Genomic DNA, 57,671 nt, shown 5'->3' with positions numbered 1-57,671 from the left:
TCGTGATCGCCGTCGATTTGCAGCACGACGCGCATTTAATGCAACAAGATTTGTTATCCGTGAACCTTCAGCCCGATCCACAGTCTTCTGAAAGTGATGAGGCTCTGAGCTGGCACGAACGTTTTCGCGCCAGGCTGGGCCGCATGACATCGCGCCGGACGGCAATAACGCCGACGGCTATGGAGATCATGACGACCTCTATTCAGGTGCTGGAAAACCGATTAAAGCGCAACCGTATGGCAGGCGACCCGCCTGATATCCTGTTGCAACCTTTTTGCCCGCAGATTTCGACGCTCGATTTCCACCGTGCACCCGCGGCCATCGCCGCCGGACAACTCTCGGTTGAGAAAAAAATGGACGAACTTTTACCGCTCGTCCGGAGCCAGGTTTAGGGCATTTTCGATTACTTCAGCAAATTCTGACAGGCGATAGCGCGAATAGCGTGCCACTATTTACTTATCGTCTGCCAGGGGAGATATCATGACGCAGCCATTGGCGGGAAAACACATTCTTATCGTCGAGGATGAGCCGGTTTTCCGCTCACTACTGGATTCGTGGCTTTCATCGCTGGGCGCAGAAACCGCCCTGGCTGAAGACGGCCAGAGTGCCCTGGAATTAATGGCAAAGGTCAATCCTGATCTGATGATCTGCGACATCGAAATGCCGCGGATGAACGGACTCAAACTGGTCGAATTTTTGCGTAACAGTGGCAATCAGTTGCCGATCCTGATTATCTCCGCGACCGAAAATATGGCCGATATCGCCAAAGCGCTGCGGCTTGGCGTGCAGGATGTGATGCTTAAACCTGTCAAAGATCTCAATCGTCTGCGTGAAACCGTATATGCCTGTCTCTATCCTGCGATGTTCAATTCCCGCGTTGAGGAAGAAGAACGTTTATTTGAAGACTGGGATGCGCTGGTCAGTAATCCCTCAGCGGCAGCAAAATTGCTACAGGAACTTCAGCCACCGGTCCAGCAGGTTATTTCGCACTGTCGTATTAACTACCGGCAGTTGGTGTCAGCGGATAATCCCGGCCTGGTGCTCGATATTGCACCACTTTCAGATAAAGATCTGGCGTTTTATTGTTTGGACGTGACGCGTGCCGGTGATAATGGTGTGTTAGCCGCACTTTTATTGCGTGCTTTATTTAACGGCTTGTTACAAGAACAGCTTGCGCATGAAGGTCAGCGTTTACCTGAATTAGGCAGTTTGTTAAAACAGGTCAATCAATTGCTGCGCCAGGCCAATTTACCAGGACAATTCCCGCTGCTGGTTGGGTATTACCATAGCGAAATTAAAAATCTGATCCTTGTTTCTGCGGGTCTTAACGGCACACTTAACACCGGCGAGCATCAAATACAGATCAGTAATGGCGTTCCGTTGGGGACGCTGGGCAATGCTTATTTAAATCAAATCAGCCAACGCTGCGAATCGTGGCAGTGCCAAATTTGGGGTGCTGGTGGGCGCTTGCGCTTAATGTTGTCTGCGGAATGAGCAATTAGCCGGGGAGCCCCGGTTATTGCTTTCTCTCCTTTCAGACAGTGATGGTACTATCAGCAGGATTTATACGTAAAAATCCTAATTCAAGGTTAACGTGTCCTTTTCAGACCAGATTGACCAATCGGTACTGATATACTCAACGCGTTATTAATTAACGAGCACGTTCAAAAGTTGAACAGTTCAGGAGATTTCAATGGCTGCATTAAATTCGAAAGTCACTAAGGCCGTAATCCCGGTAGCGGGATTGGGTACCAGGATGTTGCCCGCCACTAAAGCGATTCCTAAGGAAATGCTGCCGCTGGTCGACAAGCCATTAATTCAGTATGTTGTCAATGAATGTATTGCTGCAGGTATTACTGAAATTGTGCTGGTGACCCACTCTTCGAAAAACTCGATCGAAAACCATTTTGATACCAGTTTTGAACTTGAAGCAATGCTGGAAAAACGCGTAAAGCGCCAACTGCTGGAAGAAGTGCAGTCTATTTGCCCACCACACGTGACCATTATGCAGGTCCGTCAGGGTCTGGCAAAAGGCCTGGGCCACGCGGTATTGTGTGCCCATCCGGTCGTCGGTAACGAGCCTGTGGCCGTTATTCTGCCAGACGTGATTCTGGATGAATACGAATCCGATTTGTCTCGCGACAACCTCGCGGAAATGATTAAGCGTTTTGATGAGACAGGTGCCAGCCAGATCATGGTTGAGCCGGTTGATGACGTGACTGCCTACGGCGTGGTGGATTGCAAAGGCGAAGCCCTGAATCCGGGTGACAGCGTGCCAATGGTCGGCGTGGTTGAGAAACCTAAAGCTGACGTCGCACCATCAAACCTGGCGGTCGTAGGCCGCTACGTGCTGAGCGCAGAAATTTGGCCACTGCTGGCGAAAACGCCTCCGGGAGCCGGGGACGAAATCCAGCTGACTGACGCTATCGATATGCTTATCGAGAAGGAAACGGTTGAAGCCTATCACATGAAAGGCAAGAGCCACGATTGCGGTAATAAACTGGGTTATATGCGTGCGTTTGTTGAATATGGTATTCGCCATAATTCACTGGGTGCGGATTTCAAAGCCTGGCTGGAAGAAACCGTGGGCACTGTCAAGTAATTTGCCCGCCTGCCGTACCAACCGGGGTCCTGTAAAGGCCCCGGTTTTTTATTACCTGTTGTCGGATTTGCTTTAAAACCAGGCAGGTTGTGCGGGCTATCGGCCGATTTCAGGATAAAAAAAATCCCGCAGAGCGGGATTTTCTCAACAAACTTGCGTAAGAAACAAGAATGATTAAATCAGGAAATCGTCCAGTGATTTACCCTGCTCATCCATTGCTTTTTTGATGATTGCCGGGGTACGACCCTGGCCGGTCCATGTTTTGGTTTCGCCGTTTTCATCAACGTAGCTATATTTAGCCGGGCGAGCTGCACGTTTAGCTTTAGCACCAGATTTGCTCTGAGCAGCAATGCTGTTCAGCAGTTCATTTGGGTCAATGCCATCAGCAATCAGCATTTCACGGTATTGCTGCAGTTTACGAGTGCGCTCTTCAACTTCAGCAGCGGCCGCGCTTTCTTCTTCGCGACGTTCGTTAACAACAACTTCTAATTTTTCCAGCATTTCTTCAAGCGTTTCGAGAGTGCATTCTCTTGCCTGCGCACGAAGAGTACGGATGTTGTTCAAAATTTTAAGTGCTTCGCTCATTGTAGTATTCTCAAACTTATATTGTGGGGTGGTTTGTTGAGGTAATAATAGAGCGTTAATTTCAGATGTGCAATAGGGGGGATTGTAAGGAAGTCAAAATATCGTGTTATTTAGCGGTATTATTAATTAGGTAAAGTTAAATTTTACGCGTGAGTTCACATCTCATGCGCTTATTGTCTGGCCGTAATGTTGAGAACACCCTTACAAAGTAAGCTCTTTTGATTGTTTCACCGCAGGTATATATCCCTGGTTCACAAATATCAGCCTTTCGTATTAGTCGTAGGGTAAGCCCTCGTTTTCCTTCATTTCAATAGAAACTGAATCATAACCCAGGTATACCCTTTTGCAGCCTGGAGGCACCCTGGCTCGCTCATAACTCAGGATTATCTTAAGGTTGGTGCAGAACGAAATCGTGTATCTGATTGTTATTATAGATAAGAAGAACTTAATATTTTACCTTAAGCGGTAATGGATTGTGACTTTCGTGAGCGCTGAAATTGGCCAGGAATATGGTACAATTCGTGCCGTTAAATCACGATGATTGAGGTGATGCTGCGAATGGCACAGCTTTATTTTTACTACTCTGCGATGAACGCAGGGAAGTCGACTGCGTTGTTGCAGTCTTCCTACAATTACCAGGAGCGCGGGATGCGTACCCTGGTTTATACCGCAGAAATTGATGACAGATTTGGTTCAGGCAAAGTAAGCTCCCGCATCGGCCTGTCGTCGCCTGCGAAGCTCTACAACCAGCAAACGTCGCTGTATCACGATATCGCCGCTGAGCACGCGAAAGAGCCGATTCACTGCGTTCTGGTGGATGAGTGCCAGTTCCTGACCCGTGAGCAGGTTTACGCCCTGTCAGAGGTCGTGGATGAGCTGGATATTCCTGTGCTGTGCTATGGGCTGCGTACGGATTTTCGTGGCGAGCTGTTTATCGGCAGCCAGTATCTGCTTTCATGGTCAGATAAGCTGGTGGAGTTAAAAACCATCTGCTTCTGTGGGCGCAAGGCGAGTATGGTGCTGCGTCTCGACCAGGAAGGTCGGCCGTATAATGAAGGCGAACAGGTGGTGATTGGCGGCAACGAACGCTATGTCTCCGTATGCCGTAAACATTACAAAGAGGCGCTGGTAGAAGGCTCTCTGAGCGCCATTCAGCAGCGTGTAAGGGGGAAGGTGGAAGAGTAATCCTTTCGCTTTTTTCTTGCATACAGACATAAAAAAACCCGCCATTTCGGCGGGTTTTTTATTGGGCTTTCAATTAAACGGTTTTCTTCGCTTTTTTGTCAGCTTTAACAGCTGGTGCAGCCGCTTTCTTCTCAGCGACATCACCTTCAGAGAACTCACGACCGTAGTAGGTATCCATCAGGATCTGTTTCAGTTCGGAGATCAGTGGGTAGCGTGGGTTAGCACCGGTACACTGGTCGTCAAACGCGTCTTCAGACAGTTTGTCAACGTGTGCCAGGAAGTCAGCTTCCTGAACGCCAGCTTCACGGATGGACTTAGGAATACCCAGTTCAGCCTTGATGCTGTCGAGCCATGCCAGCAGTTTCTCGATCTTCGCCGCAGTACGGTCACCGGTAGACGTCAGACCCAGGTGGTCAGCGATTTCTGCATAACGACGGCGAGCCTGTGGACGATCGTACTGGCTGAATGCAGTCTGCTTAGTCGGGTTGTCATTCGCGTTATAGCGGATAACGTTGCTGATCAGCAGGGCGTTGGCCAGACCGTGTGGAATGTGGAACTGGGAGCCCAGTTTATGCGCCATGGAGTGACACACACCGAGGAAGGCGTTAGCAAACGCGATACCGGCGATAGTCGCTGCGTTGTGAACGCGTTCACGGGCAACCGGGTTTTTAGACCCTTCGTGGTAAGACGCTGGCAGGTTTTCTTTCAGCAGTTTCAGAGCCTGCAGAGCCTGACCATCGGAGAACTCAGATGCCAGTACGGACACATAAGCTTCCAGAGCGTGCGTTACCGCATCCAGACCACCAAATGCACACAGTGACTTCGGCATTTCCATGACAAGGTTGGCATCAACGATAGCCATGTCCGGGGTCAGTGCGTAGTCAGCCAGTGGATATTTCTGGCCAGTCGCGTCATCGGTTACTACCGCAAATGGGGTAACTTCAGAACCGGTACCGGAAGTGGTAGTGACCGCAACCATTTTGGCTTTAACGCCCATTTTCGGGAACTTGTAGATACGTTTACGGATGTCCATAAAGCGCAGCGCCAGTTCTTCGAAGTGGGTTTCTGGGTGCTCGTACATAACCCACATGATTTTTGCAGCATCCATCGGGGAACCACCACCCAGCGCGATGATCACGTCTGGTTTGAAGGAGTTCGCCAATTCTGCACCTTTACGCACAACGGTCAGCGTTGGGTCAGCTTCAACTTCGAAGAACACTTCAGTTTCAACGCCAGCTGCTTTCAGAACAGAGGTGATCTGGTCTGCATAGCCGTTGTTGAACAGGAAGCGGTCAGTCACGATCAGCGCACGTTTGTGGCCATCGGTAATCACTTCATCCAGCGCGATTGGCAGTGAGCCACGGCGGAAGTAGATAGATTTCGGAAGTTTATGCCACAACATGTTTTCAGCTCGCTTAGCAACGGTTTTCTTGTTGATCAGGTGTTTTGGACCAACGTTTTCAGAGATGGAGTTACCACCCCATGAACCACAACCCAGAGTCAGGGAAGGTGCGAGTTTGAAGTTGTACAGGTCACCGATACCACCCTGAGAAGCAGGGGTGTTAATCAGGATACGCGCGGTCTTCATTTTGTCGCCGAAGAATTTAACGCGTTCTGGCTGGTTGTCCTGGTCAGTGTACAGGCAAGAGGTATGGCCGATACCGCCCATCTCAACCAGTTTTTCAGCTTTGATCACTGCATCTTCGAAGTTCTTGGCGCGATACATTGCCAGAGTCGGAGACAGTTTTTCGTGAGCAAACGGCTCAGACTCGTCAACAACGGTCACTTCGCCAATCAGAATTTTGGTGTCAGCTGGAACAGTGAAGCCTGCCAGTTCAGCAATTTTCGTTGCTGGCTGACCAACGATAGCGGCGTTCAGCGCGCCATTTTTCAGGATGATGTCCTGAACAGCTTTCAGCTCTTTACCCTGCAACATGTAACCACCGTGGGAAGCGAAACGCTCACGCACTGCAGCATAGGCAGAATCAACTACGATAACGGACTGCTCAGAAGCACAAATGACACCGTTATCGAAGGTTTTAGACATCAGGATAGAAGCAACAACACGTTTGATGTCAGCGGTTTCATCAACCACGACAGGGGTGTTACCTGCGCCTACACCGATAGCGGGTTTACCGGAGCTGTAAGCGGCTTTAACCATGCCCGGGCCACCGGTGGCGAGGATCATGTTGATGTCTGGGTGATGCATCAGCGCGTTAGACAGCTCAACGGACGGCTGGTCAATCCAACCAATCAGGTCTTTCGGTGCACCCGCAGCGATAGCAGCCTGCAGTACGATGTCAGCGGCTTTGTTGGTCGCGTCTTTTGCACGTGGGTGTGGAGAGAAGATGATGGCATTACGCGTCTTCAGGCTGATCAGCGATTTGAAGATAGCGGTAGAGGTTGGGTTGGTGGTCGGTACGATACCGCAAATGATGCCGATTGGCTCTGCGATGGTGATAGTCCCGAAAGTGTGGTCTTCAGACAGCACACCACAGGTTTTCTCATCTTTATAGGCGTTGTAGATATACTCAGAAGCGAAGTGGTTTTTAATCACTTTATCTTCCACGATACCCATGCCAGATTCGGCAACGGCCAGTTTCGCGAGAGGGATTCGAGCATCTGCAGCAGCCAGAGCGGCGGCGCGGAAGATTTTATCAACCTGTTCTTGGGTGAAGTTGGCATATTCACGCTGGGCTTTTTTTACGCGCTCGACGAGTGCGTTCAGTTCAGCGACATTAGTAACAGCCATAATGCTCTCCTGGATAATGTTAAACTTTTTTAGTAAATCAGCTGCGCGATACGTCATTATAGACAGCCCGCCAACAGCTTGCGTAAGAGCCATAAAACCAACAGGTTACTTACGACCTTCAATCCACTGATTTACTAAAAGAGCCTTCCATTACACCCGATTGAGTTACCGGGTTACTCCTTGGTGCGAAATTAAGATTACCCACTTCTGAGTACGAATTGCGTGATCTAAATCAAGATTACACCAAGCTGACTCCTTTCAGCAGACCGTTTTTAGCGGTTTGTATCAAGTGTTAAAAGATCGTAATTTCGAACGGGACTTACAGTAGCATAATTTATACATCTGCATAACAATATGTATTGGTAGCGTTTAATCGTAGATTTGTGGTGAAGAATACCGCCAAACAGCGTATCTTCAGCGCGTTTTTCATGATTTATGACCGTCAACTACCACAATTGATGAGGCCGCGGGGATACCGTGATTCTATCGCTGTTCGATTTTCCAACTTATATCAAATTTTTCATTGGCTTATTTGCGCTGGTAAACCCGGTGGGGATCATCCCGGTGTTCATCAGCATGACCAGCTACCAAACCGCGCCTGCGCGCAACAAAACCAACCTGACGGCGAACCTGTCGGTGGCCATTATCTTGTGGACCTCACTGTTCCTGGGGGACGGTATACTGCAGCTGTTTGGGATCTCCATAGATTCTTTCCGCATTGCGGGCGGTATCCTGGTGGTCACCATTGCGATGTCGATGATCAGCGGGAAACTCGGCGAGGATAAGCAAAACAAGCAGGAAAAATCAGAGACGGCCATTCGTGAAAGTGTGGGCGTTGTCCCTCTGGCGTTGCCGTTGATGGCGGGGCCTGGGGCAATTAGCTCGACGATAGTCTGGGGTACGCGCTACCACAACATTCCCCATCTGATTGGCTTCTCCATTGCGATTGCGATTTTTGCTGCCTGCTGTTGGGGATTGTTCCGCATTGCGCCGTGGCTGGTGCGCCTGCTGGGGCAAACCGGGATTAACGTCATTACCCGTATTATGGGGCTGTTGTTGATGGCACTCGGGATCGAATTCATCGTAGCGGGCATCAAATCCATTTTCCCGGGCCTGCTCGGGTAATGACGGCTCTGGAACGGGGCTTCGCGGCCCCGTTCTTTGTTTCAATTATTAGCAAAACTTATCAATAAATTTGAAAAACCCCCTAGTAATAACCTCTCGCTATTCCTGACTAACTTCATGCTAATCAATCGATTAGCCATAAAAGCCTCTAGTAGTACCCTTTGCAATAATGTTATTTCATTAACATGACACTCTTACGCTTGCCGCGAGATAATTGAAATGTTATTAGTAATTTCAGCTTTGATGCAGTGGAATGTGCTAAATAATGATCAGTTGTTAAATTATTGTGTAAAAAGGCATCCTATCAGTCGTGTGCGTAGGTTGAGAGAAGGCGATCTCTTTAACGTGATGATATTTAATAACTAATTCCTTGTTGGCGCGATAGAAAGCGACCTGCTTCATTTGAAACAGACTCAACAAAAGAGAATTGGTTAACAAATTTGCAAATTGTATTGGCAGGCGAGAAATGCATTTGATACTTTCCGCCCAGACATATTGCGACACAAAACGCGGAAATGAGAATAATTTTCAAATAAATCTCCTGACGCGAAAAGAATGCCGGTTATCCCACAGGGGGGGTGACCTAAAGAATCGACGTAAGGTTGCCGAATAAAGAGTGGCCGTAATAAAAGAAGTCGGTGATAGCAGAAGTACACCTGACAGCCGCATTCACTCCTGCGCTGTACAGGAAACCCTTAGGGGATTAAACAAAACAGGCTGGCACAACCAGCAATTATAATGAGCGGAGTATCAACACAATGTCCATCATCACAAAAAAAAGCCTCGTCGCAGCAGGCGTATTCGCTGCACTTATCGCAGGAAGTGCCATGGCTGCAGACGTTCCTGCGGGCGTTAAGCTGGCAGATAAGCAAACCATGATCCGTAACAACGGCGCAGAACCGCAGTCGTTGGATCCGAACAAAATTGAAGGTGTTCCGGAAGCTAACGTTAGCCGCGACCTGTTTGAAGGCCTGCTGATTACTTCCACCAAAGATGGCCACCCAATCCCGGGCGTGGCAGAAAGCTGGGACAACAAGGATTTTAAAGTGTGGACCTTCCATCTGCGTAAAGACGCAAAATGGTCCAACGGTGAGCCGGTAACAGCACAAGATTTCGTTTATAGCTGGCAGCGTCTGGTCGACCCGAACACCGCGTCCCCGTATGCGAGCTACCCGCAGTATGGTCATATCCTTAACGTTGATGAAATCATCGACGGTAAAAAACCAACTTCTGAACTCGGCGTGAAAGCCATCGACGATCACACTCTGGAAGTAACGCTGAGCCAGCCGGTTCCTTATTTCTACAAACTGCTGGTGAACCCGGCGATGTCTCCGGTGAATAAAGCCGCTATCGAAAAATTCGGTGAGAAGTGGACTCAGCCTGCCAATATCGTCACCAACGGCGCTTATAAACTGAAAGATTGGGTAGTTAACGAACGTATCGTCATGGAACGTAACCCGAACTATTGGGATAACAAAGATACCGTTATCGATCAGATAACCTATCTGCCAATTTCTTCGGAAGTGACCGACGTTAACCGCTACCGCAGCGGCGAAATCGACATGACCTATAACAACCTGCCGATCGAGCTGTTCCAGAAACTGAAGAAAGAAATCCCAACGGAAGTACATGTTGATCCGTACCTGTGTACTTACTACTACGAAATCAACAACCAGAAAGCCCCATTCACCGATGCGCGCGTACGTACCGCACTGAAACTGGGTCTGGATCGTGACATCATCACCAACAAAGTTAAAGCGCAGGGCGATTTGCCCGCGTTTGGTTACACCCCTCCATATACCGATGGCGCAAAACTGACCAAACCAGAGTGGTTCACCTGGACTCAGGAAAAGCGTAACGAAGAAGCGAAGAAACTGCTGGCCGAAGCCGGTTACACCGCCGATAAGCCGTTGACCTTCAATCTGCTGTACAACACGTCTGACTTGCATAAGAAACTGGCTATCGCTGCCGCGTCCATCTGGAAGAAAAACCTCGGCGTCAACGTGAAGCTGGTGAACCAGGAGTGGAAAACCTTCCTGGATACCCGTCATCAGGGGACTTACGACGTAGCGCGTGCCGGCTGGTGTGCGGACTATAACGAACCGACTTCCTTCCTGAACACCATGCTGTCTGACAGCTCAATGAACACCGCGCACTATAAGAGCCCGGCATTTGATGCGATCATGAAACAGACTCTGCAGGTGACTGACGAAGCACAGCGTGTTGCGTTGTACGACAAAGCGGAACAGCAGCTGGGTCAGGATTCTGCCATCGTTCCGGTTTATTACTATGTGAACGCCCGTCTGGTGAAACCGTGGGTTGGCGGTTATACCGGTAAAGACCCGATGGACAATATCTACACCAAAGACTTGTACATCATTAAGCATTAATGGCAATCCGTGGGGCAGCGTAACGTTGCCCCACTGTGTCTTATTTCACGCACTATCACATGACAGCATCAGCCAGGCTGATCCGCGACATGTAAAGGCACACGCCAGAAGGTACGGGCAATGTTGAAATTTATTTTACGCCGCTGTCTGGAAGCGATTCCGACACTCTTTATCCTTATTACGATTTCCTTCTTTATGATGCGTCTTGCGCCGGGTAGTCCATTTACCGGGGAACGTACGCTGCCGCCTGAAGTCATGGCGAATATTGAAGCTAAATATCACCTGAACGACCCGATCGGCGTCCAGTACTTCAACTATCTGAAGCAACTGGCGCACGGCGATTTCGGACCGTCATTCAAATATAAAGATTATTCCGTCAACGACCTGGTGGCCGCGAGCTTCCCGGTGTCGGCCAAATTAGGCTTTGCAGCCTTCTTCCTGGCGGTAATCCTCGGGGTGACCGCAGGGGTCATCGCCGCACTCAATCAAAATACCAAGTGGGATTATGCCGTGATGGGGGTCGCGATGACCGGGGTGGTTATCCCGAGCTTCGTGGTCGCACCGTTACTGGTGATGATCTTCGCCATCATGCTGCATTGGCTGCCGGGCGGGGGCTGGAACGGCGGGGCGCTCAAATACATGATCCTGCCAATGGTGGCGCTGTCCCTGGCCTATATTGCCAGCATTGCGCGTATCACCCGTGGCTCAATGATTGAAGTGCTGCACTCCAACTTCATCCGCACCGCGCGGGCGAAGGGGCTGCCGATGCGTCGTATTATCCTGCGTCATGCGCTGAAACCTGCGCTGCTGCCGGTGCTCTCCTACATGGGGCCTGCTTTCGTCGGGATTATTACCGGTTCGATGGTGATTGAAACCATTTATGGTCTACCGGGAATCGGCCAGCTGTTCGTTAACGGCGCGCTGAACCGCGACTATTCGTTGGTGCTCAGCCTGACGATTCTGGTAGGCGCTTTGACCATTCTGTTTAACGCGATCGTCGACGTGCTGTATGCCGTCATCGATCCGAAAATCCGTTACTGACACTGGAGTTCGCCATGATGTTGAGTAAGAAAAACAGCGAGGCGCTGGAACACTTCAGTGAAAAACTGGAAGTCGAAGGCCGTAGCCTTTGGCAGGATGCCCGCCGTCGTTTTATGCATAACCGTGCCGCGGTCGCCAGCCTCTGTGTGCTGGTGGTGATTGCCCTGTTCGTGACCCTGGCGCCGATCCTGTCGCAGTTCAGCTATTTCGATACTGACTGGGGGATGATGTCCAGTGCGCCAGATATGACGTCCGGTCACTATTTTGGTACTGACTCCTCTGGCCGTGACCTGCTGGTCCGTGTCGCCATTGGGGGGCGTATCTCTCTGATGGTGGGTATTGCCGCCGCGCTGGTGGCGGTGATTCTGGGCACGCTGTATGGCTCACTTTCCGGCTACCTGGGCGGAAAAGTGGATTCGGTGATGATGCGTCTGCTGGAGATCCTGAACTCCTTCCCGTTCATGTTCTTCGTTATCCTGCTGGTGACCTTCTTTGGTCAAAACATCCTGCTGATTTTTGTGGCTATCGGGATGGTGTCCTGGCTGGATATGGCGCGTATCGTGCGCGGTCAGACATTAAGTCTGAAGCGTAAAGAGTTTATCGAAGCGGCACAGGTGGGCGGAGTTTCTACGGCCAACATCGTCGTACGTCATATCGTGCCAAACGTACTGGGCGTGGTGGTGGTGTATGCCTCACTGCTGGTGCCGAGCATGATCCTGTTTGAATCGTTCCTGAGCTTCCTCGGTCTGGGTACCCAGGAGCCACTCAGCAGCTGGGGCGCATTATTAAGTGATGGCGCCAACTCCATGGAAGTGTCTCCGTGGCTGCTGATGTTCCCGGCTGGTTTCCTGGTGGTAACCCTGTTTTGTTTCAACTTTATCGGCGATGGCCTGCGTGATGCCCTCGACCCGAAAGACCGCTAAGGAGTGATGCCATGAGCACGATTGAAATGGTTAACGCCCCACAGCAGCAAAAGTCTGGACTGCTGCTGGATGTGAAAGATTTGCGCGTGACCTTTGCCACGGCAGATGGCGATGTGACGGCGGTAAACGACCTTAACTTTAGCCTCAAAGCGGGCGAAACGCTGGGGATCGTTGGCGAATCCGGTTCCGGAAAATCCCAGACCGCGTTTGCCCTGATGGGACTGCTGGCGAAGAACGGTCGCATTGATGGTGTGGCAGCGTTTAACGGTCGCCAAATCCTCAACCTGCCGGAGAAAGAGCTTAACCGCCTGCGCGCTGAGCAGATTTCGATGATATTCCAGGATCCGATGACCTCGCTGAACCCGTACATGCGCGTAGGCGAGCAGCTGATGGAAGTCCTGATGCTGCATAAAGGCATGGGCAAAGCCGAAGCGTTTGAAGAGTCGGTGAAAATGCTGGATGCGGTCAAAATGCCGGAAGCGCGCAAGCGTATGCGTATGTTCCCGCATGAGTTTTCTGGCGGTATGCGCCAGCGAGTCATGATAGCCATGGCGCTGCTGTGTCGGCCAAAACTACTGATTGCCGATGAACCGACCACTGCTCTGGACGTGACCGTGCAGGCACAGATCATGACCCTGCTAAATGAACTCAAACATGAGTTCAACACGGCCATCATCATGATCACCCATGACCTCGGCGTCGTGGCCGGCATTTGTGACAAAGTGCTGGTGATGTATGCCGGACGTACCATGGAATACGGTCAGGCCCGAGATGTGTTTTACAGCCCGGCACATCCCTATTCGATGGGCCTGCTCAATGCGGTGCCGCGCCTGGATGCCGAAGGTGAAGCGCTGCTGACTATTCCGGGTAACCCACCCAACCTGATGCGACTGCCGAAAGGCTGTCCGTTCCAGCCGCGCTGCCCGCACGCGATGGAAATCTGTAACACTGCTCCGCCTCTGGAGGAGTTTGCGCCTGGCCGTTTACGCGCCTGCTTTAAACCGGTGGGGGATCTGGTATGAACGCCGTGACTGATGAAAGAAAAGTTCTGCTCGAAATTGCCGACCTGAAAGTCCATTTTGACATTAAAGATGGCAAACAGTGGTTCTGGCAGCCCTCGAAAACCCTGAAAGCCGTCGACGGCGTGACCCTGCGTCTGTACGAAGGCGAAACCCTGGGCGTGGTGGGGGAATCCGGCTGCGGTAAATCGACTTTTGCCCGCGCCATTATCGGCCTGGTGAAAGCCACCGAAGGCAAAGTGGCGTGGCTGGGCAGAGATTTACTGGGCATGAAACCGGATGAGTGGCGTGCCGTGCGCAGCGACATTCAGATGATTTTCCAGGATCCGCTGGCATCGCTTAACCCGCGTATGAACATCGGGGATATTATTGCCGAGCCGCTGCGCACTTATCACCCGAAGATGCCGCGTCAGGAAGTGCGTGACCGCGTGAAGGCGATGATGATGAAGGTCGGCCTGTTGCCAAATCTCATCAACCGTTATCCGCATGAATTCTCCGGCGGTCAGTGTCAGCGTATCGGGATTGCCCGCGCGCTTATCCTTGAGCCGAAGCTGATTATCTGTGATGAGCCGGTGTCTGCGCTGGATGTGTCGATTCAGGCACAGGTGGTGAACCTGCTGCAACAGCTTCAGCGTGAAATGGGGCTGTCGCTGATTTTCATCGCACATGATTTGGCCGTGGTAAAACACATTTCCGATCGCGTGCTGGTGATGTATCTGGGCCATGCGGTAGAACTGGGTACCTACGATGAGGTGTATCACAATCCGCTGCATCCTTATACCAAAGCCCTGATGTCGGCGGTGCCAATCCCTGACCCGGATTTGGAAAAAAACAAAAAGATACAATTACTCGAAGGGGAGTTACCGTCGCCGATCAATCCGCCGTCAGGCTGCGTATTCCGCACCCGCTGTCCGATTGCTGGCCCGGAATGTGCGAAAACGCGACCGGTTCTGGAGGGTAGCTTCCGACATGCGGTTTCCTGTCTGAAGGTTGACCCGTTATAATCTCAAGGGCTGACAATTGTCAGCCCTTTTTTATTGTGAGGTTATTGTGTCCGTCGCTCCGGTTTCACTCCGCCTGCGCCTGTACCAAATTCTCTTTGACCAAAATACCCGTTCAGGACGCAGCATAGAGGCGCTCTGCGGTTTTTTTGCGTTATTCAGCGTGGTCATTATTTTTATCGAGTCGGGAGTAGACTCCCACTACCATTTGTCCTTCGACCAGTGGCACGCATTTGTTTATCTGGAACTGCTGATAACCCTGGTCTTTACCGTTGAGTATTTACTTCGGGTGTTGTGCTGGCCTCAGCCCGCAAAATATGTTTTCAGCTTCTGGGGCATCATCGATTTGGTGACGGTGCTGCCGCTGTATGTGCTGTGGCTGTGGCCAGAAATCGGCGTTAATTATGTCTTCGCCTGGCGAGCCTTGAGAACCATTCGTGTCCTGCGGGTGCTCAAACTGCTGCGTTATATGTCGTCCCTGCGTATATTCTGGCTGGCGATTGTCAGCGCCCGCCATCAGTTGATGGTGTTCTATTTCTTAATTGCCATTGTGATGGTGGTATTTGGCTCGCTGATGTACGGCATTGAAGGGCCGGAGAATGGCTTTGTGACGCTGGGTGCATCGGTATATTGGGCAGTGGTGACGGCGACCACGGTCGGCTACGGCGATATTACCCCGCACACCCCGGTCGGGCGTATGGTGGCGTCGATGCTGATTTTAATTGGCTACTCGGTGATCGCTATCCCAACCGGTCTGATTACAACCCATATGAGCAACGAATATCAGACCCGACGTAATGCACGTATTTGCCCAAACTGTCGGCATACCGGGCATGATAAAGGGGCGCGTTTTTGTAATGCCTGTGGAACCGAATTACAAAGCGTGGAGGCCCGATAGGCATCAGCACCATCGGGCAAAAAAGAGATTACGGATTATTCACGCCACAGAATATGGCAAATTTTGTGGTCTTTATCGCGGCACAGCAGAACGCGGGCAAAGATATCGTTAATATCGCCGCCGTCGGTGTCGGCCAGGCCAATCACCACTTCCGCGAAGAAGTCAGGATTCAAATCGAAATCGACATGTTCCTGCCAGTCTTCCGCCGGGTCGAAAAGCTCGGCACCGCCACGTTCTTCAAACTGCAAATTAAAGAGAATGATATCCGCAGGGTCGAGGTTATCCCCCGCCAGCTCAAGAAAAATATCGTAAGCCTGCTCGAGCGTTTCGTCTTCGGTCAGGCGATTGTTTAGATCCATATCCATGATGACACCTAGGTTTTCAGCTTATGGGCACGTTTTACAGCAACGGACTAAAGAAGTAAAACAGTCGCTCGGCGGCGCGATGCCACAGCGGACGTTTTAACCAGCGCTGCTCATCCAGCAGGCGTGAACGCGAAATATAGTCGTCCTGTACGGCGGCCAAATCACCACCAAAACCGGCATCGTCAATCGCCAGCGTAATCTCGAAATTCAGCCACAGACTGCGCATATCGAGGTTCACGGTGCCGACCAGACTCAGCTCGCCATCGACCAGCACGCTCTTGGTGTGCAGTAACCCCCCTTCGAACTGATAGATTTTGACGCCCGCCGCCAGCAGTTCTGTGAAGAAGGCCCGGCTGGCCCAGCCGACCAGCACCGAATCGTTCTTATGCGGCATGATAATGCTCACATCCACGCCGCGTTGGGCGGCGGTGCAAATAGCATGCAGCAGGTCATCGCTGGGCACGAAATAGGGCGTGGTCATGATCAGGTATTCACGTGCAGAATAGGCCGCGGTGAGTAGCGCCTGGTGAATCAAATCTTCCGGGAAGCCGGGACCCGAGGCGATGGTATGGATTGTGTGCCCGCTGGCTTCCTCGAACGGCATAATATTGGCGTCAGGGGCAGGGGGTAAAATGCGTTTACCGGTTTCAATCTCCCAGTCGCAGGAGTAAACAATGCCCATCGATGTGGCGATAGGGCCTTCCATGCGGGCCATTAAATCTACCCACTGCCCGACGCCTGAATCCTGCTTGAAGAAGCGCGGGTCGACCATGTTCATGCTGCCAGTGTAGGCAATATAGTTATCGATCATCACCATTTTACGATGCTGACGCAGATCCATCCGGCGCAGGAACACACGCATCAGGTTAACCTTCAGCGCTTCCACCACTTCGATACCGGCATTGCGCATCATGGTGACCCACGGGCTGCGGAAAAAGGCCACGCTACCGGCAGAATCCAGCATCAGGCGGCAGTGTACGCCCCGACGCGCGGCGGCCATGAGTGATTCTGCGACCTGATCGGCCATTCCGCCCGGCTGCCAGATGTAGAACACCATTTCGATATTGTGGCGGGCAAGCTGGATATCGCGGATCAGCGCCTGCATTACGTCATCGGATTCGGTCAACAGTTGAAGCTGATTACCCTTTACACCCGCGATGCCCTGGCGGCGTTCACACAGTTTGAACAGTGAGCTTGCCACGGCGCTATTTGATTCAGCAAAGATATGATTGCAGGCTTTGAGATCGTTGAGCCACTTGGCGGTAGAAGGCCACATTGCACGGGCGCGCTCGGCGCGTCGCTTCCCCAGATGCAGTTCGCCGAATGACAGATAGGCGATGATCCCGACCAACGGCAGAATATAGATGATCAGCAACCATGCCATTGCTGAAGGTACCGCGCGTCGTTTCATCAGGATGCGCAACGTCACGCCTGCGATTAACAACCAGTACCCCAGAATGACCAGCCAACTCACCACGGTGTAGAAGGTTGTCATAAAAAATCCTTTTGAAAGCCTGTCGTGAGAGTTTACGCGTACGGATTCATCTGGCAAATAAAAACAGGCGGCAAAACCACTGGTCACCCGGACACAAGGGTTTATAATGTGCGCTCTTTCATCTCTGAGATGTTGAAATGAAGCGTAGCAGAAACGAAGTGGGACGTTGGCGGATGCAGAGACAGGCAAGCCGTCGTAAAGCGCGTTGGCTGGAAGCCCAGTCGCGACGCAACATGCGTATCCACGCCATCAGAAAATGTCTGGGGGCTCGGCAGCGAAATTCACTGCTTTTTGCCATCTACACTTTCTGAACACAAAAAAAGGGCACCGCATGCGGTGCCTCTTGTTTTTGGCGGTTCAGAAGACTTTTTTGTACGGACGCACTTTCACTTCAGCGTACACGCCAGCGGCAACATACGGGTCAGCTTCAGCCCAGGCCTGTGCCGCTTCAATAGATTCAAATTCAGCAATCACCGTCGAACCTTTAAAACCGGCAACACCCGGATCGTTACTGTCAACGGCGGGCATCGGGCCTGCGGTCAGCAGACGGCCTTCGTCATGCAGCAGCTGCAAGCGGGCGAGGTGAGCAGGACGGACCGACGAACGTTTTTCCAGAGAGTCGGCGACATCTTCAGCATAAATCACATAAAGCACGGGCACAGCTCCTTAATGATAAATTGTCGAAACACGTTATTTCAAAGCGCTGGCGACTGCAATGCAAAGATCCCTCAAGCCTGACGGGCGTGTGACGACTGTGCTTTTTTTCATCAACGGTTGCAGAAAGTTGACCCAGGATAAGATGGCTTATTGAATATGATTGCTATTTGCATTTAAAATCGAGGCATCATTTTTCAACCGCAGCGATTATGACTTCAATGACCCTCGATTTACCTCGCCGTTTTCCGTGGCCCACATTGCTCTCTGTGGCTATCCACGGAGCCGTAGTGGCAGGATTGCTTTATACCTCGGTACATCAGGTTATTGAACTGCCTGCGCCTTCGCAGCCTATCACCGTCACGATGGTCGCCCCGGCCGATCTGGAGCCACCGCAGGCGGTACAGCCCCCACCGCAGCCGGTTGTTGAACCGGAGCCAGAACCTGAACCGGAAGTGGTGCCTGAACCGCCGAAGGAAGCGCCGGTGGTGATTCACAAGCCCGAGCCGAAACCTAAGCCGAAGCCAAAACCAAAACCGAAACCGGTGAAGAAAGTCGAGCAGCCCAAGCGCGAGACTAAACCGGTGGAACCGCGTCCAGCCTCGCCGTTTGAGAGTTCCACCACCCAGAGCCGTCCGGCGACCAGCACTGCGCCTGCCACCACAAAACCTGTGGCGGTGGCCCCGACCGGACCGCGTGCGTTAAGCCGTGGTGAACCGCAATATCCGGCTCGCGCCTATGCGTTACGCATCGAAGGCAAAGTACGGGTGAAATTTGACGTCACTGGCGATGGGCGGGTTGAGAATGTGGAAATTTTGTCGGCTCAGCCTTCCAACATGTTTGAACGCGAAGTGAAAGCCGCGATGCGCAAATGGCGCTACGAACCGGGTAAACCCGGTACTGGCTTAATCATGAACTTCGTCTTTAATATGAAAGGTATTCAGGTTAACTAACCGCCGGAGATTGTCACTGTTTTTTGGCTGACAGGGTCAATGTATTCCAGTTTGATATCCTGCGATGGTGCGCCGCTGATAGTGGCGGCGCGAATATCCAGGCTTTCGTCGGCATACACGCTTTTGTTGATTTTGGTCCATCGACAGTGGCTGTTATCGCGACAGTCGCCGACGCGGGTGACAACGGCGTGAATATTGCCCTGATTGGTGAGCCGTTGTGCTGACGTATCGACTGCCCATTTGACCTGTGGATGTTCCGGCGGCACGTTAACGACCACCCCCCAACTCATTTCAATCCCGACCGCGGAGCTGACCTCATCATTACCTGCTGGAACAATGATGTCTGGCGTGGAACCGGGCACAGCATTGAGCCATACCCGGTAAGAGACCTCTTTTGACAGTGGCCGGATGTTCACAATGCGCAGCGTCTGAGTTGCGCCAGCGGGAAGCGCAAAGCGTGCGGGCGTCACCACCAGACTGTCTGCACTGCCCATCTTCACTTTCACTTCTTTTTCTTGCGTCGTAGCGGGATGTTCAACCCGCCGGACGTCCACCGACATAAAGCGCGTATCCGTGCTTTTGGATATCACGTTAACCAGGCCGCTGCCTTGCGGGTTAAGCATCACCCGCATCGGGAATATCGTCACGTTAGCCATAGCGGGTAGATAAGCGGAGGTCAGCCCGCACAGCAACAAGACGCTCAGTTTTATTCTCATCGCATCCTCAGATTCACATTTGTGTCGTTAATTTCAGATGCAAAGTGCCAGTGTAACGTCCGGCGGTTTTGCTGGTGAGAGTGAAGTCAGGTGTGACAAAGCGTAATGCCGTAGGGACACAGGCTACCGCTTGCGGAATGCCGGGCAGATGCACCGATCGCAGCGGGGCCTCGGAAATTTTCGTCGCAACATAATTTTGCCAGTTGTCGAGTTCGATAAATTTCCTTGAGAGGAGATCCAATATCTGCAGTTGATAGTCAATACGGTTAGCCGTGTCGATTTGACCGTTGTGATAAACAGAGAACAGACCAAATTCACGTCCGGGTAGACCGTTGTAATCATCTTTAGGCGAAATAACGAACTCGCTACTGTTAGAGTTGTAACCATCATAAAGGCACATATCCAACGTCGCAGTGCCGCTGAGCATGGTCTGGTTCGCTTTTGTGCCAGGCAGGGGGCGCAGGTTTAAATCCACATGCGGGTCTGCGGTGCCAAATGCAGGGAGGTAGATTTGCTGATTGTTATTGTCTGAAACCTTAAGGGTGATATGGGCATTCCAGTTACCCAGGACGATATAAGGGTCCCATTGCATTAAATTGACTTTCAATTCAGCCTGCCAGATCCCACCCACCGGAAATTTGCTTAACTCCGTTTGAGAGATATAAAACGTTGCTTTGGTTTCTGGCATGTTTGTGTAGTAGGTCGCACCATATATCTGATAAGGCCCATAGGCACCAAAATGATGGGAGCCTTTGACGTTTATCGTGGTGGTGATACCACTGCGCTTTTCTTTAAATATTAACGGGATAGTTGTTTCACCAGTATTCGCCCATGAACCCGAGGTACGGCACTCCCCGTTTTGTGGGTCGGTTGATGAAAGGCAAACCCAATAATTTCTACCCCATAAAGAGGGGTTGGAGGTGTTGTAGCCCCCGGATTCATCTTTCCAGATACTCACCTGTGAAGGCGGGGCGCTTTTATCAAAGCTTTCGGTCACCGTCGTGTCTCGCCCTGTGGGTTCCACGACTTCGGCTCTAACTTTGGGGCAGGCTATAAGCAATAGCATGCTCATGACCAGACATATTAAGAACGTACGAATGAAATTCTGCATATTAATCTCGTGAATCCGCTAAGACCTGGCGCTGTGCCAATGTCTCCGGGCGTAAATTTTCAGGAAGTTGGGCGGGTGTTATTGGCGAGCAGCGTGTTTCGCCGATAAAGCGCACCACGTCGCGTTTCGACTCCACTTTCACCGGGCACTGATACAGCGTGCTGTTATTTTTCATATAGAGGTTTTTCGGCTGTTGGGTCAGTTCGGCGGTGAAACCACCGTCTTCTTCGACGATAAACGAATGCGCATTCAACATTTTGCCTTCGCTTAGCGGTTGACCTGTGGCGGTAAGCAGTGTGCCAATGTAGGTGTAATGAGATTCCATCTGTACCTCGCGAACCTTCATTTTCCCTGGCAACAGGAATACCGACTGATTGCCAGCCCCACGGGTGATATCGGCCATGCTGGTTTGACGTGAATCGTTGTTCTCATTGACGGAGACGTTGTCTGCTTCAAAGCCATTGACCGGGAACAAGGCTTTTGTGCCTTGGCCCATTTCGGCGGAGCCGCCACCGTCAACGTCAATATCTACCAGGGCATCGTTATCCTCATTTGCTTCATCATCGCTATTAATCCGCACGGCAACGGCTGCCCCTGGCGAACCCGTTCCTGCGGGGCCCCAGTAAAAACCGGAGCGCGATAGGGCCATCGATGAGCTGTAGCTGCCACTGAGTGCAGCCTGATGCGTTTGCTGCGAGCGGTCATAACTGTCGGACAGCGTGGCCGAGGCGTCGCCATACTGCCCATTCAGATGTCCATGCACATCGGCGTTCATATTGGTGTCATTGTTGCCACCCACAGTGACGCCGAGCTGTTGTTGATTATGGTTGCCCCAGTTCCAGTCCTGCGTTGCGGAATAATTGAACGCATCGTCACCGGATTGGCTGCTTTGGTAATCGGTGCTGACTGACGTATGGCTGGATCGTCCGGCATCATTGGCAGGTGTACTACGCGTTAACGTAAAGCCAAGGTAAACGCCCTTATCATCATTGGCATCATCATCGCCGGTACGGTTGTAGGCCCCCAAGCGCGTACTGACCGACATGCCTCTCCACAGAAAGCTACGATTGAGCGTGAGCTGTACCGTGCGGGAGGAGGAGTCCGCTTCGGTAGCATTCGCCATATTGTCTTCGAAGGAGCGCGAGTCATCGTAGTTATCATTGGTCAGGCTGGTGTTGGTATTGAGCGTATAGCCCAGTGACACCGACCATGCCTTCACCGGCACCGCAATCGTGGCACTCAGGGTCTCATAGCAGCCAATGTCGGTATAATCGTCACGGTCACTGTCCGTCGAGCACGCATCGCCATAGGTCGCGTTGTGATAGACGCTCAATGAAAAACCATCGTTGTAACTCAGCTGTTCCGAATCGCCTTTCGCGCCGTCGCTACCGGTCAGCAGATTGGCCTGAATATCCACCACCCCGTCTAATAAGCGATTATCAAAGCCATGCGTCCACTCGACGTCGCCTTCAGTGAAATGCCGATCGGCTATCTTCGCTACCCCAGCGGTTAACGTGGTTGATGTTCCGACGGGGAGACGTGCGCCAGCCTGAAACGCACTCTGATTTTCGGCTTCATCGTGAGTGCTGTCATTGTTGCTCACCTGGCTGGCGACTTTGCCGCCCTGAATAAACCATTGCATATGGCCATCGCCAATGCCGCCGGTTCGGGTGAAGGGTTGTACTTCGGTACGCGCCAGGGCGTTATCTTCATAGACTTTCAGCGTCACGCTGTAGCTCCCGGCCGGGAAATTACCCGTATCAAGCGTGTTGGAGCCGCTATCCAGATAGAAGGTGCCGAGGAGCTGATTACCGCGATAGGCATCGACTCGGGATTTACGCGACAACAGGATAACAATGGGTGAGCCTTTGCTGGCTTCTTCTCTGTTCAGGTAGCTCAACGAACTGCCAGCGCGTACGCCGTCGATGGCGCCTAAGGGCAGCATGCTAAAGCTGATATTCCCGCCCAAATTGCTGGACAAATCGCGGGAGTCCATCCGCCCGGCCTGGACATAATGGCGCTGGCCAAGGCTCTGGCGATAGTAAAAATCATCCACGTTGACGGTTTGGTCGGTGGTATCGTCGTTGCGATACGCATTCAGTGACCAGTCAAAACCGACATAACCGTTGGTCAGAATGCCGAGTGCCCCCGCGCCCTGCAGCGAGATATTGCTATAATCTTTCTCGGCGATCACGTTCAGATTTTGCTGATGAATAAACGCGTTTTCGCTGTCGCGGGTGGGGGTGTAATAGAGGGCATGCTTATCTCCCTCCGGTAATAGTTTTTTGTCGAGGAATACGCTGACCTTCGAGTCGTTTTCATCGTAAATGATCGCCAGAGTATCGGTAGTCAGAAATCCACATCCCGGCGCATTGTTGTTACTACCGCAGGCAAGGTTGCCATTCCTGGGGAGGGGGTGAGAAATTTGGTCGGCCAGTTTTTTGTATTCCTGACTCTCTTTTTTTATCGGTAAATTTAAGGCGCTCAGCACATCCAGGGGTTTCACAAACTGCACGCTGTCGAGGGTTACAGTGGCTTCAAACAGACCAGCCGATTGTCCCAGTAAATTGACATCAATCCAGACCTTCTGCCCGGTGACAAGTTCTTCAAAACCGGCGGGGACATCTGATGCAGCGAATGCGGTGGATCCGAACAAGGCGAAATGAATAGCCAGGCAGCAAAAAGATGCTTTCCAGGTTTTCATACACTTCCTCCTTGCGAAAAAATTCAAAAAAAACCTGCCACCCCGAAGTCGATAAGGGGGCAGGTTGGATGACCAAAAACTCAGTTAAAAACTTATTCAGTGTCCTGAGTGAGGATCAATGACACCATACCGGTGTAGTTACCTGAGTTCAGTGGCTGGACGGTGGCTGGCATAATTTCCAGCGGCAGGGTGACAGAACCCTGATCCACTTCGCCGGTCGGGAACAGAACCAGGGAAGACAGCGTGGTTGGGACCGGAGTAATGGCCTGTGAACCCAATTTCACTGCCAGTGACGCTGAACCTGTACCGGTGGTATTGCTCAGCAGTGGCGTGGTGGCGATGCTGGCCTTAATATCTTTGGCAGCATCGTTTGACCAGATTTTGGTTTCCAGCGTCAGTGGAGCCAGACCTACACCTGGGGTATACTGCATATCGACACTGGCAGGTAACGGGAGGCCGTCTGACAAAGTCATATCCAGAGTCGAATCCACGGTAGCATTCACCGTGATATCTTTCTCAACAGCAAACGCGTTTACCGCAACACCAAAAGCGATAGCGGCAATAACTGATTTCATAACAGCGTTCATAATAAACATCCTTTAGTGAGTTTCATTTGCACAATCATTGTGCGGGAGAGTTGGAAAACAATGTGTTAAATAAAATAACCTGCGGCTTTTTATTTAGGACACTACAAATTCCTTTTTAGCCGAAGATTTGTCCACCCAGTTACGGTATTCCACTTTAATAACACCCTGGGATACAGCCGGAATGGATGTGGGTAATGTGAAAGATTGCTGTGGGTAGATTTTTTTTGCGATCGGCGTCCATTTACATCCGGCGTCGTTATCCCGAGTCGGACATAATCCTATGCGAGATAATTCAATGTGAATTGTCCCGGTATTATTAATGCGCCGTTGGTGCGCATCAAAAGTAAAGTTGATTTCTGGTTTCAGTGGCGGAACGAAGACCAGTGCCCCCCAGCTAATATTGACCCCAATGGTGTTCTTCACACCGGTGGAGGTGGGCGCGTCGTCGTTATCCAGGCTAGAGATAGGGCTGAAGTAGACGCGGTAGACCTGCTCTGTCGCTGGTGTCTTCATGTTGACGAGTCGGGTGATCCGCGTGGTGCCCGCAGCCAATGCAAATTTTTCAGGGGTAACAAGCAAGTTTTGGCTGTCGCCCTGAGCGACATCGACCTCTTTCTCTTGGGGTGTCCCTGGATTATTTATTTTTTTTGTCGTGGCTTTGACATAGTCAATTTGTTTCGATTTGGAGATGACTTTAATCTGTCCGGCGCCTTGTTGATTCATTTTTACCGACATCGGATAAACCATAATATTAGCAAAGGTTGATCAGGCAAAAAAAGTGCCGCTCACAGCAAGGATAATCTGTGCAGCAATAAGTTTTTTTCTCATGCTTGTCATCGTTTAATTCTCTTGAATTGATGTGAGTTAATCCTTGTGTGACAGGTAAATAAAGTTGTCCGTTTCAATGCGAGCAATCATACATATGATAATTAGCCTTGAATAGGGTGAATCATAACGTGGGGTGATGAGTGTGGGCTGTTTCGGTGAGGTGTTACGCTTATTTAACAACTTGATGGTTTTTGCGGACGATGAATTATAAGGCTTTTTATCTATAAATAATGCTGATGTATGTTATCTGTTAATTGATTTTAGATATAGTTTAGAATAACGAAATAACATATTCAGAGTGCGCGCGACATTTAAAAAATGCCAGTCAGTTCATTAACTGACTGGCATGATCCGATGGAAGGGTAGTGTTATACGGCCAGTACCCGGTCGAGCGCTTTTTGCGCGTTCACCAGGTGTTGTCCGCCAAACAAAATGGCACGGTTGAACAGGGTATAGAGCTGATAAACCGGCTGACGATCTAGGAAATCCGGCGGCAGTGGTGAGACAGACTGATAGCCATCGTAGATTTGCGGTGGTTGTTCCGGGTGCAGCGGTAGCATGGCCAGATCGCACTCTCTGTCACCCCAATAGCAGGCCGGGTCGAAGATATAGGGTCCGGATGGACCGAGCGCACAGTTACCAGACCACAAATCACCGTGTAGCAAGGATGCCTGCGGCTGGTGGGAGCTTAATCGCTGGTGGATGTGCTCCACGATGCTATCAATATTGCCAAACGCTAAACCTTTCTCGGCTGCCAGTTCCAGCTGCCAGCCGATACGCTGTTCAGCGAAGAACGTTGACCAGCGGCGTTGCCAGGCGTTGGGTTGGGGAGTCGTGGAAAGGTCATTGTCGAAGTCGAGGCCAAACTGCGGCTGGTCGCTCCATTGATGAAGCCGGGCCAGCTGCTGACCGAGTAAAAACGCATTATGGGCATCCAGCGGGCGGGGAGGGAGATATTCCATCACCACGAAGCTGTAATCCCGGTCACTGCCCACGGCGTACACCTCAGGTACGACGACGGTGTTACTGCGTGAAAGCAGTTCAAGTTGATCGGCTTCCGCGGTGAAGATAGGCAACATGGCCCGCTCATCGCATTTGACGAAATAATCCTGACCGCTAAGGCGCAAATGCCAGGCGGCATGAATTTCGCCCCCCGGCAACTCGGTGCGCAGCTCGATTTCGCCGTCTCCGTGCTCTTTCAACAGGCTACAGATCGCTTGCCACATGCTCTCTCTCCCCATGTTTTCTGTCAGATCATAAGGTTAGTGCATAAATGCAGTCGAAAAACTCGAACTGACGCACAACTGCGCGTTTTAGTGTGCCGTATTGGTCGCGTTATTTTGCAACCAGTGCTCAAACGTCATGATAGTGACATCAGGTTGATGCCCAATGGCGGTCTCCGCCAGACCGACGGTTAGGGCTTTGATGTCGTCTTCACTTTGTGGGCTGACAAGCCCGAAGGTATTGATGCCCAGATCGTGCACTTTGCCGTCGTCATCGCTCAGCGTCAGCGTAAACCCGGCGCGAGTCAGATGATTATTAAGCTCATTAATTTCGGTCAGCGTCCGTTCATGAAAACTGACCGTCACCACGTAACGCGTGATATCACCGCTCATCGGAAACCTCGTTGTTAAGCATGGAGTTTTGATAGCATAGTCGATAACCGTTATTTTTCGACTCCCGCCACGTCAGCGGCGGGGGCGATCAGTGTCGGCACAGGTAGTCATAAATGTTGCGCGTGTTTTCCAGGGAGCACAAACGGGTGCCCTGGTTGATGGTCGCAGCACTCCCGGCGGCCACGCCGTAGCGAACCATTTCGTCCAGCGGTGCATTTTCGGCGAGTTTCAGCGTCATCGCGCCGACCATGCTGTCACCCGCCCCGACCGTACTCTGGCTTTTGACAGGAGGCGGAACCACCTGCACGCTGCCGCTGGCATCGACGCCCAACGCACCCTGCGGACCCAGTGAGACCACCACGCGCTTTGCCTTGCCGCTGCGAACAATCTCTTCGGCCGCTTTGCGCACGTCATCAGGTTGGGTCAATTCCCGTTGTACCAGAGCGCTGAGCTCTTTTTGGTTCGGCTTGACCAGTTCGATAGCACCGACCTCAAGCGCAGCGGCCAGTGCGTCACCGGAACTGTCGACCACGCAGCGGATCCCATGCTGTTGTGCAGAGCGAATCAGCGCCACCAGGTTCGACACCTCCACGCCCGGCGGCAGGCTGCCGCTGACGACTAAAATGGCGCCAACTTCTATTTGCAGCACTTTTTGTTCGAGTTGGTGGAATTCTTCTGTACTTAACGTCGCCCCCGGCATGACGAAGCGGTACTGTTCACCGCTGGTCTCAACATGCACATGCAGGTTTTGGCGCGTCCAGTCGTGAGCTTGTACCGTTTCTGCCGGTACGTGTTCCTCGGCCAACAGCGATACCAGATGTTCCCCGGTGGCGCCACCTGCCGGGAAAATCGCCGTTGCTTCGCCGCCCAGAAAGGTAATGGCCCGGGCGACGTTGATTCCGCCACCGCCAGGTTCAAAAACAGGTGCAGTACAGCGGAGTTTGCCTTCGGGATAGATTTGCGGCGTCAGCGTTGCGCTGTCGAGGGACGGTGCCAACGTAAGCGTATAGATTTTAACCATTCGATTACCTCCATTTATGACCCTGACGAGTCGCCTATTTAATGGTCAGCGGTAAGCCTGGCATCTGAAAGCCGTTTAAGAAAGTGACAAGGATATGATTTTGCGCATTTTTACAATACCTTTTGCCCGGATAGCTATATGAAATAAAAGCTGTTTTGAGATCCTTCTTATTCAAAAAATGAAATAAGAATTCATTGCTATGTTATTCACGCCTTTTTATAATTTGTTACCTTTCTTAGGACCGCCTGTCGTTGATCCTCGCGAAAGTTTCCGGGACCGTAATGGTCTCTTTTTTTGTTGTACGGACTCTTAATAAATGAAGCTTTTCAAGACAGTACCCGCAGTCGTTGTTCTGGCGGGGGGCCTTTTTGCGTCATTGAACGCGCTGGCCGATAATACCGTTTTTACTGTCATGGATGACCCTTCCGCGGCGAAGAAACCGTTTGAAGGTAAGATCAACGGGGGTTACCTGGCGCAGTCTGGCAATACTAAAAGTTCTTCCCTGACTGCTGACTCCACGCTGACCTGGTACGGCGACACCACCGCATGGTCGCTGTGGGGAAATGCCAGCAATACGTCTTCTAACGATGAACGTTCTTCTGAAACCTATTCAGTCGGCGGGCGTTCGCGTTACAACATGACTGACGCAGATTATTTGTTTGGTCAGGCCAGTTGGCTGACAGACCGTTATAACGGCTACCGTCAGCGTGATATCTTCACCGCGGGTTACGGTCGTCAGATCCTCAACGGGCCGGTACACAGCCTGCGTTTTGAATTCGGTCCTGGTGTGCGTTACGACGAATATACCAATGGCGAAACCAAAACTCAGCCACTGGGTTATGCGTCCGGTACCTACGCCTGGCAGATGACCGATACCACCAAATTCACACAGGGCCTCTCGGTATTTGGTGCGGATGACACCACCCTCAACTCCGAGACCGCGCTGGATGTTGCTATCAATGACAATTTTGGTCTGAAAGTGGCATACAACGTGACCTGGAACTCCGAACCGCCAGCCTCGGCGCCGGAACACACAGATCGCCGCACCACGGTGACGCTGGGCTACAAGATGTAATTTTTCAGGCCGGAGCAATCCGGCCTGATTGTTTCTAGGTTATGAGAAAAGATTCGCCAGCCAGGGAATGCCCAGGGCGCCAGGCGCCAGAATACCGAAGGCCCACACCATCGCCGAGGTGATATTGGCGAGCTGGAATTTCCCCGACGGCATCCGGCAGATTCCGGCGACCAGCGGAACCACCGCCCGCAGTGGCCCGAAAAAGCGCCCGATAAATACCCCCCATGCGCCCCAACGCGCAAAAAAAGTATGCCCCCGCTGTACGAGCATGGGTTTCCGCGATAGCGGCCAGACGGTGACAGCCCGATGGCTATAATGAAAGCCAATCCACCAGGAAAGCCAATCGCCGACAAACGCGCCTGACGCCGCAGCCAGCCAGACCGGGAAAAAGCTGAGTTCGCTTTCACCAATCAGTGCCCCGGTTGCCAGCAGGATAACCGTGGCGGGCAGCAGTAAAGAAATAAACGCCAGCGATTCTCCAAACGACAGGATGAAGATAACCCCCAGTGCCCATTGTGGGTGAGCGCTGATAAAATCAGTGATGGTCTGTATCATTCCGGTGAAGTCCATTTTTTGTCCCTCGTGATAGAACGGATGATTCAGTGATACACCGTTAAACCTTAACGAAAGCCGAACAGTCTGGAGATCCTCAGATGTCTGTTGTGCGATACATCGATTTAAATAGTGACCTGGGCGAAAGCTACGGTCAGTGGAGGATGGGCGACGATGCCGCCATTTTACCGCTGATCAGCAGTGCCAACGTGGCCTGCGGTTTCCACGCGGGTTCTCCGGCAGGTATCCTGGAAACGCTGCGCGCTGCGCAACGCCTGGGCGTTGCCGTCGGGGCGCATGTCTCTTATCCGGATTTGGTCGGTTTTGGTCGGCGTAATATGGATGTCGCGAGCGATGAACTGACCGCAGACGTCATATATCAAATCGGTGCATTGCAGGGATTAGCGGCGGCGGCGGGCACGCGGGTGAGTTACGTCAAACCGCATGGTGCGCTGTATAACACCATTGCCCACGACGAACGACAGGCAAGGGCGGTTATTGATGCCTTAATGGCGCTGGATAATTCCCTCGCTCTGGTTGTGCTGGCGGGGTCACCGTTGATCGGTTGGGCGCAGGCGTCAGGGATTCAAACCGTGGCGGAGGCTTTCGCCGACCGGGCTTATCATCGCAATGGAACCCTGGTATCACGGCGTGAAGCCGGGGCGGTTATTCACGATCCACAGGAAATCGCCCGGCGTGTGGTACAGATGATAACGGAAGGAGGCGTAACGTCTATCGAGGGCGAATTTACCGCTATCCGAGCCGAGTCAGTATGCGTTCACGGTGACAGCCCTGGCGCGCTGGAAATGACGCGCCAGATTCGTCAGCGTCTGGATGCTGAAGGTATTGTGGTTCGTGCGTTTAAGCAGGGCGCCTAACGCGCCCTGAGCTCCGTCATCAGCAGGCCAGCGCTTCAGGTCGAAGATCGTTCCCGGAAGGGCGCTGGTAAATGCGCAGGCCAAATTCTTCAATCACCGCATAGATATGGTCGAAAATATCGGCCTGAATCGCTTCGTATTTCAGCCATTCAACGGTGTTGGTGAAGGCATAAATTTCCAGCGGAAGACCTTCAGCTCCGGGCGGAAGCTGGCGCACCATCAGGGTCATATCCTTACGAATTTTTGGATGCTGATGCAGGTATTCGGTCAGCCATGCGCGGAAGGCGCCAATATTGGTAATACTTTCGCCATTGAGTACGCTGTTTTTCGAATCACAATTGGCCATTTTTTTGTTTTGCTCTTTCAGCCACGGCTTAAGCAGATCAACCTGGCCCAAACGCTGCTGCTCATCGGCGGAGATAAAATGAATACTGGTGCTATCGATGAACACGCTGCGCTTGATGCGACGACCGCCGGAGGCAGACATATTGCTCCAGTTTTTAAAGGCATCAGACACCAGTGCATAGGTCGGGATAGTGGTAATAGTGTTATCCCAGTTCTGTACTTTAACCGTGGTCAGGCCGATATCGATAACCGTGCCATCCGCGCCGTATTTCGGCATTTCAAGCCAGTCCCCCATATGCAACATGGTATTTGCCGAGAGCTGAATACCGGCCACCAGGCCCAATAGCGGGTCTTTAAACACTAACATCAATACCGCCGCCATCGCGCCCAAGCCGCTAAACAGAATGGCAGGGGATTTACCAATCAGCAGGGAAATCATCAGGATTGCGACAATCGACGCGGCGACCAGTTTTACCCCCTGGAAAATTCCGCGCAGCGGGAGCTGGCCCGCAAAGTGATATTGACGTGAAAGCTTGAGGATAACGTCCAGCAGCGAGAAGAAAGAGAGCAGGGCAAACAGCAGAACCCACAGCTGCGCGCAGATACTGAGTAGCGTTCCGGCATGGCTGCCCGTCGCCAGATAAAACATTAATTGCGCATTGACCAGAACACCCTGCAACATCAGCGATACGCGATGAAATAATTTATGTTGGGCAAATATTTTCAACCATGGTTTTGAACCGCTTTCTGCGTGTTTTTCGATTTTGCGCAGGATCAGCTTGAAAATAAAATGCACCACCACGGCGGTGATAAAAATATACCCGAAGACAATGAACAGGGATGAAGGGTCGTTCAGGTCGATGCCATAGCGTTGGAGAATTGCCAGAAGGTGACGCATAAATGCTCCGGTCAAAGGCGGTTATGTTGGGGAAAAGGCTGTTGTCTGGCAATCAACATGATGTTTCAAATCTTTTATTACATTTCCACAATTAAAGGCGGGCTTTTAACCCGGGCCTAAGACGTGTAGTATGTCCGGGTACTTAATGGCACCTATCGGGCTGGCCGAGGGCGATAAATCGTTCAGACGTCTTTTTCCGCAGAGTGAAGCGAGAAACCCGGTAATCCCTGCTGTTAACTTTTCAAAAAATTGTTTTGCATGTGCTCTTTCGTGCGGGGCACCACTGCGAATAAGGATATAACATGCCTGTAATTACTCTTCCTGATGGCAGTCAACGCCATTACGACAATGCGGTAAGCCCAATGGATGTTGCCCTGGATATTGGTCCGGGTCTGGCGAAAGCCACCATCGCTGGCCGTGTTAACGGTGAGCTGGTTGATGCTTCCGATCTCATTGAACAAGACGCTACGCTGTCGCTGATTACCGCGAAAGATGAAGACGGCCTGGAGATCATTCGTCACTCCTGTGCGCACCTGCTGGGACACGCAATCAAACAGCTTTGGCCGCATACCAAAATGGCTATCGGCCCAGTCATTGATAACGGTTTCTACTATGACGTTGACCTTGACCACACCCTGACTCAGGAAGATATCGACGCCCTCGAAAAGCGCATGCACGAGCTGGCGGAGAAAAACTACGATGTCATCAAGAAAAAGGTGAGCTGGCACGAAGCGCGCGAAACGTTTGTATCGCGTGGTGAAAGCTACAAAGTCTCCATTCTCGATGAAAACATCGCCCACGATGACAAGCCTGGCTTGTATCATCACGAAGAATACGTCGACATGTGCCGCGGTCCGCACGTGCCGAATATGCGTTTCTGCCATCACTTCAAACTGATGAAAACTGCCGGCGCCTACTGGCGTGGCGACAGCGATAACAAGATGCTGCAACGCATCTATGGTACCGCTTGGGCAGATAAAAAAGCGCTTAACGCCTATCTGCTGCGTCTTGAAGAAGCCGCCAAACGTGACCACCGTAAAATCGGTAAGCAACTTGACCTGTATCACATGCAGGAAGAAGCGCCGGGTATGGTGTTCTGGCATAACGATGGCTGGACTATTTTCCGTGAACTGGAAACTTTCGTACGCTCTAAGCTGAAAGAGTACCAGTATCAGGAAGTGAAAGGCCCGTTCATGATGGACCGTGTCCTGTGGGAAAAAACAGGTCACTGGGACAACTATAAAGATGCGATGTTCACCACCTCTTCTGAGAACCGTGAATACTGCATCAAGCCGATGAACTGCCCGGGCCACGTGCAGATCTTCAACCAGGGTTTAAAATCCTATCGCGATCTGCCGCTGCGTATGGCGGAGTTCGGTAGCTGCCATCGTAACGAGCCATCAGGCGCGCTGCATGGTCTGATGCGTGTTCGTGGGTTTACCCAGGACGATGCACATATCTTCTGTACTGAAGACCAGGTGCGTGACGAAGTTAACGCCTGTATTCGTATGGTCTACGATATGTATAGCACCTTTGGCTTCGAGAAAATCGTCGTCAAGCTGTCGACTCGCCCGGAAAAACGTATCGGTAGCGATGAAACATGGGATCGTGCGGAAGCCGATCTGGCCGTGGCTCTGGAAGAAAACAACATCCCGTTTGAGTATCAACTGGGTGAAGGTGCCTTCTACGGCCCGAAAATTGAATTTACACTGTATGACTGCCTCGATCGTGCTTGGCAGTGCGGAACAGTACAGCTGGACTTCTCCCTGCCGCAGCGTCTTAACGCCTCTTATGTAGGCGAAAGCAACGAGCGTCAGGTGCCGGTGATGATTCACCGCGCCATTCTGGGTTCCATCGAACGCTTCATCGGTATTCTTACCGAAGAGTTCGCTGGATTCTTCCCAACATGGCTGGCACCGGTGCAGGTCGTGGTGATGAATATCACTGATTCTCAGGCTGAATACGTTAACGAATTGACGCATAAACTACAAAATGCAGGCATTCGCGTAAAAGCAGACTTGAGAAATGAGAAGATAGGCTTTAAAATCCGCGAGCACACATTACGTCGTGTCCCGTATATGCTGGTTTGTGGCGACAAAGAGGTTGAAGCAGGCAAAGTTGCCGTGCGCACCCGTCGCGGAAAAGACCTCGGCACTGTGGACGTAAACGAAGTGATCGAGAAGCTGCTGACAGAAATACGCAGCCGTAGTCTTCAACAACTGGAGGAATAAAGTATTAAAGGCGGAAAACGAGTACAAACGGCACGTCCGAATCGTATCAATGGCGAGATTCGAGTTCAGGAAGTTCGCTTAACAGGTCTGGAAGGCGAACAGCTTGGTATTGTGAGTCTGAGAGAAGCTCTGGAAAAAGCTGAAGAAGCAGGAGTGGATCTGGTAGAGATCAGTCCTAACGCCGAACCGCCAGTTTGCCGAATCATGGACTACGGCAAATTCCTCTATGAAAAGAGCAAATCTTCTAAGGAACAGAAGAAGAAGCAAAAGATTGTTCAGGTTAAGGAAATTAAATTCCGTCCTGGCACCGACGATGGCGATTACCAGGTAAAACTCCGCAGCCTGGTACGCTTTCTCGAAGAGGGCGATAAGGCCAAAATCACACTGCGTTTCCGCGGTCGTGAAATGGCCCACCAACAGATTGGTATGGAAGTGCTTAACCGCGTCCGTGACGATCTGAGTGAACTGGCAGTAGTCGAATCCTTCCCAACGAAGATCGAAGGCCGTCAGATGATCATGGTGCTCGCGCCTAAGAAGAAACAGTAAGGCCTTCAAGTAGCATTGACCGTGGGGCCCCTCGGGCCTCGCAGTCTTTGTTCGCCTATGTTTCATTTTTCAACAATGCGAAGTGGAAGTTATTAAAATGCCAAAGATCAAGACCGTACGCGGTGCTGCTAAGCGCTTTAAAAAAACCGGTAAAGGTGGTTTTAAGCACAAGCACGCTAACCTGCGTCATATTCTGACCAAAAAAGCTACTAAGCGTAAACGTCACCTGCGTCCAAAAGCCATGGTTTCTAAAGGCGATTTGGGTCTGGTAATCGCGTGCCTTCCGTACGCATAAGTCGTTAACGTTTAACTTTTTTAACTAAGAATATAGAGACAGGAGAGCACATATGGCTCGCGTAAAACGTGGTGTAATTGCACGTGCACGTCACAAGAAAATTTTGAAACAAGCTAAAGGCTACTACGGTGCGCGTTCACGCGTATACCGCGTTGCCTTCCAGGCTGTTATCAAAGCTGGTCAGTACGCTTACCGTGACCGTCGTCAACGTAAGCGTCAGTTCCGTCAACTGTGGATTGCGCGTATCAACGCAGCAGCACGTCAGAACGGCATTTCTTACAGCAAATTCATCAATGGCCTGAAAAAAGCCTCTGTTGAAATCGACCGTAAGATCCTGGCTGACATCGCAGTATTCGACAAAGTAGCGTTCACCGCTCTGGTCGAAAAAGCGAAATCAGCTCTGGCTTAAGCCAGTTGAAGAGGGAGGCTTGCCTCCCTCTTTTCGTTCGGACCGACACTCACCGTATCAGACAAGGTAATGCAAGCATGAATGCTGCTATTTTCCGCTTCTTTTTTTACTTTAGCACCTGATTCCAGGAGGCTAGCGCGTGAAAAACGAAACGGAAAACAGCGCCAGAAAGCCTCCCCAGGGAGGCTTTTTTTGTATCTGTGCTCGTATTAGTTAGGACAAATCGGTCTCGGTACCTATACCGACATTATTGAGGAAAACCATGTCACATCTCGCAGAGCTGGTTGCCAGTGCCAAGGCAGCCATTAACGAAGCTTCAGATGTTACCGCGCTGGACAACGTGCGCGTCGAATATCTGGGTAAGAAAGGGCACTTGACCCTTCAGATGACCACCCTGCGTGAACTGCCGGCGGAAGAACGCCCGGCTGCGGGTGCCGTTATCAACGAAGCGAAAGAGCAGGTTCAGCAGGCGCTGAACGCGCGTAAAGCCGACCTCGAAGGCGCTGCGCTGAATGCCCGTCTGGCTGCAGAAACTATCGACGTTTCTCTGCCTGGCCGCCGCATTGAAACCGGTGGTCTTCACCCGGTAACTCGCACCATTGACCGCATTGAAAGTTTCTTCGGTGAGCTCGGCTTTACCGTGGCGACTGGCCCGGAAATCGAAGATGACTATCACAACTTCGATGCCCTGAACATTCCAGGCCACCACCCGGCACGTGCTGACCACGACACTTTCTGGTTTGATGCGACCCGTCTGCTGCGTACCCAGACATCTGGCGTACAGATCCGTACCATGAAAAACCAGCAGCCACCCATCCGCATCATTGCGCCGGGCCGCGTCTATCGTAATGACTACGATCAGACTCACACCCCGATGTTCCATCAGATGGAAGGCCTGATTGTTGACACCAACATCAGCTTCACCAATCTGAAAGGCACCCTGCACGATTTCCTGCGTAACTTCTTTGAAGAAGACCTGCAAATTCGTTTCCGCCCGTCCTACTTCCCGTTCACTGAACCGTCTGCGGAAGTTGACGTGATGGGTAAAAACGGCAAGTGGCTGGAAGTGCTGGGTTGCGGCATGGTGCATCCGAACGTACTTCGCAACGTCGGCATTGACCCGGAAGTCTACTCTGGCTTCGCCTTCGGGATGGGAATGGAGCGTCTGACCATGCTGCGTTACGGCGTCACCGATCTGCGTGCATTCTTCGAAAACGATCTGCGTTTCCTCAAACAGTTTAAATAAGGGCAGGACAGAACAATGAAATTCAGTGAACTGTGGTTACGCGAATGGGTTAACCCGGCAATTGACAGCGAAGCGCTATCAGGCCAAATCACGATGGCGGGCCTGGAAGTTGACGGCGTAGAGCCGGTGGCTGGCGCGTTCAACGGCGTGGTTGTCGGTGAAGTGGTCGAGTGCGGTCAGCACCCGAACGCAGACAAACTGCGCGTCACCAAAATCAACGTCGGCGGCGAACGCCTGCTGGATATCGTCTGCGGCGCGCCAAACTGCCGTCAGGGCCTGAAAGTGGCCGTCGCCACCATCGGCGCAGTTTTGCCGGGCGATTTCAAAATCAAAGCGGCAAAACTGCGCGGCGAACCGTCCGAAGGCATGCTGTGCTCGTTCTCCGAGCTGGGTATTTCCGACGATCACAATGGCATTATCGAACTGCCAGCGGATGCGCCTCTGGGTACCGATATCCGCGAATACCTGAAGCTCGATGATAACACCATCGAAATTAGCGTCACCCCGAACCGTGCAGACTGCCTGGGAATTATCGGTGTGGCTCGCGACGTCGCGGTACTTAACCAGCAGCCGCTGAACGTACCAGAAATGGCTCCGGTTACCGCGACCATCAACGATACCGTCTCCATCAAGGTTGAGGCCGCTGAGGCCTGCCCACGCTATCTGGGCCGCGTGGTTAAGGGCATCAACGTTAAAGCCGCTACGCCACTGTGGATGAAAGAAAAACTGCGTCGCTGCGGGATCCGTTCCATCGATGCGGTTGTTGATGTGACTAACTACGTGCTGCTCGAACTGGGTCAGCCGATGCATGCTTTCGATCTGGATCGCATTGACGGTGGGATCGTAGTACGTATGGCGAAAGAGGGTGAAACTCTGGTGTTGCTGGACGGCAACGAAGCCAAACTGAACGCGGATACGCTGGTTATTGCCGATCACAGCAAAGCGCTGGCGATGGGTGGCATCTTCGGGGGCGAGCACTCTGGCGTTAATGACGAAACGCAAAACGTACTGTTGGAATGTGCCTTCTTCAGCCCGCTGTCCATCACCGGTCGTGCGCGCCGCCACGGTTTGCATACTGACGCATCCCACCGCTACGAGCGCGGCGTGGATCCGGCGTTGCAGTACAAAGCCATGGAACGCGCTACCCGCCTGCTGGTTGATATCTGCGGCGGCGAAGTTGGTCCGGTTATCGACGTGACGAACGAAGCCACGCTGCCGAAACGTGCCACCATCACGCTGCGTCGTAGCAAACTGGACCGCCTGATTGGTCATCACATTGCCGATGATCAGGTCAGCGATATCCTGCGCCGTCTGGGCTGCGAAGTGACTGAAGGTCAGGACCAGTGGCAGGCCGTTGCACCGAGCTGGCGTTTCGATATTTCAATCGAAGAAGACCTGGTAGAAGAAGTGGCCCGCGTATACGGCTACAACAATATCCCGGATGCGCCGGTTCAGGCGGGTCTGATCATGGGTCATCATCACGAGGCTAACCTGTCCCTCAAGCGTGTGAAAACCATGCTGAATGACAAAGGCTACCAGGAAGTGATCACCTACAGCTTCGTCGACCCGAAAGTGCAGCAGCTTGTTCACCCAGGCGAAGAAGCGCTGATCCTGCCAAGTCCAATTTCCAGCGAAATGTCGGCCATGCGTCTGTCGCTGTGGACCGGGCTGCTGGGCACCGTGGTCTACAACCAGAACCGTCAGCAGAGCCGCGTGCGTATCTTTGAAAGCGGTCTGCGCTTCGTGCCGGATACCCAGGCCCCGTTGGGCATCCGCCAGGATGTGATGCTGAGCGGCGTAATCTGCGGTAATCGCTATGAAGAACACTGGAACCTGGCGAAAGAGACAGTTGATTTCTATGATTTAAAAGGCGATCTCGAATCCGTTCTGGAACTGACCGGCAAACTCGGTGATATCCGGTTTAAAGCCGAAGCCAATCCAGCGCTGCATCCGGGGCAGTCCGCGGCGATTTATCTGAAAGGCGAACGTATTGGTTTCATTGGGGTTGTTCATCCAGAGCTAGAACGTAAACTGGACTTGAACGGTCGCACGATGGTATTTGAGCTGGAGTGGAACAAGCTCGCAGACCGCGTGGTTCCTCAGGCGAAAGAGATTTCCCGCTTCCCGGCGAACCGTCGCGACATCGCTGTGGTCGTGGCTGAAAACGTCCCAGCCGCTGATATTCTCAACGAGTGTAAGAAAGTTGGCGTAAATCAGGTAGTTGGCGTAAACTTGTTTGACGTGTACCGCGGTAAGGGCGTAGAGGAAGGTTTCAAGAGCCTCGCTATTAGCCTAATCCTTCAGGATACCAGCCGTACACTCGAAGAAGAGGAGATTGCCGCTACCGTTGCCAAATGTGTAGAGGCATTAAAAGAGCGATTCCAGGCATCATTGAGGGATTGAACCTATGGCGCTTACAAAAGCTGAAATGTCAGAATATCTGTTTGATAAGCTTGGGCTTAGCAAACGGGATGCCAAAGAGCTGGTAGAGCTGTTTTTCGAAGAGATCCGTCGCGCTCTTGAAAACGGTGAGCAGGTTAAACTCTCCGGTTTTGGTAACTTCGATTTGCGCGATAAAAATCAACGCCCCGGGCGCAACCCGAAGACGGGCGAAGATATTCCCATTACAGCCCGGCGCGTGGTGACCTTCAGACCCGGCCAGAAGTTGAAAAGCCGAGTCGAAAACGCTTCGCCCAAAGCAGAATAATTTCTGATTAACTAAAAAGGCCGCTCCTGCGGCCTTTTTTCTTTCCTGCGGCCGTCAGGCACAATAAAATCAGACACTTCACCTCATCATTTCAGGACCCTATGCAACGACTCGCCCAACGCCAGCAGCAACGAAACCAGCGATGGCTGGGTGTTTTACTGTTGCTGCTCTTGCTCGCAGTATTCATCAGCCTGTGCGCGGGTGAACAGTGGATTGCCCCCGGCGATTGGTTTACGCCGCGTGGTGACCTGTTCGTGTGGCAGATTCGCCTGCCGCGTACCGTAGCGGTAGTGCTGGTTGGTGCGGCGCTGGCGGTATCCGGGGCTATCATGCAGGCGTTGTTTGAAAACCCGCTGGCTGAGCCGGGGTTGCTTGGCGTCTCTAACGGCGCTGGTGTCGGGCTGATTGCTGCTGTGCTGCTGGGTCAAGGACTATTGCCCGGCTGGGCGCTGGGCCTGTGTGCCATCGCGGGCGCACTGCTTATCACTGTTATCCTGTTGCGCTTTGCCCGTCGTCATCTGTCGACCAGCCGTCTGCTATTAGCGGGTGTGGCGCTGGGGATCATCTGTAGCGCGGCGATGACCTGGGCAGTTTATTTTTCGACATCCTTCGATCTGCGCCAGCTAATGTACTGGATGATGGGCGGCTTTGGCGGCGTAGACTGGCATCAGGGCTGGCTAATGGTGGCGTTGCTACCGGTTATCGGCTGGATTTGCCTGCAATCGCAGCCGCTGAATTTGCTGTCGCTCGGCGAAACATCCGCCCGGCAACTGGGCCTGCCGCTATGGCTGTGGCGCAGGCTGCTGGTGCTGGCGACAGGCTGGCTGGTGGGGGTCAGCGTGGCGCTCTCCGGTGCCATCGGCTTTATAGGCCTGGTTATCCCTCATATTCTGCGCCTGTGCGGCCTGACCGATCACCGCGTGTTGCTCCCGGCCTGCGTTTTGGCTGGGGGCGCGGCGCTGTTGTTTGCCGATATCATTGCCCGTCTGGCGCTGGCCTCGGCAGAGTTGCCGATCGGCGTCGTCACCGCTACCCTGGGCGCACCTGTATTTATCTGGCTACTATTAAGGGCTGGCCGTTAAGCGCTAGCTGATAACCCAAGAGGACGCTATGCAACACGATATTCTCAATACAAATGTCACCACCATCGACGGTGAAAACGTCAGTCTCGAGCAATTTAAAGGTAACGTGCTGCTGGTGGTGAACGTCGCCTCCCAGTGCGGGCTGACGCCGCAATACGAACAGCTGGAGAACATCCAGGAAGCATGGGGTAAAGAGGGTTTCACCGTCCTCGGCTTCCCATGCAACCAGTTCCTTGGTCAGGAGCCGGGCAGCGACGAAGAGATCAAAACCTTCTGTAGCACCACCTACGGCGTGACGTTCCCCATGTTCAGCAAAATCGATGTGAACGGCGAGCATCGGCATCCCCTGTATCAGAAGCTGACCAGCGCCGCCCCTGTCGCCGTCGCGCCGGAAAGCAGCGGGTTCTATGAGCGCATGGCCAGCAAAGGCCGCGCGCCAAAAGTGCAGGGCGATATCCTGTGGAACTTCGAAAAATTCCTGATTGGTCGTGATGGCGAAGTCATCCAGCGCTTCTCGCCGGATATGACCCCGGAAGATCCTATCGTGATGGAAGCCATCAAGCTGGCGCTGGCGAAATAATCGTGTTGCTGATGCAGTTGCAGGGCGTACAGGAAGTGGGACGGTTACAGCCACTTAACGCGGAGGTTCGCTCCGGTGAAATGGTGCATCTTGTCGGCCCAAACGGTGCCGGGAAAAGCACGCTGCTCGCCAGAATGGCCGGTCTGAGCCACGGCAAAGGGCAGATAACGCTTGAGGGCAAACGGATAACCGACTGGCCTGCACCGGAGCTCGCACGCCATCGGGCGTATCTGACACAACATCAGACCCCGCCGTTTGCCATGCCGGTCTGGCATTACCTGACGCTGCATCAGCCCGATAAAACACAGCACCCACTCCAGCAAGAAATTGCTGAAAAGTTAGGTCTGGACGACAAGTTGGCGCGACAGGTTAACCAGCTTTCCGGGGGGGAATGGCAGCGCGTGCGGCTTGCGGCGGTGGTGCTGCAAATTCATCCTCGAGGCAATCCACATGGGCGATTACTGCTGTTGGATGAGCCGATGAATAGCCTTGATGTTGCGCAGCAAGCGGCGCTCGATCGTTTGCTGGCCGAACTCAGGCTCGCTGGAATAACCATCGTGATGAGTAGCCATGACCTGAATCACACGCTGCGTTTTGCCAGCCAGACGTGGCTAATGCGTCGCGGGCAGCTGCTCGCCAGCGGTGAGACGCCGCACGTTTTGACAGTCGAAAATTTGACGGCTGCGTATGATATGCCGTTCAAAAAGCTGAATGCGGATGGTGTGCAGGTGCTGATTTCTGCGCTATAACCGGAAGGTTTCTTGCAGAATGGCAAATTTGCAGACTACATTATCACTATAAAAAATATCAGAGGAAACGCCAGGATATGCGTCTCTTATTTATTTTCGTGGCAGCGTTAATTTTAGCAGGATGTAGCAGCCACCGGGCACCACCGCCTAACCCACGGCTCTCGGACTCTATAACCGTCATCGCCAACCTTAACGAACAGCTGGCGAACTGGCGTGGAACACCGTATCGCTATGGCGGCAGCACCCGTCGCGGCGTGGATTGTTCTGCGTTCGTGATGATGACTTTCCGCGATAAGTTTGATTTGCAGCTCCCGCGAGAGACAAAGCAGCAGTCGAAAATAGGCACCGAAATCGACAAGGACGATTTATTGCCGGGTGACCTGGTATTCTTCAAGACCGGATCCGGGGGCAATGGTCTGCATGTCGGGATCTATGATACTGATAATCAGTTTATCCATGCCTCAACCAGTCAGGGCGTCACCCGTTCCTCGCTGGATAATGTGTACTGGCGCAAGAACTTCTGGCAAGCCAGACGCATTTAGCAGAAAACAAAAAGGGGCTGGCAGCCCCTTTTTAGTGGCTAAAATAAAATATAAAAACCGTCAGGGAAATAATTATCGATCGTCATCTCATTCAGCTAATGAATCTCTGGATTGTGCGGCTGCACGAATATGGATTACAATCATCCTAATGATAATGCAAAGGAATTCCTGAAGTAAAAAGGAACGAATGAAATTAAACTTCTTAAAATCAAAGATTTTGTTTTCTACTGGATCAACACAGCAGCGACCAGGGATGTCCCTTGAACAGGGGTGGGCGCAATGATTGTTACTCTCGATAAAGCCTGGAAAACCGAATTGTTATTCGTACCTGCCAAAAATGGCGGGGGTCAACTCATCGGTCTGGAAATAATCGCCAACTTTGTGGGCGTGGACGACGGGGTACGCACCCCGACCAGTCTGGTGACGGCGCGGCTTAGCGGCGAACAGGAAATTTCTCTGTTCCGTGAAAAACTCGCGATCCTGGAAAACTGTCAAATCTTTTTTATTCAGCAGAAAATCATTGCGTGGATTAATATAACCCCCGCAATTGCCATGGCGTTGTTAACACAAAAAGCCCTGGCAGATGAAGCCGCTCGGTTTTCCTTTTTGGAATTGACGGTTGAAGAAAACTTTCCCGAACTGAATGCGGTCGATCACAATCATTTGCTGGCTCAGTTAGCGAATCATTTTCCTTTGATACTTGCCAATTTTGGTGCCGGACACGCCTCAACGCAGGCCGTTTTTTTCGGGCTGTTTAAACGCATCATGCTGGATAAAAACTTTATTCAGCAGCAGGCGTTATTATTATCTTTTGATCCCTTTATGCGGGCGATCATCGCCCAGGTTCAGCCCTGCTGTAGTGCCATCATGGCCGCCGGGGTTGATAATCAGCAGATCCTCGAACGCCTTGAGCCATGGGGCTTGAGCGCTATGCAGGGCGCACTTTGGCCGGCCGTTGATATGGCCGCCTTAACCCGCCTGGTGCAGGAATAACCCTGCATCCTGCCCGTGTTTTTCCACTCGCACAGGCACTACACTACAGACAGGAGGAACCATGACCCTGTCTTTTATCCATCACTGGCGCGATGAGCTGCCAGATTTTTATACCGAACTGTCACCAACCCCGCTGACTCACGCGCGGCTGATATGGCATAACGCGCCGCTGGCCGAGAGCCTCGCGCTACCGCCTGCATTGTTCAGCCCTGAAAATGGCGCAGGCGTGTGGGGCGGGGAAGTGCTGCTCCCCGGTATGCAACCGCTGGCGCAGGTCTACAGCGGACACCAGTTTGGTGTCTGGGCCGGGCAGCTTGGCGACGGGCGCGGGATCTTGCTTGGCGAACAGCAACTGGCGGATGGCCGTCGCTACGACTGGCATCTGAAAGGTGCGGGCCTGACGCCGTATTCCCGCATGGGTGACGGCCGCGCTGTACTGCGTTCGACGCTGCGTGAAAGTCTGGCCTCCGAGGCGATGTTTGCCCTTGGCATCCCGACCACTCGCGCGCTATCGGTGGTCACCAGCGACACGCCGGTATACCGCGAAACGGTTGAGCAGGGCGCGATGCTGATGCGTCTGGCAGAAAGCCATGTCCGTTTCGGACACTTCGAACACTTTTATTACCGTCGTGAGCCAGAGAAGGTCCGTGAGCTGGCAGATTATGTGATTCGTCATCACTGGCCGCACCTGCTGGAAGATGTCGATCGGTACACTCTGTGGTTTCGTGACGTTGTCACAAAAACGGCGCAGATGATTGCTCGCTGGCAGACCGTCGGCTTTTGCCATGGGGTGATGAACACCGACAACATGTCGATTCTCGGGCTGACTATGGATTACGGTCCGTTTGGATTCCTCGACGATTATCAGCCGGGCTTCATCTGCAACCATTCGGATCATCAGGGCCGCTACAGCTTTGATAATCAGCCTGCGGCGGCGCTGTGGAATCTTCAGCGACTGGCACAATCGCTATCGCCGTTTATTGCGGTGGATGCGCTTAATGACGCCCTCGACGGCTATCAGGAAGCGCTGCTGGTGGAATACGGACAGCTAATGCGCCAAAAACTCGGTCTGTTCACTGAGCAGAAGGGCGATAATGAATTGCTCGACGGCCTGTTTGGCCTGATGGAGCGCGAAGGGAGTGATTACACCCGTACCTTCCGGATGCTGGGTGAAACCGAACAGCACAGCGCGGCATCGCCGTTGCGTGATGAGTTTATCGACAGGGCGGCGTTTGATGCGTGGTTCAGCGGCTATCGGGCGCGTTTGCAACAGGATCAGGTGGATGACGCGACTCGCCAGCAGAGCATGAAGCAGCACAACCCGGCGATCGTGCTGCGCAACTGGCTGGCACAGCGGGCGATAGAGCAGGCGGAACGCGGAGAGTACGAAGAGTTTATTCGTCTGCATGACGCGCTGCGTAACCCGTTTGCCGACTGCGGCAACGATTACGCCAGCCGCCCACCAGAGTGGGGCAAGCGGCTGGAAGTCAGCTGTTCGAGCTGAGGTTACGGGGCTAAAAAGACCTGTGGCGCCGGGCTGTCGGGGTGCTGACCGATATGCACCTCGGCACCGTACCAACGGCTCAGGGTATCGGCCTGCAGCACCTGCTGCGGGCTACCCTGGGCGACAATTTCGCCCTGATGCAACAGCAGCAGTTTATCTGCCCACAGTGCGGCGAGGTTCAAATCGTGTAGCACGGCGCAGACGTGAAGCTGACCCGTGGCGGTGAGCTGTTTAAGTAAGCGCAGCAGATGTTGCTGATGATACAAATCCAGTGCCGAGGTCGGTTCATCCAGAAACAACCAGCCCTGAGGTGCATCCTTCACCCATAGCTGTGCCAGGGCACGCGCCAGCTGAACCCGCTGCTGTTCTCCGCCGGAAAGGGTGTTGTATTTCCGCGCTGAAAGCGGCGTACAACCGGTGAGATCCATCACCTGTTTGACTACCCGATGGCTGTCGGCCTGTTCCCACGGCGCACGACCCATCGCGATCACCGCGTCAACCGGCCAGTCAAACCCAAGCTGAGTTTGTTGGCGCATTACCGCCCGATGGCGGGACAGCGCCTGTGCAGACCATTCGCAAAGGGATTTTCCGTGTAGCAGGCACTGCCCGTTGTCCGGCGGCAGATAGCCAGTCAGCACCCGCAGCAGGGTGGATTTTCCCGCGCCGTTAGGGCCAATCAGCGCCACCAGCTCACCGGGTTCAAGGCTGAGGTTGATATCACGCAGCACGGGCGAATAGCCGAGATCCAGGGCCTGTATGCGATTAGCCATGCCGGCCCCCTCGACGGAAAATCATCCATAAAAACCACGGCGCGCCCATCAGGCTGGTGAACAGCCCGACCGGCATCTCTGCCGGAGCAACCAGCGTGCGCGCCAGCGTATCGGCCACCAGCAGCAGAATGGCGCCGACCAACACCGAACCGGGGATCACCGCCCGATGGTCGGCCCCGAGCCACATTCGGAGCAAATGGGGGACTACCAGGCCGATGAAACCAATTACTCCGCTGACGGCCACTGCCGCCGCGACCAGCAGGGCGCTGCACAGCAACAGCCACCGTTGGATTTGCTGCACGTTGACGCCGAGGTAATGCGCTTCTTCATCCCCGAGCTGCAACAGATTCAGCGGTTTCGCCAGCCGCCAGATGATCGCCACCGTAGGCAGCATGATTGAGGCGGACACCAGCAGGGTTGACCATTGCGCCTGACCCAGGCTGCCCATTCCCCACAGCGAAAGCTGACGTAGCTGCGCGTCGTTACTCAACCACGACAGCACGCCCACCGCCGCGCCGCACAGGGCGTTGATAGCAATCCCGACCAGCAGCAGGCGCGATAATGAATTTTCATGGCGTTGGCTGAGAACAAAAATCACCATCGTCACCGCCAGGCTGCCGAGAAATGCCGCCAGCATCGGGGCGTAGAGCATGAACACCAGCGGTAGCGAGAGCGGTAAGACCACCCACAGCGCGACCGCCAGCGCCGCACCGCTGCTGATCCCCAGCAGACCCGGATCGGCCAGCGGGTTACGAAATAAGCCCTGCATCACGCAGCCCGCCAGCGCCAGCGACCCGCCAATGGTCAACGCCAGCAGCACGCGCGGCAGACGAATGGTGAACCAGATCTGGCGCAGTACGCTGTCGCCGTGCCAGAGCAAATCCAGCGGCAGCTTCAGCGCACCAAACGTGGTGGCGCCCAGTGTCAACAGCATCAGCAGCGCCAGCAGCGACCACAGAGAGCGGTAAACCCACGACGTCATCAGGGGAGTTGCTCCGCTTTATGGCGCAATTGCTGGATAGCCTCCGCGGTGCGGATGCTGAAACCGAGCAAGGCCATATCATCCACCAGCAAAACCTGTTTATTGCGCCCGGCAGGCGTTTGCGCCAGACCCGGAAGTTGCCACAGCCCGGCTTCACCGCCCATGCTCTTGACGCCGTCGGACGAAATCACCACCAAATCCGGCTGGCTGGCAATCACCCCTTCCTGCGAAAGCGGCTGATAGCGGTTAACACCCTGCATGGCATTTTGCAGACCCGCCGCCCGAATCGCCGCGTCCGCACCGGTTTGCTGTCCGGCGGCCATGGCACTCATGCCGCCGTGGCTCAAAATAAACAGCACCCGTTTATTGAGCTGCGTTTTCGGTAACGCCTCCCGCGCCTGTTTCAAACTCTTGCGAAGCTGTTCACCCTCGGCATCTTTATGCAGCGCCGCGGCAACGATACGGACTTTGTCATCAATCACCGACAAATCGTTACTGCCGGGAATGGTCACGACGGTCACGCCGTTTTGCGCCACCTGCTTTAGCGCTAGCGAAGGCTGTGCCTGCACGCTTGCCAGCACGGTAGTCGGCCGGGTGGCAAGAATGCCTTCGGCGTTCAACTGGCGCAGGTAGCCGACGTCCGGCAGCGTGAGCGCTTCAGGCGGCCACTGGCTGGTGCTGTCTCGCGCCACAAGGGCGCTTTGCGCCCCCAGGGCATAGACAATCTCGGTCACGTCGCCGCCAAGCGTCACCACTTTTTGTGCTGCCGCACCCGCCAGCAACGGCAGGATGGCTGTCAATGCGACGATGGCTCTCATGCGGCTAACCCTTTCGCCATCAGCGCTTCAATCTGTGCGCGCCACTGCGTTTGCTCCGGTTCGCCTTCGGTCCGCTGGCCGTACAACTGCGCAATCTGTGTCCCATCGGCGGCAAACAGTTCCAGGCTGGTGACGTGCCCATCGGCGGTCGGTTTACGGGTCACCCAGGTTTCGGCGATGGTGTCTTCCCGCAGATGCAGGGTAAACGCAGGGTTGAAGATGTTCAGCCAGCCCTTCATGGGAACCACTTTTTCGATCGGGCCAGTGAAAATCTGCACGCAGCCACGGTTGCCGACGAAGATCATAATCTCGTTGGCATCCTGATGGGCGCGGGTCAACAGACGGGCGACCGCATTGTTATCAACCTGACAGGCCAGATCGTCGCCGACCAGACGGAAAGCCTGCTGGCGGCTGAGATTGTGGCGCTTGAGCAGGGTGAAAAACTGATGCACATCGGTCATCGCCCGCCATTCGCCATCGAGTGTTTTTCCGTCAATTTCGCCGTGGGTAACGGGGGTGTCTGCTGCTTTCAGGTCGAGTGGCGGATTATCAGCATGGATAAAGCGGGTCAAAATATTGCCCCATGCGGTCATATCGGTGGCGTCAGTGGTGTAAACCTTCAGCAGCGCATCGCCCTGATGATCGAAGAACTGAATGCTCTGACGTTCCCCGTGGGCGCTGGTTTCACTAATGTGGAACATGCTGGCCCACTGGTTGAGGAACAGACGCAGATCCAGCGCACGCGGGTTCAGCACCAGCCCGGCGTGACCGCTGAGATGCTGGTTGGTGAAGGTGCCAGTCTGTTCGTGGACGGCATATTCGTTGCGGCAGATGCACTTCACGTCTCCGGCGGTTTCCAGCGCCGCCAGCACGTCCCGGATGGCGCCCTGTAAGCGCCAGGCATCGTGGCCTACGCGCGCCTGAGTCAGTTCAGCTTCGCTGATGTGCATCATCGCGGCGATCTCACGCGCGTATTTGCCAGGGTTTTCTTGTTTGAGGGCGAGCCAACGAGTGTAGAGAGTCATAGTTCTTTTCCTTGCAGATAAAATGCCCCGGCGAACCGGGGCCGGGCGATTACCACTGATAACTCACGAAAATTTTTCCATTACGGCCATCCTGCGGGATGCCCTGCGGCGAGGAGTATTGCTTGTCGAAGGCGTTGCCGAACACCAGTGAGGTGGTCAGGCCGCGCAACTGCTGTTGGCCCTGGTAGCTGACGTAAAAATCATTCACTCCATAGCCTGCCTGCGGCGTAGCGCTGATGCTCTTCGTATCGTCTGCGAAGGTCCCGACCCAGCCCACAGAGAACCCACTGTGCGCCACCGGCACATCGAGGCGAGAGGTGACGGTATCCGGGTTTATCGAGGTCAGCCAGTCGCCGGTATCGGTGTCTTTGCCACGGGTACGGTTGTACGCCAGGTCGAGGCTGAACAGGTCAGTGGTATATTTTGTCATCAGGTCCCAGCCCCAGATTTTGGCGTTAGGTACGTTGATGGAGGTGGTCGTGGCCGCCGCGAAATCAACCGAGGTGGTGATGTAATCTTTGGCGTTGGTGTCGAAGTAGCTGGCTTTAAACTCGAGGCCGTCGTTGGCCATCAGTAGAGAGTCAAAGCGCAGACCGAAACCGTACTCCTGCGTTTCGTTGGTTTCCGGGCGCAGATTCGGGTTTGGCACCCAGTAATTAGTGTAGAAACTGCCGATGGAGAAATGTTTAGAATCGTTATACATCTCGCCCATCGTCGGGGCGCGAAACGCCTGGGCGTAGGAGCCAAACAGCATTAACCAGTCGGTCGGGCTGATGGTCATGCCCGCCCGGGAAGACCATTTATCGGCGTCAACGTCGTCGTAACCGTCGCTACTGCCGCGATAGTTGTCGTAGCGTGTGCCGCCGAGCAGGGTGACGGGCAGGTCGCGCAGGGTAATTTCATCCTGTAACCAGCCCGAGCTGAAGTTGATGCGCGCGTCAGGGAAACCGGTCGTCATGCCGCCAGGATTTTGCTCCTGACGATAGTACTCGCCGCCGTAGGTCAGCAGGTGTGACGCGACGCTATCGGTGAACAGGCGGGTACGGTTCTCCGCCTTGGCACCTTTGGTGGTTTGCTTGCGGAATTCTCCGGAGCCGTCGAGGTTTTCCGCATTGATGCGTGCTTCTGACCAGTAGCCTGTCAGGTCAGCGTTCAGCCAGTCATTGCCTGCGGGCGCAATCTTATAGTTCACCTGCGCGTCACGCTGAATGGTCGAGCGATCGGTCATCGGGTTACTGCTGGCGGAGGCATCCGGCGTTTGTGGATTTTTCGGTTCCTGGGCGGCGTTGTTGTAGTAGCGTAAGGAGCCGGTCAGCGTCTGCGCCGGGTCGATTTTCCAACTGCCTTTGGCGAGGAAGTTGCTGATGCTTTCGTCGTTAGGTGCGGTGAAACCGTCGCTCTGCTTCAAATCACCGCGATCGCGGCTGGACCATGACACGATCCCGTCGAGGGTGTCGGTGCGACCAAAGGCACTGGCTCCCATACCCAGGCTGTGATCGCCTGTACCACCGGTGCCAAACACACGGTAGCCGCTGTTCTGACCGGAATAGAGTAAATCGGCCGCGTCAACGGTTTCATAAGAGATAACCCCGCCCAGCGCACCGCTGCCGTACAGCAGGGCCCCCGGGCCGCGCACCACTTCGATACGCTTGATCAATGCCGGGTCAAGGAAGGTACTGTTCAGGTGTCCGGTGTCGGTACCTTGGCGAATCCCGTCGACCATCACCAGTACGCCGCGGCGATCGTAGCCGCGCAGGTTGATGTCCTGGCCGTTGGTGCGACCGGTGCCATCCAGGGTGATGCCCGGCACCTGGCGCAGCATATCGGCTGCGGAGCTGGCGGTCTGGCTTTCAGGGGTCTCCGCGTCGATCACCGAGACCATCATTGGTGCCTCAAACGCGCTGCGCTCGTTCCCGGTGGCGGTGACGGTCATTTGTTCAGCGGCGGCAAGCGCCGGGGTGCTGATGGCGCCGAAAACAGCTAACGCAACCAGAGACGGGCGCAGCGATGCGCAATGCAGGTGTAGCATGCAACTCTCCATAAAGTGAAAAGCGCTGGCTGCCTCGGCATATGTCCTGGGTGGCTGGCGAAATGTTGTTGTGGTGTAAATCTATTATTTGGTGAGGATCAGTTTTCCGGCATGGGTCTGGCGCAGTAGGTACTGATGACCGTCATGCTCGATGATAACCCGGCCTTCCTTGCCGAGGAGGCTTTGGCTGCTCACTCGACGATCGGTAGGCTGCGGTGTCGGGGACGCTTTGCCGGGGGCGGTAGTGGTATCCAAAGATGTCATAATGTTAAAAATAGCAATCAAAGTAACAATGATAATCATTATCAACAAATCAAAAAACTCAGCAACCTTTTTTATGAAAAATAGGTGAGTGGAGCAAAAAAAAGGGTTATGTGACACGGGTATAGGTCGGGTGACAGGGCGCCACCCGACTGAAAAGCAGACTCAGAAGCGGGTATCAATGGCGGCGGAAAGTTTATCCAGCAGGATTTCGCTGTCTTCCCAGCTCAGGCACGGATCGGTAATCGACTGGCCGTACACCAGCGGCTGTCCGGCGACGATTTTCTGCGTACCTTCACGCAGGAAACTTTCAGCCATCACCCCGGCAATCGCGCTCGAACCGTTGCGGATCTGCTGGCAAATATCGTCACACACGTCGAGCTGACGGCGATGCTGTTTCTGGCAGTTGCCGTGGCTGAAATCGATCACCAGCTGCTCCGGCAGGTCAAATTCATGCAGCGTATCGCAGGCAGCCGCGATATCCGCCGCATGATAGTTCGGCTGTTTACCGCCGCGCATGATGATGTGCCCGTACGGATTACCGCTGGTTTGGTAAATGGTCATCTGACCGTTTTTATCCGGCGACAGGAACATATGGCTGGCGCGCGCAGCACGAATCGCATCCACCGCAATACGGGTGTTGCCGTCGGTGCCGTTTTTAAAGCCCACCGGGCAGGAGAGCGCCGAGGCCATTTCACGGTGGATCTGGCTTTCGGTGGTGCGGGCACCAATCGCGCCCCAGCTGATCAAATCGGCGATGAACTGACCGGTCACCATATCAAGGAATTCAGTGGCGGTGGGCACGCCCAGTTCGTTGACCTGCAACAGCAGTTTACGCGCCTGCTCGATACCGTGATTTACGCGATAGCTACCGTTCAGGTCCGGATCGGAGATCAGGCCTTTCCAGCCCACCACGGTGCGTGGTTTTTCAAAATAGGTGCGCATCACGATTTCCAGACGCGCCTGGTGCTTCTCACGCAGCGTCTGCAAACGGCGAGCGTAATCCATGGCCGCATCCAGGTCATGGATCGAGCACGGACCAATGACCACCAGCAGGCGGTTATCTTCACCGTTAAGAATTTTTTCAATGCGACGACGAGACGCGGTGACGTGGCTCGCGACCTCAGACGAGACAGGGTAGCGCTGCGCCAGCTCAGCGGGCGTTACCAGACTGTCGATGCGCGCCGAACGCAGTTCATCAGTTTTGTTCATTGTGACTCTCAGAATTGGGTGGCTTCTACGGCAGGAATACCGGAAGTGATGCGCATCACGATAAACCAATCCCCGATGAATTCAAGGTTGAAAACTTTTCAGTGACGTGATGCGCAATCATTGCAAAAGGATTCTAGCGTATTTTGCCATGTTGTACTAGTGTGTTAGTACATGCGACGGCTGAGACCCATAATGTCGAGGATTTTGGTGGCGATTTCTTCCACCGAATAGTTGGTGCTGTTCAGCCATGGGATCTGATTCTTGCGGTACAGCGCCTCAACTTCGGTAACTTCCATTCGACACTGGCGCATTGAGGCGTAGCGACTGTTTTCGCGGCGTTCTTCGCGAATGGCGGCGAGGCGTTCCGGATCAATCGTCAGGCCAAATAATTTGTGCTGCAACGGTTTCAGCGCGGCGGGCAGCACCAGGTTATCCATATCGTCGGCGATGAACGGATAGTTGGCCGCGCGGATGCCAAACTGCATCGCCAGATAGAGGCTGGTCGGGGTTTTGCCACAGCGTGAGACGCCGAGCAAAATCACCTGTGCCTGATCGAGATTTCGCAGTGAAATGCCGTCATCGTGCGCTAACGTGTAGTCAATGGCGGCGATACGGGCATCATATTTGGTGAGGTTGCCGGGGGTCAATCCGTGGGTACGATGGGCGATAGGCGTCGGGTCGAGTTTCAGTTCTTCCTGCAACGGCGCCACCAGCGCCTGCACGATATCCTGACAAAAGCCTTCGCTTTGCAAAATGATGGTGCGAATTTCGGGCAGAACGATGGAGTAGAACACCAGCGGGCGCACCCCGGATTGCTGATAGATGGCATCAATTTGTTCTTTTACTGCCTTCGCCCGGCCTTCGCTTTCAACAAACGGCAGAGTAATGCTGTTAACCGACACCGGGAATTGCGACATCACCGCGTGACCCAGCACCTCGGCGGTAATAGCGGTGCCATCTGAAATGTAAAATACGTGGCGATCGACATTTATATCCATTTTGACCATCCGGTAAGATTAAGTTAATTCGCTGAAGCCCATATTTATTTTAATCATATCCGCGTCGGTTTTGTCTTAAATTTAAAAATGAAAGGGTGTTTTTATTTTTAGTGAAAAGGGGTGTTCATTTTTCAGAGTGCAGGCTATAGACCGCCATTTTTTGTGGGATTTCCCATAAATCAGGGGGTTAAGGTCAGGAGGAGAACTGTCTTAAAAAGCAAAAAAATAATTTGCTTGAACGATTCACCGTTTTTTTAAGCGGGTTAATTATGACAGTATAAATAACGAAGCCGGTTCATTTCTGGCACTTTTCTTAAATATAGGAATTGTTTCGATGTCCAACAATAGCTCGTCACCGCTGGTGCTTTGGTACAACCAACTCGGCATGAATGATGTAGATAGCGTTGGGGGCAAAAATGCCTCCCTGGGTGAAATGATTACGAATCTGTCCGATTTGGGTGTGTCCGTGCCCAACGGGTTTGCTACCACGGCTGATGCCTTCAATCAGTTTCTCGACCAGAGCGGCGTTAATCAGCGCATTTATCACCTGCTGGATGAAACCGACATTGACGACGTGACCGCACTGGCAAAAGCCGGGGCGCAGATCCGTCAGTGGATCATCGATACACCGTTTACCCCGGAGTTGGAGAAAGCCATTCATCAGGCTTATGACCAGCTCTCTGCTGACGATGCCGACGCGTCGTTTGCCGTGCGTTCTTCCGCCACCGCTGAAGACATGCCGGATGCCTCGTTTGCCGGGCAGCAGGAGACCTTCCTCAACGTGCAGGGCTACGACGCCGTGCTGGTGGCGGTGAAGCATGTATACGCCTCACTGTTTAACGACCGGGCGATTTCTTACCGCGTGCATCAGGGCTATGACCACCGTGGTGTGGCGCTCTCTGCGGGCGTACAGCGGATGGTGCGTTCCGACCTCGCGTCTTCCGGAGTGATGTTCTCCATCGACACCGAATCCGGCTTTGACCAGGTGGTGTTTATCACCTCCGCTTTCGGTCTGGGCGAAATGGTGGTGCAGGGCGCGGTCAACCCGGACGAATTTTACGTCCACAAACCGACGCTGGAGAAAGGTCGCCCGTCGATTGTGCGCCGTACCATGGGCTCGAAAAAGATTCGTATGGTGTATGCGCCGACCCAGGAACATGGCAAACAAGTCCGCATTGAAGATGTCCCGCAGGCTGACCGCGATCGCTTCTCGTTGACCGACGACGAAGTGCAGGAGTTGGCGAAGCAGGCGGTGCAGATTGAGAAACACTATGGCCGCCCGATGGACATCGAGTGGGCGAAAGACGGTCATACCGGGAAACTGTTTATCGTACAGGCGCGTCCTGAAACGGTCCGTTCCCGTGGTCAGGTGATGGAGCGTTACACCCTGCATTCACAGGGCAAAATTATTGCCGAAGGCCGCGCTATCGGCCATCGCATTGGCGCAGGCCCGGTGAAGGTTATCCACGACATCAGCGAAATGAATCGCATACAACCGGGTGACGTGCTGGTGACCGACATGACCGACCCGGACTGGGAACCGATCATGAAAAAAGCGGCGGCGATTGTTACCAACCGTGGCGGACGTACCTGCCATGCGGCGATTATCGCGCGTGAACTGGGGATCCCGGCGGTCGTAGGTTGCGGGGATGCTACCGAGCGCATGAAAGATGACGAAAAAGTCACCGTCTCCTGCGCCGAAGGCGATACCGGCTACGTTTATGCAGAAATGCTCGACTTTAGCGTGAAAAGTTCCAGCGTCGATACCATGCCGGATCTGCCGCTCAAAATCATGATGAACGTCGGTAACCCGGACAGGGCCTTCGACTTTGCCTGCCTGCCAAATGAGGGCGTCGGGCTGGCACGTCTGGAATTCATCATCAACCGTATGATTGGCGTGCATCCGCGCGCGCTGCTGGAGTTTGATGCCCAGGAGCCGAAGCTGCAGAACGAAATTCGCGAAATGATGAAGGGCTACGACTCGCCGAAAGAGTTCTACGTGGGGCGCCTCACCGAAGGGATCGCCACCCTTGGTGCGGCGTTTTATCCGAAACGCGTGATTGTGCGTCTCTCTGACTTCAAATCCAACGAATACGCCAACCTGGTGGGCGGTGAACGCTACGAACCGGAAGAAGAGAACCCAATGCTCGGTTTCCGTGGTGCAGGACGCTACGTGGCCGACAGCTTCCGCGATTGCTTCGCGCTGGAATGCGATGCAGTGAAACGCGTGCGTAATGAGATGGATTTGACCAACGTGGAAATCATGATCCCGTTCGTGCGCACCGTGGACCAGGCGAAAGCGGTGATTGATGAGCTGTCGCGTCAGGGGCTGAAACGAGGCGAAAATGGTCTCAAAATCATCATGATGTGTGAGATCCCGTCCAACGCACTGTTGGCGGAACAATTCCTCGAATACTTTGACGGCTTCTCAATCGGTTCGAACGACATGACCCAGCTCACGTTGGGTCTGGACAGGGATTCCGGGGTAGTCTCTGAGCTGTTCGATGAACGCAACGAGGCGGTGAAAGCACTGCTGTCGATGTCGATTCGCGCGGCGAAGAAGCAGGGCAAATACGTCGGTATCTGCGGCCAGGGGCCTTCAGATCACGAAGATTTTGCCGCATGGCTGATGGAGGAAGGGATCGACAGTCTGTCGCTGAACCCGGACACCGTGGTGCAAACCTGGTTGAGCCTTGCCGAACTGCGTAAATAACCTTCTTTCCTGATGAAAAATCCCTGGCATCTGGCCGGGGATTTTTTTTGCGTTACATTCTTTCCCGAGCCGCTTCACAAAATTGAAACAAAACGAAAAAACGTAACTTCGCTGTGAATTTCGACAATTGTCGCCCTCCGTCTGCTTCTCAATACTGCCTCTTAACGAAATGACCTTAACGGAGGGGAAGTTGATGACCGCACTGTATAAGGATGCCCAGCGTCCAGTAGCTGAACGCGTGGCTGATTTACTGGCGAGGATGACGCCGGAAGAAAAATTTGCCCAGATGCATGCGTACTGGCTGGTGCTGAGCGAAACCGGGGAGCACCGCGAACGCAGCGACATGAGTGATGAGTTTGCGGGTGTTTCAGAACAGACCGCGCTGACTGAGCGCCTAAAGCTCGGAGTAGGGCAAATCACGCGCCCGCTCGGGACGCACATTGTCGAGGCGAAAACCGGCGTGCGCGCGGCGAATCGTCTGCAGAAGATGCTGATGGAAGAGACCCGGCTCGGCATTCCGGCGCTGTTTCATGAAGAATGTCTGGTCGGGCTGCTGTGTAAAGAGGCCACGCTGTTTCCGTCGCCGCTCAATTACGGCTCGACATGGGATCCTGACCTGATTCGTCAGGCAGCCCGTTGCATTGGAACAGAAGCGCGGATGACGGGCTGCCATCAGGGGTTGGCCCCGGTGCTGGATGTGTCACGCGATGTGCGCTGGGGACGCACAGAAGAAACCTTCGGGGAAGACTCGTGGCTGGTGGGGGTAATGGCCTGCGCCTACGTTGAGGGGTTACAAGGCGAAAAGCGCGACCTGCTGGCAACATTGAAACACTACGTTGGCCACTCCTTCAGCGAAGGGGCAAGGAATCACGCCCCGGTGCATCTTGGTTTCTGCGAACTGAACGATACCTTCCTGCTACCGTTTGAAATGGCGGTCAAGCTCGCCAACGCGGGTTCAGTCATGCCAGCCTATCACGACATCGATAACCAACCTGGTCACAGTGACGCATTCCTGATGACGGAGATCCTGCGCGAACGCTGGGGCTTCGACGGCATTATCGTGGCGGATTATGGCGGAATCAGCCTCCTGCATCAGCATCACGGTGTGTCGCACGATGCAGCAGAGTCGGCCGCGCTGGCGTTTAACGCCGGACTGGACGTCGAATTGCCGAAAGACGACTGTGCGCGTCATTTGGCTGAGGCAGTGGCGCGTGGGCTGATATCAATGCAGAAAATTGATGAGATCGTGGCGCGGACGCTGACCGAGAAATTCCGCCTTGGGCTGTTTGAAAAACCGTATGCCGATGAACAGGCTATCGAGTTACAAAGTGCCGCCACTCGCCAGGCGGCGCGCGAGGTGGCGACGCGTTCGCTGACCCTGCTGGAAAACAACGGCGTATTACCGCTGCAAGGCAAGCCACGCGTGGCGGTGATTGGCCCGACGGCAGACGACCCGTTGGCGCTGTTGAGCGGCTACAGTTTCCCGGTGCATCTGATCATCAGCGATATGCTGGAGCAAACCTCGCAGGTCACAACCCCGCTGGCGGCACTGCGTCAGACGCTGGGCGAGCCGTTGGTCCGTCATGCCAAAGGCTGCCATATCATCGAGAAACGCACGGCGGGTGCCCCGGTATTTCCTGGCGACACCAGCGGCAAACCGCTCCAGCAGTCACCGGTCAGTCTCGATACCTCGCTGATCCCCGAGGCGCTGCGGGTGGCGGAAGAGAGCGAGGTGATTGTTGCCTGCGTCGGCGATTTAGCCGGGTTGTTCCAGAGCGGTACGGTAGGCGAAGGCTCGGATACTGATTCGCTGAATTTACCGGGTGTGCAACAGCAATTGCTCGAGGCGCTGGTGGCAACCGGCAAACCGGTGGTAGTGGTGATGACCGGCGGGCGACCGTACAACCTGCAAGGGCTGGAAGATAAGGTGGCGGCGTTGCTGATGGCCTGGGCTCCGGGGCAGGAAGGCGGCTGGGCGATTGCCGATGTGCTGACCGGGCGGGCTGAACCGCAGGGGCGGCTGGTGGTCAGCGTGCCGAAAAGCGCCGGAGCGATGCCGTATTACTACAACCACAAGCTAAAAAGTGGCGGCACACCTTTCGCGTTCCATTTCGGCAGTCGCTATCCGTTTGGCTACGGCAAAAGCTGGACCGAATTCGAATGGCACTCTCTAACGCTGTTAACGCCGGAGGTGGCAATGGATGGCGATATTGCGGTGAGCATTACCCTGACCAACGTCGGCGAACGTAGCGGGAGTGAAGTGGTGCAGCTCTACGTGCACGATAAAGTGGCCTCAATGGCGCGTCCGATTAAAGAGCTGAAAGCTTTCCAGCGTGTGGCACTGGAGCCGGGGGCATCAGCCACCCTCACGTTCCACGTACCTGTCGATATGCTGAACTTCACCGACCGCAGTGGGGATCGCATCGTCGAGCCGGGTGAGTTCGCGTTGATGGTCGGTGCCTCGTCGGGCGACATACATGACACCGTAACCGTTACGGTGCGTGGCACCCCGCGCATATTGCCTCAATACTGGCAGATGATGAGCCGCTGTGAGGTAAAAAAAGGATAAAAAAAAGGTTCATCGCGCCTTACCGGGGAACGCTGCTTTTATCTTCATAAAAAAGTAGTCGTTATCCCGGTATCCGTATGCCATTCGTTTT

54 protein-coding genes and 1 other annotated feature (1 of these 55 running past the window's edge) are annotated in these 57,671 nt (G+C 53.5%); of the genes, 31 read left to right on the top strand and 23 right to left on the bottom strand.

Annotation, left to right across the window (positions count from 1 at the left end; genetic code table 11):
* The 3 genes from rssA to galU all read left to right on the top strand — a co-directional run.
* Positions 1 to 392 carry the 3' end of a patatin-like phospholipase RssA gene (rssA, locus tag ACG0Z5_RS12645; RefSeq protein WP_394447833.1) on the top strand. Its footprint begins 520 nt before the window's first position, so the window shows 392 of its 912 coding nt (coding positions 521-912); its start codon lies beyond the left edge, outside the window; it ends in the stop codon at positions 390 to 392.
* Positions 393 to 480: 88 nt separating this feature from the next.
* Positions 481 to 1,494 carry a two-component system response regulator RssB gene (gene rssB, locus ACG0Z5_RS12640; RefSeq protein WP_394447831.1) on the top strand — a complete coding sequence of 338 codons (1,014 nt, stop codon included), beginning with the start codon at positions 481 to 483 and terminating at the stop codon, positions 1,492 to 1,494.
* Positions 1,495 to 1,693: 199 nt separating this feature from the next.
* A complete protein-coding gene (gene galU / locus ACG0Z5_RS12635) occupies positions 1,694 to 2,602 on the top strand; it encodes a UTP--glucose-1-phosphate uridylyltransferase GalU (protein WP_394447829.1) in 909 nt (302 codons plus the stop codon).
* A gap of 174 nt (positions 2,603 to 2,776) precedes the next feature.
* On the opposite strand, the gene hns is transcribed toward galU, so the two are convergent.
* A complete protein-coding gene (gene hns / locus ACG0Z5_RS12630) occupies positions 2,777 to 3,187 on the bottom strand; it encodes a histone-like nucleoid-structuring protein H-NS (protein ID WP_319627537.1) in 411 nt (136 codons plus the stop codon).
* A gap of 558 nt (positions 3,188 to 3,745) precedes the next feature.
* Here hns and tdk point away from each other — a divergent pair.
* Positions 3,746 to 4,372: a thymidine kinase gene (gene tdk, locus ACG0Z5_RS12625; protein WP_394447827.1), complete on the top strand. Its 627-nt coding sequence runs from the start codon at positions 3,746 to 3,748 to the stop codon at positions 4,370 to 4,372.
* 73 nt (positions 4,373 to 4,445) lie between these two features.
* On the opposite strand, the gene adhE is transcribed toward tdk, so the two are convergent.
* A complete protein-coding gene (gene adhE, locus ACG0Z5_RS12620) occupies positions 4,446 to 7,124 on the bottom strand; it encodes a bifunctional acetaldehyde-CoA/alcohol dehydrogenase (RefSeq protein ID WP_394447825.1) in 2,679 nt (892 codons plus the stop codon).
* 477 nt (positions 7,125 to 7,601) lie between these two features.
* On the opposite strand from adhE, the gene ACG0Z5_RS12615 reads away from it, so the two are divergent.
* The 7 genes from ACG0Z5_RS12615 to ACG0Z5_RS12585 all read left to right on the top strand — a co-directional run bounded on the left by ACG0Z5_RS12615 (position 7,602) and on the right by ACG0Z5_RS12585 (position 15,521).
* Entirely contained in the window at positions 7,602 to 8,249 is a 648-nt protein-coding gene (locus tag ACG0Z5_RS12615; RefSeq protein WP_319627534.1) for a YchE family NAAT transporter, read from the top strand.
* Between the two features lie 758 nt (positions 8,250 to 9,007).
* Complete coding sequence (gene oppA, locus ACG0Z5_RS12610) at positions 9,008 to 10,639, top strand: oligopeptide ABC transporter substrate-binding protein OppA (protein ID WP_394447822.1); 1,632 nt, start codon at positions 9,008 to 9,010, stop codon at positions 10,637 to 10,639.
* 120 nt (positions 10,640 to 10,759) lie between these two features.
* A complete protein-coding gene (gene oppB / locus ACG0Z5_RS12605; protein WP_319627532.1) occupies positions 10,760 to 11,680 on the top strand; it encodes an oligopeptide ABC transporter permease OppB in 921 nt (306 codons plus the stop codon).
* Positions 11,681 to 11,694: 14 nt separating this feature from the next.
* Entirely contained in the window at positions 11,695 to 12,603 is a 909-nt protein-coding gene (gene oppC, locus ACG0Z5_RS12600) for an oligopeptide ABC transporter permease OppC (RefSeq protein ID WP_394447819.1), read from the top strand.
* 11 nt (positions 12,604 to 12,614) lie between these two features.
* Positions 12,615 to 13,625, top strand: coding sequence for an ABC transporter ATP-binding protein (locus ACG0Z5_RS12595; protein WP_394447817.1), 1,011 nt, complete (start codon positions 12,615 to 12,617; stop codon positions 13,623 to 13,625).
* Positions 13,622 to 14,626, top strand: a complete 1,005-nt coding sequence (oppF, locus tag ACG0Z5_RS12590) for a murein tripeptide/oligopeptide ABC transporter ATP-binding protein OppF (RefSeq protein ID WP_394447815.1) — start codon at positions 13,622 to 13,624, stop codon at positions 14,624 to 14,626. Before ACG0Z5_RS12595 ends, oppF begins: the two co-directional genes overlap by 4 nt.
* A gap of 46 nt (positions 14,627 to 14,672) precedes the next feature.
* On the top strand, positions 14,673 to 15,521 hold the full coding sequence (locus tag ACG0Z5_RS12585) for an ion transporter (RefSeq protein WP_394447813.1): 849 nt from the start codon (positions 14,673 to 14,675) through the stop codon (positions 15,519 to 15,521).
* 35 nt (positions 15,522 to 15,556) lie between these two features.
* On the opposite strand, the gene ACG0Z5_RS12580 is transcribed toward ACG0Z5_RS12585, so the two are convergent.
* Complete coding sequence (locus ACG0Z5_RS12580; protein WP_319627527.1) at positions 15,557 to 15,886, bottom strand: HI1450 family dsDNA-mimic protein; 330 nt, start codon at positions 15,884 to 15,886, stop codon at positions 15,557 to 15,559.
* Between the two features lie 34 nt (positions 15,887 to 15,920).
* Complete coding sequence (gene cls, locus ACG0Z5_RS12575) at positions 15,921 to 17,381, bottom strand: cardiolipin synthase (protein WP_319627526.1); 1,461 nt, start codon at positions 17,379 to 17,381, stop codon at positions 15,921 to 15,923.
* 137 nt (positions 17,382 to 17,518) lie between these two features.
* On the opposite strand from cls, the gene ACG0Z5_RS12570 reads away from it, so the two are divergent.
* On the top strand, positions 17,519 to 17,692 hold the full coding sequence (locus ACG0Z5_RS12570; protein WP_319627525.1) for a YciY family protein: 174 nt from the start codon (positions 17,519 to 17,521) through the stop codon (positions 17,690 to 17,692).
* A gap of 46 nt (positions 17,693 to 17,738) precedes the next feature.
* Here the strand turns inward: ACG0Z5_RS12570 and ACG0Z5_RS12565 are convergent, their stop codons facing one another.
* Positions 17,739 to 18,035 (bottom strand): YciI family protein, encoded by a 297-nt coding sequence (locus ACG0Z5_RS12565; RefSeq protein WP_319627524.1) that lies wholly within the window; start codon positions 18,033 to 18,035, stop codon positions 17,739 to 17,741.
* A 221-nt stretch (positions 18,036 to 18,256) separates the two neighbouring features.
* Between ACG0Z5_RS12565 and tonB the strand changes: the two genes are divergently transcribed.
* On the top strand, positions 18,257 to 18,988 hold the full coding sequence (tonB, locus tag ACG0Z5_RS12560; protein WP_394447931.1) for a TonB system transport protein TonB: 732 nt from the start codon (positions 18,257 to 18,259) through the stop codon (positions 18,986 to 18,988).
* Here tonB and ACG0Z5_RS12555 read toward each other — a convergent pair.
* From ACG0Z5_RS12555 to pfkB, 8 genes are all read right to left on the bottom strand, one after another.
* On the bottom strand, positions 18,985 to 19,704 hold the full coding sequence (locus ACG0Z5_RS12555; protein WP_394447809.1) for a hypothetical protein: 720 nt from the start codon (positions 19,702 to 19,704) through the stop codon (positions 18,985 to 18,987). The genes tonB and ACG0Z5_RS12555 overlap by 4 nt on opposite strands.
* A 13-nt stretch (positions 19,705 to 19,717) precedes the next feature.
* The gene (locus ACG0Z5_RS12550; protein ID WP_394447807.1) at positions 19,718 to 20,815 is read right to left on the bottom strand and encodes a CfaE/CblD family pilus tip adhesin; all 1,098 of its coding nucleotides are present in this window, start codon (positions 20,813 to 20,815) and stop codon (positions 19,718 to 19,720) included.
* 1 nt (position 20,816) lies between these two features.
* Positions 20,817 to 23,519, bottom strand: a complete 2,703-nt coding sequence (locus tag ACG0Z5_RS12545; protein ID WP_394447805.1) for a TcfC E-set like domain-containing protein — start codon at positions 23,517 to 23,519, stop codon at positions 20,817 to 20,819.
* Positions 23,520 to 23,611: 92 nt separating this feature from the next.
* Positions 23,612 to 24,106, bottom strand: coding sequence for a CS1 type fimbrial major subunit (locus tag ACG0Z5_RS12540; protein WP_394447803.1), 495 nt, complete (start codon positions 24,104 to 24,106; stop codon positions 23,612 to 23,614).
* A gap of 93 nt (positions 24,107 to 24,199) precedes the next feature.
* Entirely contained in the window at positions 24,200 to 24,841 is a 642-nt protein-coding gene (locus ACG0Z5_RS12535; protein ID WP_394447801.1) for a pilus assembly protein PapD, read from the bottom strand.
* 461 nt (positions 24,842 to 25,302) lie between these two features.
* Positions 25,303 to 26,160, bottom strand: coding sequence for a fructosamine kinase family protein (locus tag ACG0Z5_RS12530; RefSeq protein WP_394447800.1), 858 nt, complete (start codon positions 26,158 to 26,160; stop codon positions 25,303 to 25,305).
* 87 nt (positions 26,161 to 26,247) lie between these two features.
* A complete protein-coding gene (gene ghoS / locus ACG0Z5_RS12525) occupies positions 26,248 to 26,550 on the bottom strand; it encodes a type V toxin-antitoxin system endoribonuclease antitoxin GhoS (protein ID WP_394447798.1) in 303 nt (100 codons plus the stop codon).
* A gap of 88 nt (positions 26,551 to 26,638) precedes the next feature.
* Entirely contained in the window at positions 26,639 to 27,571 is a 933-nt protein-coding gene (gene pfkB, locus ACG0Z5_RS12520; RefSeq protein ID WP_394447796.1) for a 6-phosphofructokinase II, read from the bottom strand.
* Positions 27,572 to 27,887: 316 nt separating this feature from the next.
* Here pfkB and ACG0Z5_RS12515 point away from each other — a divergent pair, with 316 nt between their 5' ends.
* A complete protein-coding gene (locus tag ACG0Z5_RS12515) occupies positions 27,888 to 28,646 on the top strand; it encodes a YdiY family protein (RefSeq protein WP_394447793.1) in 759 nt (252 codons plus the stop codon).
* A gap of 39 nt (positions 28,647 to 28,685) precedes the next feature.
* Here the strand turns inward: ACG0Z5_RS12515 and ACG0Z5_RS12510 are convergent, their stop codons facing one another.
* Positions 28,686 to 29,216: a DedA family protein gene (locus ACG0Z5_RS12510; RefSeq protein ID WP_394447790.1), complete on the bottom strand. Its 531-nt coding sequence runs from the start codon at positions 29,214 to 29,216 to the stop codon at positions 28,686 to 28,688.
* Positions 29,217 to 29,299: 83 nt separating this feature from the next.
* Between ACG0Z5_RS12510 and ACG0Z5_RS12505 the strand changes: the two genes are divergently transcribed.
* Positions 29,300 to 30,076 (top strand): LamB/YcsF family protein, encoded by a 777-nt coding sequence (locus ACG0Z5_RS12505; protein ID WP_394447788.1) that lies wholly within the window; start codon positions 29,300 to 29,302, stop codon positions 30,074 to 30,076.
* Between the two features lie 19 nt (positions 30,077 to 30,095).
* On the opposite strand, the gene ACG0Z5_RS12500 is transcribed toward ACG0Z5_RS12505, so the two are convergent.
* On the bottom strand, positions 30,096 to 31,319 hold the full coding sequence (locus ACG0Z5_RS12500; RefSeq protein WP_394447785.1) for a mechanosensitive ion channel family protein: 1,224 nt from the start codon (positions 31,317 to 31,319) through the stop codon (positions 30,096 to 30,098).
* Positions 31,320 to 31,621: 302 nt separating this feature from the next.
* Here ACG0Z5_RS12500 and thrS point away from each other — a divergent pair, with 302 nt between their 5' ends.
* The 14 genes from thrS to selO all read left to right on the top strand — a co-directional run bounded on the left by thrS (position 31,622) and on the right by selO (position 44,203).
* Entirely contained in the window at positions 31,622 to 33,550 is a 1,929-nt protein-coding gene (thrS, locus tag ACG0Z5_RS12495; RefSeq protein WP_319627511.1) for a threonine--tRNA ligase, read from the top strand.
* Positions 33,551 to 33,553: 3 nt separating this feature from the next.
* Complete coding sequence (gene infC, locus ACG0Z5_RS12490; protein ID WP_319627598.1) at positions 33,554 to 34,096, top strand: translation initiation factor IF-3; 543 nt, start codon at positions 33,554 to 33,556, stop codon at positions 34,094 to 34,096.
* Positions 34,097 to 34,193: 97 nt separating this feature from the next.
* A complete protein-coding gene (gene rpmI, locus ACG0Z5_RS12485; protein WP_001124225.1) occupies positions 34,194 to 34,391 on the top strand; it encodes a 50S ribosomal protein L35 in 198 nt (65 codons plus the stop codon).
* 52 nt (positions 34,392 to 34,443) lie between these two features.
* Positions 34,444 to 34,800: a 50S ribosomal protein L20 gene (gene rplT / locus ACG0Z5_RS12480; protein ID WP_000124852.1), complete on the top strand. Its 357-nt coding sequence runs from the start codon at positions 34,444 to 34,446 to the stop codon at positions 34,798 to 34,800.
* Positions 34,801 to 34,872: 72 nt separating this feature from the next.
* Positions 34,873 to 34,996 (top strand) — a sequence feature (Phe leader region).
* Complete coding sequence (gene pheM / locus ACG0Z5_RS12475) at positions 34,878 to 34,922, top strand: pheST operon leader peptide PheM (protein WP_001386830.1); 45 nt, start codon at positions 34,878 to 34,880, stop codon at positions 34,920 to 34,922. It overlaps the preceding feature by 45 nt.
* Positions 34,997 to 35,062: 66 nt before the next feature.
* Entirely contained in the window at positions 35,063 to 36,046 is a 984-nt protein-coding gene (gene pheS / locus ACG0Z5_RS12470; protein ID WP_319627510.1) for a phenylalanine--tRNA ligase subunit alpha, read from the top strand.
* 15 nt (positions 36,047 to 36,061) lie between these two features.
* Entirely contained in the window at positions 36,062 to 38,449 is a 2,388-nt protein-coding gene (pheT, locus tag ACG0Z5_RS12465) for a phenylalanine--tRNA ligase subunit beta (protein WP_394447780.1), read from the top strand.
* Positions 38,450 to 38,453: 4 nt separating this feature from the next.
* Positions 38,454 to 38,753, top strand: coding sequence for an integration host factor subunit alpha (ihfA, locus tag ACG0Z5_RS12460; RefSeq protein ID WP_006820203.1), 300 nt, complete (start codon positions 38,454 to 38,456; stop codon positions 38,751 to 38,753).
* Positions 38,754 to 38,854: 101 nt separating this feature from the next.
* On the top strand, positions 38,855 to 39,835 hold the full coding sequence (gene btuC / locus ACG0Z5_RS12455; protein WP_394447776.1) for a vitamin B12 ABC transporter permease BtuC: 981 nt from the start codon (positions 38,855 to 38,857) through the stop codon (positions 39,833 to 39,835).
* A gap of 28 nt (positions 39,836 to 39,863) precedes the next feature.
* The gene (locus ACG0Z5_RS12450) at positions 39,864 to 40,415 is read left to right on the top strand and encodes a glutathione peroxidase (protein ID WP_394447773.1); all 552 of its coding nucleotides are present in this window, start codon (positions 39,864 to 39,866) and stop codon (positions 40,413 to 40,415) included.
* On the top strand, positions 40,415 to 41,164 hold the full coding sequence (gene btuD / locus ACG0Z5_RS12445; RefSeq protein ID WP_394447928.1) for a vitamin B12 ABC transporter ATP-binding protein BtuD: 750 nt from the start codon (positions 40,415 to 40,417) through the stop codon (positions 41,162 to 41,164). Before ACG0Z5_RS12450 ends, btuD begins: the two co-directional genes overlap by 1 nt.
* A 77-nt stretch (positions 41,165 to 41,241) precedes the next feature.
* Positions 41,242 to 41,706 (top strand): NlpC/P60 family protein, encoded by a 465-nt coding sequence (locus tag ACG0Z5_RS12440; protein WP_319627506.1) that lies wholly within the window; start codon positions 41,242 to 41,244, stop codon positions 41,704 to 41,706.
* 279 nt (positions 41,707 to 41,985) lie between these two features.
* The gene (locus ACG0Z5_RS12435; protein WP_394447770.1) at positions 41,986 to 42,699 is read left to right on the top strand and encodes an EAL domain-containing protein; all 714 of its coding nucleotides are present in this window, start codon (positions 41,986 to 41,988) and stop codon (positions 42,697 to 42,699) included.
* A 61-nt stretch (positions 42,700 to 42,760) separates the two neighbouring features.
* Positions 42,761 to 44,203 carry a protein adenylyltransferase SelO gene (selO, locus tag ACG0Z5_RS12430; RefSeq protein ID WP_394447768.1) on the top strand — a complete coding sequence of 481 codons (1,443 nt, stop codon included), beginning with the start codon at positions 42,761 to 42,763 and terminating at the stop codon, positions 44,201 to 44,203.
* 2 nt (positions 44,204 to 44,205) lie between these two features.
* Here selO and ACG0Z5_RS12425 read toward each other — a convergent pair whose 3' ends face one another.
* The 8 genes from ACG0Z5_RS12425 to ACG0Z5_RS12390 all read right to left on the bottom strand — a co-directional run bounded on the left by ACG0Z5_RS12425 (position 44,206) and on the right by ACG0Z5_RS12390 (position 52,298).
* Positions 44,206 to 44,952: a heme ABC transporter ATP-binding protein gene (locus tag ACG0Z5_RS12425; RefSeq protein WP_405050562.1), complete on the bottom strand. Its 747-nt coding sequence runs from the start codon at positions 44,950 to 44,952 to the stop codon at positions 44,206 to 44,208.
* A gap of 13 nt (positions 44,953 to 44,965) precedes the next feature.
* Positions 44,966 to 45,955, bottom strand: coding sequence for a FecCD family ABC transporter permease (locus tag ACG0Z5_RS12420; protein WP_394447763.1), 990 nt, complete (start codon positions 45,953 to 45,955; stop codon positions 44,966 to 44,968).
* A complete protein-coding gene (locus ACG0Z5_RS12415; RefSeq protein WP_394447761.1) occupies positions 45,955 to 46,773 on the bottom strand; it encodes a hemin ABC transporter substrate-binding protein in 819 nt (272 codons plus the stop codon). Before ACG0Z5_RS12415 ends, ACG0Z5_RS12420 begins: the two co-directional genes overlap by 1 nt.
* Positions 46,770 to 47,798 carry a hemin-degrading factor gene (locus tag ACG0Z5_RS12410; protein WP_394447758.1) on the bottom strand — a complete coding sequence of 343 codons (1,029 nt, stop codon included), beginning with the start codon at positions 47,796 to 47,798 and terminating at the stop codon, positions 46,770 to 46,772. Before ACG0Z5_RS12410 ends, ACG0Z5_RS12415 begins: the two co-directional genes overlap by 4 nt.
* Positions 47,799 to 47,847: 49 nt before the next feature.
* Positions 47,848 to 49,827 carry a TonB-dependent hemoglobin/transferrin/lactoferrin family receptor gene (locus ACG0Z5_RS12405; RefSeq protein ID WP_394447755.1) on the bottom strand — a complete coding sequence of 660 codons (1,980 nt, stop codon included), beginning with the start codon at positions 49,825 to 49,827 and terminating at the stop codon, positions 47,848 to 47,850.
* An 84-nt stretch (positions 49,828 to 49,911) separates the two neighbouring features.
* Positions 49,912 to 50,130, bottom strand: coding sequence for a hemin uptake protein HemP (gene hemP / locus ACG0Z5_RS12400; RefSeq protein ID WP_319786448.1), 219 nt, complete (start codon positions 50,128 to 50,130; stop codon positions 49,912 to 49,914).
* A 123-nt stretch (positions 50,131 to 50,253) separates the two neighbouring features.
* Positions 50,254 to 51,300: a 3-deoxy-7-phosphoheptulonate synthase AroH gene (gene aroH, locus ACG0Z5_RS12395; RefSeq protein WP_394447752.1), complete on the bottom strand. Its 1,047-nt coding sequence runs from the start codon at positions 51,298 to 51,300 to the stop codon at positions 50,254 to 50,256.
* Positions 51,301 to 51,464: 164 nt separating this feature from the next.
* Positions 51,465 to 52,298, bottom strand: a complete 834-nt coding sequence (locus ACG0Z5_RS12390; protein ID WP_319627497.1) for a pyruvate, water dikinase regulatory protein — start codon at positions 52,296 to 52,298, stop codon at positions 51,465 to 51,467.
* 334 nt (positions 52,299 to 52,632) lie between these two features.
* Here ACG0Z5_RS12390 and ppsA point away from each other — a divergent pair, with 334 nt between their 5' ends.
* Positions 52,633 to 55,011 carry a phosphoenolpyruvate synthase gene (gene ppsA, locus ACG0Z5_RS12385; protein WP_394447749.1) on the top strand — a complete coding sequence of 793 codons (2,379 nt, stop codon included), beginning with the start codon at positions 52,633 to 52,635 and terminating at the stop codon, positions 55,009 to 55,011.
* A gap of 193 nt (positions 55,012 to 55,204) precedes the next feature.
* On the top strand, positions 55,205 to 57,580 hold the full coding sequence (locus ACG0Z5_RS12380) for a glycoside hydrolase family 3 N-terminal domain-containing protein (RefSeq protein ID WP_394447746.1): 2,376 nt from the start codon (positions 55,205 to 55,207) through the stop codon (positions 57,578 to 57,580).
* Positions 57,581 to 57,671 lie beyond the last annotated feature (91 nt).

The sequence above is a fragment of the Scandinavium sp. M-37 genome (genome assembly GCF_043558715.1).
GTDB classification, from domain to species: Bacteria; Pseudomonadota; Gammaproteobacteria; order Enterobacterales; family Enterobacteriaceae; genus Scandinavium; species Scandinavium vulneris_A.
Note: the sequence above shows the minus strand (reverse complement) of the source record. Positions and strands in the feature narration are given on the sequence as shown.

Bases quoted from the DNA above. Each gene is read 5' to 3' on its own strand.
- rssB (WP_394447831.1), top strand. From the start codon at position 481: ATGACGCAGCCATTGGCGGGAAAACACATTCTTATCGTCGAGGATGAG.
- galU (WP_394447829.1), top strand. From the start codon at position 1,694: ATGGCTGCATTAAATTCGAAAGTCACTAAGGCCGTAATCCCGGTAGCG.
- hns (WP_319627537.1), bottom strand. From the start codon at position 3,187: ATGAGCGAAGCACTTAAAATTTTGAACAACATCCGTACTCTTCGTGCG.
- tdk (WP_394447827.1), top strand. From the start codon at position 3,746: ATGGCACAGCTTTATTTTTACTACTCTGCGATGAACGCAGGGAAGTCG.
- adhE (WP_394447825.1), bottom strand. From the start codon at position 7,124: ATGGCTGTTACTAATGTCGCTGAACTGAACGCACTCGTCGAGCGCGTA.
- oppA (WP_394447822.1), top strand. From the start codon at position 9,008: ATGTCCATCATCACAAAAAAAAGCCTCGTCGCAGCAGGCGTATTCGCT.
- oppB (WP_319627532.1), top strand. From the start codon at position 10,760: ATGTTGAAATTTATTTTACGCCGCTGTCTGGAAGCGATTCCGACACTC.
- oppC (WP_394447819.1), top strand. From the start codon at position 11,695: ATGATGTTGAGTAAGAAAAACAGCGAGGCGCTGGAACACTTCAGTGAA.
- ACG0Z5_RS12595 (WP_394447817.1), top strand. From the start codon at position 12,615: ATGAGCACGATTGAAATGGTTAACGCCCCACAGCAGCAAAAGTCTGGA.
- oppF (WP_394447815.1), top strand. From the start codon at position 13,622: ATGAACGCCGTGACTGATGAAAGAAAAGTTCTGCTCGAAATTGCCGAC.
- ACG0Z5_RS12580 (WP_319627527.1), bottom strand. From the start codon at position 15,886: ATGGATATGGATCTAAACAATCGCCTGACCGAAGACGAAACGCTCGAG.
- cls (WP_319627526.1), bottom strand. From the start codon at position 17,381: ATGACAACCTTCTACACCGTGGTGAGTTGGCTGGTCATTCTGGGGTAC.
- ACG0Z5_RS12570 (WP_319627525.1), top strand. From the start codon at position 17,519: ATGAAGCGTAGCAGAAACGAAGTGGGACGTTGGCGGATGCAGAGACAG.
- tonB (WP_394447931.1), top strand. From the start codon at position 18,257: ATGACCCTCGATTTACCTCGCCGTTTTCCGTGGCCCACATTGCTCTCT.
- ACG0Z5_RS12555 (WP_394447809.1), bottom strand. From the start codon at position 19,704: ATGAGAATAAAACTGAGCGTCTTGTTGCTGTGCGGGCTGACCTCCGCT.
- ACG0Z5_RS12550 (WP_394447807.1), bottom strand. From the start codon at position 20,815: ATGCAGAATTTCATTCGTACGTTCTTAATATGTCTGGTCATGAGCATG.
- ACG0Z5_RS12545 (WP_394447805.1), bottom strand. From the start codon at position 23,519: ATGAAAACCTGGAAAGCATCTTTTTGCTGCCTGGCTATTCATTTCGCC.
- ACG0Z5_RS12540 (WP_394447803.1), bottom strand. From the start codon at position 24,106: ATGAACGCTGTTATGAAATCAGTTATTGCCGCTATCGCTTTTGGTGTT.
- ACG0Z5_RS12535 (WP_394447801.1), bottom strand. From the start codon at position 24,841: ATGTCGGTAAAAATGAATCAACAAGGCGCCGGACAGATTAAAGTCATC.
- ACG0Z5_RS12530 (WP_394447800.1), bottom strand. From the start codon at position 26,160: ATGTGGCAAGCGATCTGTAGCCTGTTGAAAGAGCACGGAGACGGCGAA.
- ghoS (WP_394447798.1), bottom strand. From the start codon at position 26,550: ATGAGCGGTGATATCACGCGTTACGTGGTGACGGTCAGTTTTCATGAA.
- pfkB (WP_394447796.1), bottom strand. From the start codon at position 27,571: ATGGTTAAAATCTATACGCTTACGTTGGCACCGTCCCTCGACAGCGCA.
- ACG0Z5_RS12515 (WP_394447793.1), top strand. From the start codon at position 27,888: ATGAAGCTTTTCAAGACAGTACCCGCAGTCGTTGTTCTGGCGGGGGGC.
- ACG0Z5_RS12510 (WP_394447790.1), bottom strand. From the start codon at position 29,216: ATGGACTTCACCGGAATGATACAGACCATCACTGATTTTATCAGCGCT.
- ACG0Z5_RS12505 (WP_394447788.1), top strand. From the start codon at position 29,300: ATGTCTGTTGTGCGATACATCGATTTAAATAGTGACCTGGGCGAAAGC.
- ACG0Z5_RS12500 (WP_394447785.1), bottom strand. From the start codon at position 31,319: ATGCGTCACCTTCTGGCAATTCTCCAACGCTATGGCATCGACCTGAAC.
- thrS (WP_319627511.1), top strand. From the start codon at position 31,622: ATGCCTGTAATTACTCTTCCTGATGGCAGTCAACGCCATTACGACAAT.
- rpmI (WP_001124225.1), top strand. From the start codon at position 34,194: ATGCCAAAGATCAAGACCGTACGCGGTGCTGCTAAGCGCTTTAAAAAA.
- rplT (WP_000124852.1), top strand. From the start codon at position 34,444: ATGGCTCGCGTAAAACGTGGTGTAATTGCACGTGCACGTCACAAGAAA.
- pheS (WP_319627510.1), top strand. From the start codon at position 35,063: ATGTCACATCTCGCAGAGCTGGTTGCCAGTGCCAAGGCAGCCATTAAC.
- pheT (WP_394447780.1), top strand. From the start codon at position 36,062: ATGAAATTCAGTGAACTGTGGTTACGCGAATGGGTTAACCCGGCAATT.
- ihfA (WP_006820203.1), top strand. From the start codon at position 38,454: ATGGCGCTTACAAAAGCTGAAATGTCAGAATATCTGTTTGATAAGCTT.
- btuC (WP_394447776.1), top strand. From the start codon at position 38,855: ATGCAACGACTCGCCCAACGCCAGCAGCAACGAAACCAGCGATGGCTG.
- ACG0Z5_RS12450 (WP_394447773.1), top strand. From the start codon at position 39,864: ATGCAACACGATATTCTCAATACAAATGTCACCACCATCGACGGTGAA.
- ACG0Z5_RS12440 (WP_319627506.1), top strand. From the start codon at position 41,242: ATGCGTCTCTTATTTATTTTCGTGGCAGCGTTAATTTTAGCAGGATGT.
- ACG0Z5_RS12435 (WP_394447770.1), top strand. From the start codon at position 41,986: ATGATTGTTACTCTCGATAAAGCCTGGAAAACCGAATTGTTATTCGTA.
- selO (WP_394447768.1), top strand. From the start codon at position 42,761: ATGACCCTGTCTTTTATCCATCACTGGCGCGATGAGCTGCCAGATTTT.
- ACG0Z5_RS12420 (WP_394447763.1), bottom strand. From the start codon at position 45,955: ATGACGTCGTGGGTTTACCGCTCTCTGTGGTCGCTGCTGGCGCTGCTG.
- ACG0Z5_RS12415 (WP_394447761.1), bottom strand. From the start codon at position 46,773: ATGAGAGCCATCGTCGCATTGACAGCCATCCTGCCGTTGCTGGCGGGT.
- ACG0Z5_RS12410 (WP_394447758.1), bottom strand. From the start codon at position 47,798: ATGACTCTCTACACTCGTTGGCTCGCCCTCAAACAAGAAAACCCTGGC.
- ACG0Z5_RS12405 (WP_394447755.1), bottom strand. From the start codon at position 49,827: ATGCTACACCTGCATTGCGCATCGCTGCGCCCGTCTCTGGTTGCGTTA.
- hemP (WP_319786448.1), bottom strand. From the start codon at position 50,130: ATGATTATCATTGTTACTTTGATTGCTATTTTTAACATTATGACATCT.
- aroH (WP_394447752.1), bottom strand. From the start codon at position 51,300: ATGAACAAAACTGATGAACTGCGTTCGGCGCGCATCGACAGTCTGGTA.
- ACG0Z5_RS12390 (WP_319627497.1), bottom strand. From the start codon at position 52,298: ATGGATATAAATGTCGATCGCCACGTATTTTACATTTCAGATGGCACC.
- ppsA (WP_394447749.1), top strand. From the start codon at position 52,633: ATGTCCAACAATAGCTCGTCACCGCTGGTGCTTTGGTACAACCAACTC.
- ACG0Z5_RS12380 (WP_394447746.1), top strand. From the start codon at position 55,205: ATGACCGCACTGTATAAGGATGCCCAGCGTCCAGTAGCTGAACGCGTG.